The organism is Methylobacterium sp. 001424705 (assembly GCF_059816145.1).
This window is the reverse complement of record NZ_JCBANU010000008.1, coordinates 1-54,734: the sequence shown is the minus strand read 5'-3', so window position 1 is coordinate 54,734 and position 54,734 is coordinate 1. Positions and strand designations below refer to the sequence as shown.

Sequence of the window (54,734 nt, the reverse complement as noted above, 5' to 3'; positions counted from 1 at the left end):
TATTCCATGTTGAGGAAGCCGACGTCGAAGGGCGCGTTGTGGATCACCAGGGGCGAGTCGCCGCAGAAGTCGCGGAATTCGTCGACGATGTCGGCGAAGAGCGGCTTGTCGGCGAGCATGGCGTCCGAGATGCCGTGCACCGCGAAGGCGCCCTGGGAAACCGGCCGGGTCGGATTCACCAGTTTGTGGAAGACCTTGCCCGTCTGCACGTGGTTGATCAATTCGACGCAGCCGATCTCGATCAGGCGGTCGCCGTTCTTGGCATCCGTGCCGGTGGTCTCGGTGTCGAGGACGATCTCACGCAGCATCGAAGGGTCCTGATCGAAGGGTCCCGGAGGCAGGGGCCGCAAGCTCCGACCTTGCGCCCTCCAGGGCCGGCGTCAAGGCGCCGCCGGCACCGATCCCGCGGTCAGTTGCCGGATGATCGACGCCACCTCGGCCTCGGCGTGGTCGAAACCCAGGCTGGTATCGAGGACGAAATCGGCGCGGGCCTGCTTCTCGGCGTCGGGCCACTGCTTGGCGCGGATCGCCTCGAAGGTCGCCGCATCCATCCCGGGCCGGGCGAGCACCCGGGCGCGCTGCACGTCGGGCGGGGCGGTGACCACCAGGACCCGGTCGCAGCGGGCCTCGCCGCCGGTCTCGAACAGGAGCGGGATGTCGAGGAGCACCAGGGGCGCTTCGGCGTGGCGGGCGAGGAAGTCCCGGGCCGCGGCCTGGGCCAGGGGATGGACCAGAGCCTCGAGGGCGGCGAGGCGCTCGGGCGCGCCGATCACCGCCTCCCGCAGGCGCGCCCGGTCGACGGCGCCGTCCGCGTCCAGGGTTCCGGGGAAGGCCGCGCCGATGGCGGCCGCCGCTGCACCGCCGGCGCCGTAGAGGGCATGCACCGCCGCATCCGCGTCGTGGACCGGCACGCCGTGGCGCGCGAACATCGCCGCGGTGGCCGACTTGCCCATGCCGATCGAGCCGGTGAGTCCGAGGATGACCGGCCGGCTCATGCGGGCGCCAGGTCCGCGACGATCCGGGCGCGCAGGGCCGGCGTCACGCCCGGGGTCGTGCGGAACCAACGGGCGAAGCCCGGCACCGCCTGGTGCAGCAGCATGCCGAGGCCATCGACGGCGGGTAGCCCCCGTGCCCGGGCCGCCGCGAGGAGGGGCGTCTCCAGGGGCGCGTAGACGATGTCGGCCACCGCCGCGTCCTCAGGCAGGGGCAGGAGGTCGAGGGCGAGGGGGGGATGGCCGACCATGCCGAGCGACGTGGTGTTCACGAGGAGCCCGGTGCGGGCCATGGCGTCCGGCAGGTCGTGCCAGGCGACGCCCTCGACCCGGGTGGGGTCGAAGGCCACCAGGGCCTCGGCCCGGGCCGGCGTCCGGTTGGCGACCCAGACCCGCGACAGGCCGCGCTCCAGGAGGCCGACCACGATGGCGCGGGCGGCGCCGCCGGCCCCGAGCACCAGGGCGGTGCCGCCGCCGCGCTCGGTCCAGCCGAGGCCCAGGCTCTGGTCGAGATGGGCGACGAAGCCGGGGGCGTCGGTGTTGTCGCCGCAGAGGCGCTCGGACCCGTCGAAGAACAGGGTGTTCACCGCCCCGATCCTCTCCGCCCGCGGCGTCAGGGATTCGACCAGCCCGAAGGCCGCCTCCTTGTGCGGGATGGTGACGTTGCCGCCGGCGAAGCCGTTCGCGCGCAGTCCGGCCAGGAAGGCCGGAAAGGCCTCCGGCGCCACGTCGATGCGCTCGTAGCGGCCGTCGATGCCGTGCTCGGCGAGCCAGTGTCCGTGGATCAGCGGCGAGCGCGAATGCGCGATGGGATGTCCGACGACGAAGGCACGGATCATACGGTGCAATCTCCGGCGAGCGCGCAGGCGGGGCCGCCCGCCTCCTCGATCTGCAGGGTGGCGTGGCCGATGCCGAAGCGGCTCCGCAGCTCTTCGGCCGTGGCGATGAGGAAGCCGTTGCCCGGATGCCCCTCCGCCATGACGAGGTGCGCCGTCAGGGCGATGTCGGTGGTGCTCATCGGCCAGATGTGGAGGTCGTGCAGGTCCGCCACGCCGGCGCGCGCCCGCAGGTAGGTACCCACCGCCGCCGGGTCGATGCCGGGGGGCACCGCCGAGAGCGACATCACCACGCTGTCCCGCAGGAGGCCCCAGGTCGCCCAGACGATGAGGCCGGCGATGACGAGGCTGACCAGCGGGTCGATCCAGGCCGCTCCCGTCAGCACGATGATGAGGCCGGTCACCACCACGCCGGCCGAGACGGCGGCGTCGGCCAGCATGTGCAGGTAGGCGCCGCGGATGTTGATGTCGCTGCCCTTGCCCGAAGCGAAGAGCCAGGCGGTGGCGCCGTTGACGAGGATGCCGAGGCCGGCGACCACCATCACGGTCAGCCCCGCCACCGGCTGCGGCTCGGGGGCGACCAGACGCACGATCGCCTCCCAGGCGATGGCGCCGGTGGCGACGAGTAGGAACACCGCATTGAACAGCGCGGCGAGGATCGAGGAGCCGCGCAGACCGTAGGTGAAGCGCGGCGTCGGGGTGCGCTTCACCAGTACAGAGGCGATCCACGCCACCAGCAGCCCGAGCACATCCGACAGGTTGTGGCCGGCATCGGCCACCAGGGCCATGGACTCGCTGGCGAAACCGTAGATCGCCTCGATGACCACGAAGGCGATGTTCAGGCTGATGCCGATGGCGAAGGCACGCCCGAAGGTGGCCGGCGCGTGGGAATGCCCGCCATGGGAATGCCCGCCGCCCCCGTGGGAATGACCAGCGCCATGCGCATGACCGCCTCCGTGGGAATGGCCGTGCCCGGCAGGGGCAGTGCTGGGGATAGGCGCGCGGGCATGCCCGTGATCGGCGTGGTCGTGAGGATCGTGCGCGTGCTCAGCCATCGGTCCCGCTTTCAGTCCCGCCTTGGGCCGTACCGGAGCGCCGGGCCGCCCGTGCGCGGCCGGCGCCGGCTCCCGGGTTCACCGCATCCCGGCATCCTGTGATCCCGGGATACAGGGCAAAGGCCCTCACCAGATAGCCGGTTTCACCGCCGCCAGGATCACGATCAGGATCATGAGGAGCGTCGGCACCTCGTTGAGGATGCGGTAGAACTTGTGTCCTCGCGTGTTCCGGTCGGCGGCGAAGTCCTTCACCATCCGGGTCAGCCAGCCGTGGATACCGCTCATGGCGAGCACCAGGACGAACTTCGCCTGGAGCCAGCCGGCGGCGTAGTAGCCGCTCATCCAGGCCAGGATCAGCCCGAAGATCCAGGTGGCGATCATGGCCGGGGTCATGATCGCCTTCAGGAGGCGCCGCTCCATGACCTTGAAGGTCTCGGACTGGGCCGCCGCGTGCGGCCCAGGCACCAGGGCGGCGTGGTAGACGAACAGGCGCGGCAGATAGAGCATCGCCGCCATCCAGGAGATGAGCGCGACGAGGTGCCCGGCCTTGAGCCAGGGGTAGAGGCCGTCCATCGCCGCCTCAGCCGCGCAATCGGGCGAGCATGCGCTCGACATGGGCGATCGGCGTCTGCGGCGTGATGCCGTGGCCGAGGTTGAAGATGTGCGGCAGGCCCTCGGTGGCCGCCAGCACGCCGTCTACCGCCGCGTCGAGGGCCGCGCCCCCCTCGATCAGGGTTTCCGGATGGACGTTGCCCTGCGTCACCGTGGAGGCGGGCACCCGGGCGCGCAGGGCCTTGAGGTCCACCGACCAGTCGACGCCGACCGCGTCGGCGGCGGTCTCGGGCACCACGCGGGCATGACCCTCGAGGCCGGAGCCGCGGGCGAACACGATGATCTTCGCGCCCGGCACCCGGGCGCGGACCCCGGCGATCATCCGGGCGATGGGCTGGAGCGACCAGCGGGTCAGGGCGTCGCGGTCGTTGGATCCGGCCGAGGCGCTCTCCGGCAGCGCGCTCTCGGCGACCTCGTTGACGGACTCCTCGCTGCCGGCCGCGTCGGCACCCCGCGCGTCGGGCAGCGCGCCCGCATGCGACTCGAAGATCTGCACCGCATCCGCGCCGGCCTCGAGCTGGCGCACCAGGTATTCGGTCTGCACCGTGACGAGGCGGTCGATCAGGGCCTCCACCAGGGCGGTGTCCTGCTGGGCCAGCGCCCGGGAGGGGGCGAGGTCGGGGGTGCCACGCCCACCGATCATGTAGCTCGCCACCGTCCAGGGCGCGCCGCAGAAGCCGAGCAGCGTGGTCTCGTGGGGCAGTTGCGCGCGCAGGCGCCGCACCGTCTCGAAGACCGGCTCCAGGTGGGCGAAGATCGCCGGATCGCCGGCCTCGCGCAGGCGCTCGAATTCCGGCCGGCCCGCCATCGGGTCGAGGCGCGGCCCCTCGCCCTCCACGAAGCGCACGTTCTGGCCGAGCGCGTCCGGGATCACCAGGATGTCGGAGAACAGGATCGAGGCCTCGAAGCCGAAGCGCCGGATCGGCTGCAGCGTCACCTCGGTGGCGAAGTCGGGATTGTAGCAGAGGTCGAGGAAGGACCCGGCCTTTGCCCGGACCTCCCGGTACTCGGGCAGGTAGCGCCCGGCCTGGCGCATCATCCAGGCGGGGGGACGCGGCAAGGCCTCGCCCGCGAGAACCCGCAGGACCGCCCGGTCCCCACCCGTGCGGTCCCCTGCAACTGCCTGGCTCATCCGATCTCCCGACGTCCCATTCCCCTGTGGCCGGTATGTAGCACCGAAGCGTCGGATGTCTTCCTCCCGAAACCGCCGCGTCTCGAAAACCTCTCGCTCCCGGAAACCTCGTGCTCGTCCGGGTGTCGGAGGGGCGTCCCGGCCGTCATCCCCACACCGGCTCTCTAAAAGGAAAGAGAGATTCTAGGACTCTGTTTTTTCTTTTAGAGGGCTGGATGGCGGGAGCGGAAATTCGTCCACAGGGCGTCCCCGCGACCGCGGCGTTAATCAGCCTTTAACGGATTGGGTTCAATGTCCCGGATAGGTGATGGCCCACAGTGCCTTGCCCCTGCCCGGCGGTCGCCGACCGGGCCTCGGTCCCGGATTCTCCCAAAACCGCTTGGGAATCGCGCCGGTGTGACGGTGTGTTGACGCCGGAGTCGACAAGACGGCCCGGGCGCCCGCTGGACCCTTCGGGCAAGCCGGCTTATCCACCCTTATCGACTCCCCTGACCGAGCCCGGTGGACAAGACCATGACGGGTGATCGTCATGCATCCTGGACCTCAGGCCGGAGGAGACAGCCCTTCGATGAGCCGTAGCTATTTCCACCTGCACCTCGTCTCGGATTCCACCGGCGAGACGCTCATCAACGTGGGCCGCGCGGCCGCCGCCCAGTACGAGGGCGTCTCGGCCATCGAGCACGTCTATCCCCTGGTGCGCTCCGCCGCGCAGCTCGAACGGGTGATCTCCGAGATCGAGGCCGCGCCGGGGCTCGTGCTCTACACCCTGGTGGGCCACGACCTCACCGAGCGGCTGGAGGCGGCCTGCCGCGAGACCGGATCGCCCTGCCTCTCGGTGCTCCAGCCGGTGCACGCCCTGCTGCAATCCTATCTGGGGGCGGATTCGACGGCCCGGCCCGGCGCGCAGCACATGCTCAACGCCGAGTACTTCAAGCGCATCGACGCGATGAACTTCACCCTGGCCCACGACGACGGCGTCCTGCCCCTCGACGTGAACGAGGCCGACGTGATCCTCGTGGGCGTCAGCCGCACCTCGAAGACCCCGACGGCGATCTACCTCGCCAACCGCGGCCTGAAGACCGCGAACTTCCCCCTGGTGCCGGGCATGCCCCTGCCCGAGAGCCTCGAGACGGCGCGAAAGCCGCTCCTCGTCGGGCTGCTGGCCAGCCCGGAGCGCATCGTCCAGATCCGCCAGAACCGGCTCCTCAGCCTGAAGGCCGACGATTCCTCCCTCTACGTCGATCGCGGGGCCGTGGCGGACGAGATCGCCGCCTGCCGCCGCCTCTGCGCCAAGCACCGCTGGCCGACCATCGACGTGACCCGGCGCTCGATCGAGGAGACGGCGGCCGCCATCCTCGACCTGCACCGCGAGCACCGCCTGAAGTTCATCGCCTCGTGAGCGTCCCAAGCCGCCCGCGGCCCGCCTCGCCCTGGCGCGGGGATCGGCCCCTCCTCCTCGCCTCCACCAGCGCGACGCGGCGCGCGCTCCTCGAGAGCGCCGGCCTTGCCGTCGACTCCGAGAGCCCCGGGGTCGACGAGCGCGCGGTGGAGGCGGCGTGCGCCGGTCTGCCGCCCGAAGCCCTGGCCCGTCGGCTCGCCGAGGCAAAGGCGGGGGCCGTGGCGGCCCGCCGGCCCGGGCGCGTGGTCGTTGGCGCCGACCAGGTCCTGGCCTGCGACGGCACCCTGTTCCACAAGCCGGCGGACCTCTCCGCCGCCGCCGCGCAGATCGGCGCCCTCGCGGGCCGGACCCACGCGCTGCACGCGGCGGTGGCCCTGGCCGTCGACGGGGCCGTGGTCGAGAGCTTCGTCGAGACCGCGCACCTGACCATGCGGCCCCTCGATGCCGCGGCGATCGCGGCCTATGTCGATCTCGCCGGGCCCGAGCGGGTGTGCTCCAGCGTTGGCGGCTACCAGCTGGAAGGCCTCGGCATCCACCTGTTCGCGGCGGTCGCGGGCGACCAGTCCACCATCCTCGGCCTGCCGCTGCTGCCGCTCCTGGCGCGGCTGCGGGCGCGGGGCTGGCTCAGCATCTGACGTTCTGATCCCGATCGCACGAGGCCTGCTCCATGCTGACGATTCTCCGCCCGCTCTTCGGCGGCCTGCTCCTCGTCCTCGCGGCCGGCTCGGCCGAGGCCGCGAGCTTCCCCTGCGAGAAGGCGGAGGCCGCCGACGAGAAGGCGATCTGCGCCCACCTGCCCCTCAACGACCGCGACGTGGAGATGGCGACCCGCTTCGAGATCCTGCGGGCGATGCTGCCCATGGGCGGCAACGCCAAGCTGCGCGAGGACCAGGAGGCCTGGCTCACCGAGCGCCGCGCCTGCGGCGCCGACGTCGCCTGCCTGACGCAAGCCTACGAGGGCCGGCTGAAGGTCCTGCGGGCCGTGTTCTCGGAATTCGCCAAGCAGGGGCCGCTCTGAGGCCGGCCCCCCCCGGCCCTCAGCCGAGCTGCCAGTCGATCGGGGCGACGCCGTGGCCCGACAGCCAGGCATTGGCGGCGTCGAAGGGGCGCGAGCCGGGAAAATCCCGCGCGCGGTTGAGCGGCGAGGGATGGCCGCATGAGACGATGCCGTGGCGGTCGGCCTCCACCAGGGCGGCGCGGGCGCGGGCCTGGGCGCCCCAGAGCAGGAACACCGCCGGCTCCGGGCGGGCAGAGACCGCCGAGACCGCCTGGTCGGTCAGGGCCGACCAGCCGTAGCGCAGGTGAGCCCCGGCCTTGCCCGCCTCCACCGTGAGGGCGGCGTTGAGGAGGAGCACGCCCTGCCGGGCCCAGGGGGTGAGGTCGCCCGTCCGGGGCTTGGCCGGCGGGACGCCCGGTTCGGCGAGCTCGGCCAGGATCACCTTGAGCGAGGCCGGGAGCCGCCGCGGGCCGACATACGAGAAGGCGAGGCCGTTGGCGTCGCCCGGCGTGGGATAGGGGTCCTGCCCCAGGATGACGACCTTCACGCGGTCGAGGGGCGTGAGCGCGAGGGCGTTGAAGACGGCCTCGGGCGCCGGCAGTACGGTGGCGCCGGCGGCGATGCGGGCGTCGATCCGGGCGGCCACCGCGTCGGCGGCGCCATCCTGGAAGAACGGCAGCGCGAGCCAGGACGAGCCCGACTTTCGGAAGCGGGCGAGGGCGTCGGCGACGGGCGTCTCGGACATCAGCGAACCAGGATGCGGCCCTCCGCGGGGGCGGGGAGCGGGGTGTTGGCGCGGATATAGGCCATCACGGCATTGGCCACGAGCTGTCCGTCGGTCCGGCCGATCAGGGTCCGGCCCCGGGCGAGGTCACCGTAGCCGTTGCCGCCGTCGTACAGGAAGTTGTTCGACGCGACCGTGTAGGTCGCGTCCGGGTCGACGATGCTGCCCGCCGCGCTCAGCGACACGATCCGCCTGCCCACCGGCGCGGTGGGATCCAGGGTGACGACGAGGCCGGAGACCTGCGGGAAGCGGCCCGCCGGGTGACCCCAATCGGCCAGCGCCCCTTCGAGGAGGGCGCGCAGGTGCGCGCCCGTCAGCGACACTAGCACGATGGTGTTGCCGAAGGGCAGCTCGGTGAGGATGTCCCGGCGGGTCAGGGTCGCGCCGGCGGGATAGAGCCGGTTGCCCCGGATGCCGCCGCCGTTCGTGATCGCGACCTGCGCTCCGGTGGAGGCCCGCAGGGCATCGGCCACGAGGCTGCCGAAGCTCGCTTCGCGGACGCGCACCGCGGCGATGCGGCTGTCGAGGGGGGCGCGGGTTACGCCCACCGGCACGTCGAGTTCCCGTGACAGCGCGCCCTGGAGGCGCTGCACCTCCGCCAGGGTCTCGGGATCGGGGGTGACCTGGGCCGAGTCGTGGATGCGGAAGCTCGGGTGCCAGTCCACGCGCCGGTCCCGCCCGGTGCCGGTCACCGTCGCGGTCACGTCGATGGCGGTGACGTAATGGGCGTCGAAGCTCGATTCCGCCATCACGGTCTGGCCGTCGTAGCGAACCACGAGGTCGTGGTCGTGGCCCGAGAGCAGGATGTCGACGAGGCGGGCGGCCACGATGGCGTCGTCGGTGGCCCGGGCCGTGTGGCAGACGCCCACCACGAGGTCGACGCCCGCCTCCCGCAGGGCCTGGACCTCGCGGGCCAGGGTCTCGATCTCGGGGGCGAAGCGCAGGTCGCCCGCCTGCGATTTCTCCGGCGTGCTCGCCAGCGCGATCCCCACCACGCCGACCCGGATGCCCCCGAGGGTGACCACCATTCGGTCGCGCACGCCCGCCAGCGGCCGGCCCGCCCCGTCGCGCAGGTTGGCCGCCAGGACGGGGAAGCTCGCCTCGCCCATCCGCTCGGCGAAGGTCGCCGGGCCGAAATCGAACTCGTGGTTGCCGGGCACGAACACGTCGGGCGGCGCGCGGTTGAGGAGCTCGACGATGTGGGCGCCGCGGTCGAAGCCCGACAGCAGCGACGGCGAGAGGGTGTCGCCCGCATGGGCGTAGAGCATCGGCACGCCCCGGGCCCGCTCGGCCTTCACGATGGCGGCGAGGCGCGCGAACCCGCCTCGGCCGTCGACCTCGGCCATCTGATAGAGGTCGTTGACGAGGAGCAGGCTGAAGGTCGGTTCGGGTGTCGCCGCGAGCGCGGCCTCGGCCGGGCTCCCCAGAGCGATGGCGAGACCGGCCCCGAGGCCGAGGGTCTGGCGGCGGTTCGGCGGCGTCCTGGGGGGGTTCGTCACGGCGGCGTCTCGGGTGTCGGGCGGGCGGCCGGATGCCGCCGCCTGACTCCGCGTTCTAGGACGCCGTTCACGAAGGGGCTACGACGGCCGCGACCCGCGCGCGGCCGCCTCAGCGGGAGACGAAGGTGTCGCGCACCGCCTTGGCGTTGCGGCGGACCATCGGCCAGAGCCAGGCGCCGGAGGCCAGGAAGACGGCGGGCGGCATCGGCTTCAGCGCCACGGCCAGGCGTTCGGCGAGGCCGGGATTGGCCAGGGCCGCGGGCGGGGCGTCGGTCTTGGCATAGACCACCGCGGTGTTCTCGCGCGGGTAGTCCGGATGCGGCACGAGACCGGCCCGGCGGGCGGTGAGGTCGAAGGTCTCGCGGACGAAGCCGTGGACATGGGCGAAGTGGAAGCGCTCGTGCGCCGGCTTGCCCGTGGTGGCCATGTCGGGCACGGCGGCGAAGAGCACGCCGTCCGGCTTCAGCCAGCGGGACAGGCGCTCCATCACGTCGGCAGGGTCGCGCAGGTGTTCCAGCACGTGCCGGGTGGTGACGACGTCGAAATACCCCTCGGGGAAGCGCGCATCCTCGTCGGCGTCGTCCAGCACCTCGACGCCGTGATGGGCGCGGGCGTAGTTGGCATAGTCCCGCCCCGGCTCGACGCCGATCGCCTCGCAGCCCTTCGCGCGGGCCTCGGCCAGGAACTCGCCCGACCCGGAACCGAAATCGAGCACGCGGGCGCCCGGCTTCAGCTTGGGCGCCAGGAGGCCGGCGCGGAAGGCGGCCTCGCGAGCGGAGCGCTTGAGGTGGACCCGCGGCGGGCCGCCCGCGAAGGCGAGCTGATAATCGGCCCGGTAGGCGCTGGCGTAGTAGTCCGCGAGCTCGGCCGGCGTCGGCATCGGGTCGGTGCGGATCAGGCCGCACTGGCGGCAGGCGATGGATTTCAGCGTCTTCAGCCGGCGGTCGCTCTCAGCCACCACCACGGACTCCGCGGAGCCGCAGAGATTGCAGGCGGTCGGCCCCCCCGTATAGGGATAACCCGTGAAGGGCATGAAGTGGTTGAGGAAGTACCGGGGAGACGGCATGTCGCGCCTTCATCCATCGTGTGGTCGCTGGAAGGCTCCGTGCTCTAGATAGATATCCCCAACGACACAACCTTTCTGAACCCGCCGCTCTCAAGCGCTCACCTCCAGGGCGATACGGAAACCCGATGAACGAACGCGTCGCACCGCCGCTCCCGCAGGACGGACTGTCGCTCCCGACCCAGACGGGCGGACCCGGAAGCGCTCCCGGACCGGTTCCGGGATCCGCCCCCGGACCCGCACCGGGACAAGCCTCCCTGCCGGCCGAGCATCCGCCGGTGCGCTGGGGCCGGGTCGGCGTCCTCCTGATGAATCTCGGGACGCCGGAGGGCACGAGCTACTGGCCGATGCGCCGCTACCTCAAGGAATTCCTCTCCGACCGCCGGGTGATCGAGGTGCCGCGCCTGATCTGGTGGCCGCTCCTCAACCTCGTCATCCTGACGAAGCGCCCGGGGCCGAAGGGCCGCGACTACGCCAGCGTGTGGAACAACGAGCGCGACGAGGGCCCCCTGAAGACGATCACCCGCGGCCAGGCCGAGCGCCTGCAGGTGGCCATGGGGGATTCGGTCGTGGTCGACTGGGCGATGCGCTACGGCAAGCCGGAGGTCTCCGTGCGGATCCAGGCCCTGCTCGACCAGGGCTGCGACCGCATCCTCCTGGTGCCGCTCTATCCGCAATACGCCGCCGCGACCTCGGCCACGGCCTGCGACCAGGCCTTCAAGGCCCTGATGCAGATGCGCTGGCAGCCGACGGTGCGCGTCTCGCCGCCCTATCACGACGACCCCGTCTACATCGACGCGATGGCGACCTCGATCCGCGAGGGCCTGGCCAAGCTCGACTTCGAGCCCGAGGTGATCCTGACCTCGTTCCACGGGGTGCCGAAGAGCTACCTCCTCAAGGGCGACCCCTATCATTGCCAGTGCGTGAAGACCGGGCGCCTGATCCGCGAGGCGCTGGGATTCTCGACGGAGAAGATGCGCACCACCTTCCAGTCGCGCTTCGGCAACGAGGAATGGCTGCGGCCCTACACCGACGAGACGGTGCAGACCCTCGCCAAGAGCGGCGTCAAGCGCATGGCGATCGTGGCGCCCGGCTTCACCGCCGACTGCCTCGAGACCCTGGAGGAGCTCGACGGCGAGAACCGGCACTACTTCGAGGACAATGGCGGCGAGCAGTTCGCCTACATCCCCTGCCTGAACGACAGCGACCTCGGCATGACGGTGATCGAGACCGTGGTCCGGCGCGAATTGCAGGGCTGGGTCTAGCGTTCCGGGCCGGACGGCAGCGCCGAAAGCCATCGCCAAGTGCAGGCCCGGTTGCTACTAGAGCCCGCGACGAGGCGGCAGGCGAGACGATGACGAGACCGGAGGCAGGCGGGGGCACCGCGGGCGAACGATCGCAGGAGCACCTGCGCCTGCTCGCCCATTTCCAGGAGGCTGGCTACGGCGCCGTGACGCCGCCTGTGCTGCAGCCGGTGGAGCCGTTCCTCGAACTGTCCGGCGAGGACATCCGCCGGCGCATCTTCGTGACCCAGGACGCCGCGGGCAGCGAGCTCTGCCTGCGCCCGGAATTCACGATTCCGGTCTGCCGCCACCACCTCGCGCATGCCCCGAAGTTTTCCGCGCCCAGGGACCCGCAGGGGGCCGACTACAGCTACCTCGGACCCGTCTTCCGGCTCGCCGGCGACGAGCCGGACGAGTTCCTCCAGGCCGGCATCGAGTCGGTCGGGCGCACCGACACGCCGGCCGCCGACGCGGAGGTGATCGGCCTCGCCCTCGAGGGCCTTGCCCTGCTCGGGCGCAGCGACGTCGCCGTCCGCCTCGGCGACATGGGTCTCGTCGACGCCCTGCTGGACGCCCTCAGCGTGCCGCCCACCGCCAAGCGCCGCACCCTGCGGGCGCTGGCCGCCGGCCGTTCCCTCGACGCGGTCACCAACGGCCTGCGCACGGAAGACCCCCATGCGGGTCTCCTCGCCGCGATCCAGGGCCAGGATCCGAAGGGGGTTCGCGCCTTCGTGGAGGACGTGCTGTCGATCGCGGGCATCTCGCGGGTCGGCGGCCGCAGCGCCGGCGAGATCGCCGAGCGCTTCCTCGCCAAGGCCTCCGCGCAGGCGAGTGGGGGTTCCGGACTCAACCCCGAGAACCGCGCGCTCATCGATCGCTATCGCGCCATCGAGGGCGATCCCGACAGCGCCGCCGCCGCGGTGCGGGCCCTGGTGCAGGAGGCCGGCCTCGACCATCCACCCCTCGACGCGGCCCTCGACCTGTTCGAGGAGCGCACCGGCTTCATGGCCGCCCGCGGCCTGGCCGTGGAGAACTTCCGCTTCTCCGGCGGCTTCGCCCGCAACCTCGACTACTATACCGGCTTCATCTTCGAAGGCACGGCGCCCGATGCGCCGAAGCTGCCCCTGGTGGGCGGCGGCCGCTACGACGGCCTGCTCCAGCACCTCGGGAGCCCCGTGCCCGTGCCTGCCGTCGGTTGCGCCGTCTGGCTCTCGCGGGTCGTCGCGGACGCCCCCACCGCGAAGGACGCGACCGTTGGCTGAACCGGATTCCCTCGTCCTCGCGGTTCCCTCCAAGGGCCGGCTGCAGGAGAACGCCGCCGCCTTCTTCGCCCGGGCCGGCCTCAAGCTCGCCCAGAACACCGGCGCGCGCGACTACCGCGGAAAGCTCGTGGGCGTGCCCGGCGTCGAGGTGCGCTACCTCTCGGCTTCCGAGATCGCGGCCCAGCTCGCCAGCGGGGCGGCCCATCTCGGCATCACCGGCGAGGACCTGATCCGCGAGTCGCTGCCCGACGCCCGCGGCCAGGTCGAGCTGCTGACGCCCCTCGGCTTCGGCCAGGCCACCGTGGTGGTCGCCGTGCCCCAGGCCTGGATCGACGTCCGCGCCATGAGCGACCTCGACGAGGTCGCCGCCGAGATGCGGGTCCGCCACGGCAAGCGCCTGCGCATCGCCACGAAGTATATCAACCTCACCCGCCGCTTCTTCGCCGAGCACGGCGTGGCGGATTACCGCATCGTCGAGAGCCTGGGCGCCACCGAGGGGGCGCCGGCGGCGGGTTCGGCCGAGATCATCGTCGACATCACCACCACGGGGGCGACGCTGGCCGCCAACGCCCTGAAGATCCTGGAGGACGGGATCATCCTGCGCTCGGAGGCGAACCTCGTCGCCTCCCTGAACGCTCCCTGGGGCGAGCCCCAGCGCCGGGCCCTGCGCGCCGTCCTCGGCCGCATCCAGGCGGAGGAGCGCGCCCGCACCACCCGCGAGGTCCGCGCCGCCATGCCCGACGACGGCGACATCGATCTCGCCGGCATCGCCGCCCTGCACGACGCGGCCCTGCCCTACGGCGCGCCCGAGGGCCGCGGCGAGATGGTGCTGCACTGCCCCGTCGATGCCGTGTTTGACCTCGCCGACGCCCTGGTGAAGGCCGGGGCGGGCGCCGTGAACGTGCGCAAGATCGACTATGCCTTCACGCCGGACAATCCGCTGATGGACCGGCTGCTGAGCCGGCTCGGCTGAGACTCGCGGTGGGGCCGGCGTTTGACGCGTCGCGCCCGGGGCCTATCTCAGCGCGCAAGCGGAGCGCGAAGCCTCCGCGCCTGAGGAAACCCCACGCATGTTCGCTCGTCTCCCGCAGGCCGCAGGCCGCGTCGCTTGCCTCGCCACCAGTCTCGCCCTGCCGCTCGCCGCGCAGGCCCAGATCCGCAACGCGCCCGCGCCGCGGGCCCTGGAATTCGCCGCCTACATCTTCGCCGCCGCCAATGTCTGCGGCTACCGCATCGGCACGGAGGAGTTCGACGCCCTCCTCGAGAAGCAGAACGTGCGCGCCGCCGACGTCAGCCCCCGCGGACCGTTCGGCGGGCGGGTGCAGACCATGTTCGCCCTGATGTCGAACCAGATGCAGCTCAACCGCGAGACGGCCTGCATCGCGGTCGCGGGGGAGTACGGTCCCGAGGGCAGCATCAGCAAGAACGTTCTCCTGCCCGCCCCGCCCGCCGCCGGCGCCTCCCCGGGCCAGGCCAAGCCCGGCGAGGTCAAGCCGGCACAGTAAGGGCCCGCCGGCCGGGCGGCGCGCGCCGGCCGGCCCTGGGGACCGGTCCGGGACGAGGCCCGAGGCCGGGACACCCGCCCGCATTCGCGTTTTCGAGCCGAATCCCCTATATCGGACCCATCCCAAGTCTGAAGGTTCATCCAGATCATGGCGACGGCGTCGTTCGACACCGCCCGGCGCGACGCGAGCGCCGTCCCCGCAATCGAGAAGCTGCCCGAGTTCGAGCCGCAGGCGGCCCCTCTCGGGCGCGCCTCCCTCGTGGGGCTCACCCGCGAGCAGCTGAAGGCCCGGCTCGGCGCCATCGGCGTCTCCGAGCGCGAGCAGCGCATGCGCTCGGGCCAGATCTGGCACTGGCTCAACGTGCGCGGCGCCAAGGCCTTCGACGAGATGACCAATGTGGGCAAGGGCCTGAAGGGCCAGCTCGCCGAGGCCTACACCCTCGACCGGCCCGAGGTGGTCACCGAGCAGGTGTCCCGCGACGGCACGCGCAAGTGGCTCATGCGCATGGCCCCCACGGGCAAGCACGACCACAACCGCGGCGCCGAGATCGAGTGCGTCTACATCCCGGGGCGCGGGCGCGGCACCCTCTGCGTCTCGAGCCAGGTCGGCTGCACCCTCACATGCTCGTTCTGCCACACCGGCACGCAGCGCCTCGTGCGCAACCTGACGGCGGCCGAGATCACCGCGCAGCTCGTCGTCGCCCGCGACCACCTCAACGACTGGGCCGGCCAGAATCCGACCGCCCCCGGCGCCGACGAGACCCGGCGCAAGGTCACCAACATCGTCTTCATGGGCATGGGCGAGCCCCTCTACAATCTCGACAACGTCGTCGACGCCGTCGGCGTGATGGCCGACCAGGAGGGCCTTGGCCTCTCCCGCCGGCGCATCACCGTCTCGACCTCCGGCGTGGTGCCGCAGATGCAGCGCCTCGGCGACGAGGCCCACGCCATGCTGGCGATCTCCCTGCACGCGGTGCGCGACGACCTCCGCGACACCCTCGTGCCCCTGAACCGCAAGTACCCCCTGGCCGAGCTGCTGGCCGCCTGCCGGTCCTATCCCGGCCTGAACAACGCCCGCCGCATCACCTTCGAGTACGTGATGCTGAAGGGCGTGAACGACAGCGACGCCGACGCGCGCGAGCTGGTGCGCCTGCTCAAGGGCATCCCGGCCAAGATCAACCTGATCCCGTTCAATCCCTGGCCGGGCAGCGCCTACGAATGCTCGGACTGGGACCGCATCGAACAGTTCTCGGACATCATCTACGAAGCCGGCTACGCCTCACCCGTGCGCACCCCGCGCGGTCGCGACATCCTGGCCGCCTGTGGCCAGCTGAAGAGCGAGACCGAGAAGCTGCGGGCCCGGGCCCGGATGATGCTGGAGGACGGCATCGGCGCCGAGGGCGTCTATGCGGGCGCCGACGACGGCGACGAAGACTGAGGGGTGCGTCTCCTCGGCGACCTGTTCATCGCGAGCCTCGCCCTGGTCCTGGCGATCCCCTGCGGGGCGGCCGTGCTGGGCCTCGGCGCGATGCTCGACCCGGCCACCAGCGAGACCCTGTCCCGCCTCGGCCTCGTCGGGCTGTTCTCCGGATTGACCGACCTCGCCTCCGGGATCGGTCCCGAGACCCTGCTGTTCGCGCTCGCCGCCATCGCCCGCGCGCTGTTCGTGCTCCTGGTGGTGCCGCCGGTCCTGGTGGCCGTCCTCGGGGCGGTCCTGGGCTGGCGCGCCGCCAGCTGGTACGGCGCCGGGACCGGTCTCCTCACCGCCGCCGTGCCCTGGCTCGCCCGCGGCCTGTCGCGCACCGGGGCGAGCGCCGAGACCCTGGCGCTGGAGGGGCGCATCACCGCGGTGCTGTTCCTCACCGGCGCGGCGTCGGGCCTCGTCTACTGGTTGATCGCGGGGCGCCATCGCGGCGCGCCCATCCTCCCGCCCCGCGACAACGGACGCGCCTGACATGCGGCTGACCTCCTCGCGCATCGCCCACGCCCTGGTTCTGGCCGGCACGGTCCTGTCCGCCACGGGGCCGGGTCTCGCGCAAGGGGGGCCCGGCCCCGCCTCGGCCCTGCCGGAGCCGCCGCCGATCCAGTCCGACGACGCTCGCCTGCTGCCGGTGCTCGGCGCCCACGGCATGGTCGCCTCGCAGGAGGCGCGGGCCACCCGCGTCGGCGTCGCGATCCTGCGCGCCGGCGGCAACGCCATCGACGCCGCCGTGGCGGTCGGCTTCGCCCTGGCCGTGACCCTGCCGCGGGCCGGCAACCTCGGCGGCGGCGGCTTCATGATGATCCACCGGGCGGAGGGCGACGAGACGATCGCCCTCGATTACCGCGAGACCGCCCCGGCCGCTGCCCGCTCCGACATGTTCCTCGACCCCCGGGGCGAGCCCGACCGCGCCGCTTCCACCCGCACCGGCAAGGCGGTGGGCGTGCCCGGCACCGTGCGGGGTCTGGCCGAGGCGCACCGCCTCTACGGCTCGGGCCGCTTCACCCTGGCCGACCTGATCGCCCCGGCCGAGAAACTCGCCCGCGAGGGCATCCCGGTGGAGTCGGGCCTCGCGGACTCGCTGCCCCGCGCCGCCGGCCTGCTCGGCCGCTGGCCGTCTTCGCGAAAAATCTTCTTTGCCGGCGATAGACCCCTGGAGCGCGGTGAACGGCTGGTCCAGACCGATCTCGCCGACACCCTCGCGGCCATCGCGACATCCGGCCCCGACGCCTTCCACTCGGGCCCCATCGCGGAGCGCATCGCCGCCGCCGTGCGGGCCGCGGGCGGGGTGATGACGGCCGAGGACCTTGCCGCCTATCGCCCGGTGCTCCGCGAGCCCGTGCGCGGCACCTATCGGGGCTACGCCATCGCGTCGATGCCGCCGCCGAGCTCCGGCGGCATCCACCTCGTCGAGATCCTGAACGTGCTGGAGGGCTTCGACCTCGCCCGCATGGGGGCGGGCAGCGCCGATGCCCTCCACACCCTGGCCGAGGCGATGAAGCCGGCCTATGCCGACCGGGCGACCTGGCTCGGCGACCCCGCCCGCACCCAGGTGCCGATGGAGGGCCTGATCGCCAAGCCCTACGCGGCGCGCCTGCGGGCCGGGATCGATCCCGCCCGCGCCCGGCCCGCCGCCGAGGTGAAGGCGGGCGATCCCCTTCCCTTCGAATCCGACCAGACCACCCATTTCTCCGTGGTGGACAGGGCCGGCAACGCGGTCTCGAACACCACCACCCTGAACTTCTCCTACGGGCTCGGCCTCGTGGCGGAGGGCACCGGCGTGCTCCTGAACAACGAGATGGACGATTTCTCCGCCAAGCCCGGCGCCCGCAACGCCTACGGCCTCGTCGGCAGCGTCGCCAACGCGGTCTCGCCCGGGGCCCGGCCCCTCTCCTCGATGACCCCCGCCTTCGTCTTCCGCGACGGCCGGCTCGTCCTGGTGACGGGCAGCCCCGGCGGCAGCCGCATCATCTCGACGGTGCTGCAGGTCATCGTCAACGTGCTCGACTTCCGCATGAACCTGGCCGAGGCCGTGGCCGCGCCGCGCATCCACCACCAGTGGCAGCCGGACGTGCTGATGGCCGAGGAAGGCCTCTCCCCCGACACCCTGGCCCTGCTCAGGGCCCGCGGTCACACGGTCCGGGTCGGGGCGACCTCCGGCTCGGCCAATTCGGTGCAGGCCGCCGACGGGCTGCTGGCGGGCGCCGCCGATCCGCGCCAGCGCGGCACCCTGGCGGAGGGGGACTGAGGGGGCGGATAATCCCGCGCTCGGATGGTCTGGGACGAGATCGCACGCTACACGGGAGTCGGGCCGCGCCCTGTTCCGGGCTGTCTCCTCCAGGTTCCCGATGCTCCTCGTCCGCTCCCTCGCGTTCAACCTCGCCTTCTACGTCGCTACGACCCTCATCGCGATCGGTGGGCTGCCGACCCTCGTCTCCCGGCGCGGGGTCATCCGGCTGGCCCAGCTGTGGGGCCGCGTCACCCTGTGGCTCCTGCGGGTGGTGGGCGGCATCACGGTGGAGTTCCGGGGCGTCGAGAACATCCCGTCCGGCCCCCTCCTGGTGGCGGCCAAGCACCAGTCGGCCCTGGAGACCCTGGCCCTCGTCACCGCCTTCCCGGACTTCACCTACATCCTCAAGCGCGAGCTGCTCTGGATCCCGCTGATCGGGTGGTTCCTCTCGCGCTCCGGCATGGTCGCCATCGACCGCAGCAAGGGGGCCCGGGCGATGACCGCCATGAACGAGGCCGCCGCCCGGGCCATCCGGGACGGGCGTCAGCTCATCATCTTCCCCGAAGGCACCCGCCGCCCGCCCGGCGCGCCCCCCGCCTACAAGCTCGGCATCACCCACCTGTACGCCGCCCTCGGCGTGCCCTGCCTGCCCGTCGCCCTGAACACGGGCCTGCACTGGCCTCGCCGCCGCCTGGTCCGCCGGCCCGGCACTGCGGTGATCGAGTTCCTCGCTCCGATCGCGCCGGGCCTGGACCGGGCCCGCTTCCTCGAGGTGGTCCAGGGCCGGATCGAGTCCGCTTCGGACGCGCTGCTGGCCGCCGGCCGGAACGAGCTCGCGGCCGCCGGGCACGCGATTCCGAATGCCGTCCCGGCCTCTCCGGCCAAGGCCCGGCGGAACGGATCGCCCGTCGCCTGAGGGGGTCGCCGGGGCCGGGTTGCCCCTGTGTACGACTTGTGGATAACTTCCGTCATCCCCATCTCATTGGAGGCCGGGGCGTCGTCCTTGACGCCAACGAACCGTTAAGATTAATGTGGAACAAATGGCGAACAAGAGAGCCCTGTCCTGGTCGGCCGCCCTGCGCGACCTGAAGGACGATCGAGCACGGAGACAGGAAGTGCGCGAGGAACGCCTGAGGACGACGGCCGGCCTGCGCGGGACCCCCGCCCTGGTGCTCAGCGCCTGGCGCGGCCGGTCCGGCCGCCGCTACGTGGTCGGAATCCATGAGCTGGCCGAGCCCGAGCTCGACGACATGGGCGAGGCCGTGGTGATGGCGGTGCGCCGCGACGCCTCGGGCGTCGGCGAACTCGTCTCGGTGGCCTCCGCCGGGCAGAGCCCGCGGGAACGCCTGCACCGGAACTGGATCGCCCGGGCCCGGCACAAGGGCGCGACCGAGATGCATGTCCACCGGCTGGCCGAGGACGAGGCCGAGCGCGAGGCCATCGTGGCCGATCTCGGGAGCGAGCAGAAGGCCGACGCCGCGAACTGATCGCGGCGGAGCGGTCGCTCCGCTGACGTCACGGCTTCGCGTTTTGCAGCGCCCGTGGGGCCCTGCCATGCTTTCGCCGCCGAGACCCTGCCAAGCCTTGCATCCGGGCTGCCCCGACGATGGCCGCAGGCCCGTGACGCGAGCGCAGGATACCGACACGCGATGGCGCAGAGCCCGACCCCGACCCGTCCCCTCTCGCGCAAGGGGCTGTTCCTCCCCTACATTCTCCTCGCCACCCTCGTGATCGCCTGGTCGCTCGGGTGGTTCTACATCCGCCACCGGGCCGCCTCCGAGATGGATGGCTGGATCGCGCAGGAAGCGGCCGCGGGCCGGACCTGGACCTGCGCCGACCGCAGCATCACCGGCTATCCCTTCCGCATCGAGCTGCGCTGCGCCTCCCTGGCCTTCAGCCGCTCCGACAGCCGCTTCACCCTCGGGCCGGTCACGGCGGTGACCCAGGTCTACCAGCCGCGCCAGGGCATCCTCGAGGTCGGCGGGCCGTTCCACGTCGAGCAGGGCGACCTCACGGCGGATGCGACCTGGACCTCCCTGGAGGGCAGCTTCCATGGCGCCTCCGACGGCTTCGTGCGTGCCTCCGTGGTGGCCAACGGCGCCAAGGGCGTGGTGCGCGGCGCCGGTCCCGAGCCGATCGCGTTCGACACCCAGCACCTCGAGCTCCACGCCCGTCCGACCCCGGGCCGCTTCGAATCGGAGGGGTCCATCGACACCAGCCTGCGGGCGAACCGGATTCGCCTGCCGCTGGTCGACGCGGCGCTGGGCAATGCCGACCCGGCCGACCTCGCCCTCGACGCCACCGTGAGCCGCGCCACGGCCCTCGGCACCGGCACCGTGGCCAAGGAGCTGGAGGACTGGCGCCAGGCCGGCGGCGGCCTCGACATCGCGCTGCTGTCCCTGGCCAAGGGCGAGCGCCGGCTCCAGGCCAAGGGCCGCCTCGACCTCGACGCCGCGCACCGGCTCCAGGGCCAGCTCGACCTGCGCGCGGCCGGCGTCGAGGCCCTGGTCGGCCAGGTCATGGGCCAGCGCTTCGGCGCCGAGAAGGGCGCGCTGATCGGCAGCCTCGTCGGCCAGCTCCTCGGGCGTCGCAGCCAGGCCAGTCCCGAGGCCGGCGTCGCGGCCCCGGCCGACGATGCCCTCAAGCCCCTGCCGCCCCTGCGCCTCGCCGAGGGCCGCCTGATGCTCGGCCCGTTCCCGATCCCCAACGTGCAGCTGCCGCCGCTCTACTGAGCGACCGCCCGCGCGGGGGACGCGCCTCAGGCCGCGGGGTCGCTCGGGCGCCCGCGGCCGAAATCGGCCTCGGCCGTCTCCTGGCCCATGGCGACGATGCCCCGGCGGATGGCGCGGGTGCGGGTGAAGAGGTCGTGCAGGGCCTCGCCGTCGCCCCAGCGGATCGCCCGGGCCAGGGCCGCGAGGTCCTCGTTGAAGCGCCCCAGCATCTCCAGCACCGCGTCCTTGTTGGTCAGGAACACGTCCCGCCACATGGTCGGGTCGGAGGCGGCGATGCGGGTGAAGTCGCGAAAGCCGCCGGCCGAGAACTTGATCACCTCGGACTGGGTCACGGCCTCGAGGTCGGCGGCGGTGCCGACGATGTTGTAGGCGATGAGGTGCGGTACGTGGCTGGTGATGGCCAGGACGAGGTCGTGATGCTCCGGCGTCATCGTCTCGACGATGGCGCGCAGGCCTTCCCAGAAGGCCTGGACCCGCGCTGTCGCGGCTGGGTCGGTGTCCTCGGCCGGAGTGAGGATGCACCAGCGTCCGGAGAACAGGGTCGAGAATCCGGCATCCGGCCCCGAATACTCGGTGCCGGCCACGGGGTGCGCCGGCACGAAATGCACGCCGGCGGGCAGGTGCGGCGTGACGGCCGCCACCACCGAGGCCTTGACCGAGCCGACATCCGACACGATGGCTCCCGGCTTCAGGGCCGGACCCAGGATCTCGGCCACCGCGCCGACGGCGCCCACCGGTACGCACAGGATGACGAGATCGGCCCCCGCCACGCCCGCGGCGAGGTCGTCCGTGGCCGTGTCCGCGAGGCCGAGCGCCCGCACCCGCTCCAGCACCGCGGCGTCGCGGTCGAGGGCGACGATGCGCCGGGCGAGGCCGAACTGCCGGGCGCCCCGGGCGATCGAGGAGCCGATCAGCCCGAGGCCGACGATGGCCAGGGTCTCCAGGGGGGGCGCGTCGATCTCAGCCACGGGTCTCGCCCCGCACGAAGGCGGTCAGGGCGTCGAGGAAGGCGGTGTTCGCCTCCTCGCCGCCGACGGTGACGCGCAGGGCGTGGGGCAACCCATAGGACGAGACCCGCCGGGTGATGACGCCCCGGGCGGAGAGGAACGCGTCGGCCTCGGCGGCCGTCCGGCCCGGCGCGTCGGGGAAGTGGACGAGGATGAAGTTCGCGACGCTCGGCGTCACGGTCAGCCCGAGCCCCTGCACCGCCCCCGTCATCGTGGCGAGCCAGGTGTCGTTGTGGGCGACGGCGGCGGCCACGTGGACGTCGTCCGCGATGGCGGCCGCCCCGGCGGCGATGCCCGCCCCCGACAGGTTGAAGGGTCCCCGGATGCGGTTGACGGCGTCGACCACTTCCGACGGGCCGACCATCCAGCCGATGCGGAGCGCCGCCAGCCCGTGGATCTTCGAGAAGGTCCGGGTCATCACGACGTTGTTGGCCTCGAGCGCGAGGTCGAGGCCGGCGCTGTAGTCGTTCGCCCGCACGTATTCCGCGTAGGCGCCGTCGAGGACGAGGAGGACGTGGGGCGGCAGGCCCGCATGCAGGCGCCGGATCTCGTCGAAGGGCAGGTAGGTGCCCGTCGGGTTGTTGGGGTTGGCGAGGTAGACGATCCGGGTGTGCGGCGTGACGGCGGCCAGCAGCGCGTCGACGTCGGCGCGCAGGTCGCGCTCGGGCACCACCACGGGGGTGCCGCCGGCGGCCAGGATGGCGATCCGGTAGACCAGGAAGCCGTGCTCGGTGAAGATCCCCTCGTCGCCGGCCCCGAGATACGCGTAGGCCAGGAAGGACAGGAGCTCGTCCGAGCCCGCGCCGCAGACGATCCGCGCCGGGTCGAGGCCGTAACGGGCGGCGATCGCCTCGCGCAGCGCCCGGGACGTGCCCTCCGGGTAGAGTTCGAGCTTGGCGGCTTCCGCCCGCATCGCCGCCACCGCCTTCGGGCTCGGGCCCAGCGGGGTCTCGTTCGAGGAGAGCTTGTGCACCTTGGCATGGCCGGGCGCCCCGCTCTTGCCGGGCACGTAGGCCTCGATGGCGAGGACGCCGGGGCGGGGCACCGGGCGCGAGGGAGCGACGGGGGCGGAGGCGGAGGACGGGGACATGGACGAGGACATGGACGAGGACCTGGCGGCCGCCGGTGGATCGGCGAAGCGCCCGTCTAACAAAGCTGGCCCGGCTTTGCGAGCGGGCCCCGTGCCTCCGGCCCGCGTCCCTCGGACCCGCATGCCTCAGATCCGCGTCCCTCAGACGCGCATGCCTCAGACCCGGAAGCGGGCGGCGTGGCTGCCGATCTCGTCGAGGGTCTCGGGGGCGGCGCCGGCCCGGGTCAGGGCCTCGTGCAGCTGCCGGGCGCTGACCCCGCCGGGGACGGCGAGGAGCAGGCCGTGCCCGTCCGGCCCGGCTGCGCGGGCGACGACCTCGCCGTAGAGGTCCTGCAGGGCGCGCGCGGCCTCCGGCTCCCAGGCGGCGACGCGGGTGGCATGGAGGACCCAGTCGCGCTGGGCCGCCGCCGGATCGTCCAGCGGGTTCGAGACCACGAAGACCGGGGTGCCGGCCGGGTGGGTGGGCCGCTCGATGAAGGGCAGGCGCGCGATGACCTTGGGCCGGCCGGCGCCCACGAGCCCTTCCCACCAAGGCGCGGCGTCGGTGGTGGCGCCCGAGCCGTCGGGGTCGAGGCGGAAGATGCCGAGGTCGCCGCGGGAGGCGGCCACCGCCTCGATCACCGCGAGGCAGGTGGGGTGGGGCCGGTAGGGCACCGTGAAGCCGAAATGGAAGCGGGCGGAATCGCGCATCGGCGCATCCCCGCCCGAGATGTCCGCATGGACCGAGAACGGCGCCTGCACGTAGGTGAAGGTGGCGATGATGACCCGCCAGATCCCCTCCACGGTGTCGAGGGGCAGGAGCCCGCGATGGCGCTCGGCGACGCGCCGCATCATCGAGGCCTCGCGTCCGGGCCGGAAGGCCGAGCCGCTGGCCGAGGTGCGCTTGACCGCGATCAGCCGGTCGATGATCGACCCGCGCTGGATCAGCAGGGCGTGCATCTCGGCGTCGATCCGATCGATCTCGGCGCGCAGGTCGCCGAGGTTGTCGAGGGGCGGCGCGGGTCTCGTCGTGAAGCGCATCGGGGGCTCGCGAGGGTGCGGTGGGGACGATCGGGGGAGCCGGCGCCGGGGTCTCGCCTCCCGGGCGCCACCGCCCCGGTCTACGATCGCGCGCGCCGAAGGGCCAGAGCCGTTTGCCCGGAACCGGCGCGACCGGGCGGTTGTGAAACCGTGGGCGGGCCCCAAGCGCGGTGCGTGGCCCTTTCGTTGACGCGTGAGGGAGCGCACACTACCTCAACGCCTCACGACGCATGGTCTTCTCTCCGGATGGCACGCCGAGCCGTCCCTTCCGTCCCGCCCGGACCGACGCGCCGTCTCCTCCAACCCGTTTCATGACCATGTCGCTGGATACCGCCCTCAAGCCAGGCACGCCCGAAGACGAATCGGTGCGCGCCGACGCGCCGGGCGCCGAGCTGTCCCAGGCCCGCGAGCCCAAGGGCCTCGTGGCGCAGTTCGGCCTGGACGAGCCCCTGGCGATGGATGCCGGCGTGCAGCTCGCACCGTTCCAGATCGCCTACCAGACGGCGGGCACCCTCAACGCGGACCGCTCCAACGCCGTCCTGATCTGCCACGCGCTCACGGGCGACCAGCACTTCGCCCACACCCATCCGGTGACGGGCAAGCGCGGCTGGTGGGAGACCCTGGTGGGGCCGGGCAAGCCCGTGGACACCGACCGCTACTTCGTCGTCTGCTCGAACGTCATCGGCTCGTGCATGGGCTCCACCGGCCCGGCCTCGACCGACCCGGCCACGGGCCGGGCCTACGGCCTCGACTTCCCCCTCGTGACCATCCGCGACATGGTCCGGGCCCAGGCCATGCTGCTCGACCGGCTCGGCATCCGCGACCTGTTCCTCTGCATCGGCGGCTCCATGGGCGGCATGCAGGTGCTGCAATGGGCCGCGAGCTACCCCGAGCGGGTCTTCGCCGCGATGCCGATCGCCACCGGGCCCCGCCACTCCGCGCAGAACATCGCCTTCCACGAGGTCGGCCGGCAGGCGATCATGGCCGATCCCGCCTGGGCTGAGGGGCGCTACCTCGAGGCCGGCACCCGGCCGGCCAAGGGCCTCGGCGTCGCCCGCATGGGCGCGCACATTACCTACCTGTCGGAGCCGGCCCTGCACCGCAAGTTCGGCCGCCGCTTCCAGGGCGGTTCGGCACCGACCTTCTCGTTCAACGCCGACTTCCAGATCGAGAGCTACCTGCGCCACCAGGGCCTCAGCTTCGTCGAGCGCTTCGACGCCAACGCCTATCTCTACCTCACCCGGGCGATGGACTATTTCGACCTCGCCGCCGACCAGGGTGGAGTGCTGGCCAAGGCCTTCCGGGGCACGAAGACCCGGTTCTGTGTGATCTCCTTCACCTCCGACTGGCTGTTCCCAACCTCCGAATCCCGCGCCATCGTCCACGCCCTGAACGCGGCCTCGGCCCCGGTCGCCTTCGTGGAGGTCGAGAGCGACAAGGGCCACGACGCCTTCCTCCTCGACGAGCCGGCGATGTTCGCCGCCGCACGCGGCTACATCGACGCCGCTGCCCGGGCCCGCGGCCTGTGACGGGATCGGAGAGGTTCGCGCACCGGCCCTGGGAGGCGGCGGAGACGCTGCCGCGCGAGGAGGCCGGCAGCACCCGCGTCGACCACCTCGTGGTGCTCGACCTCGTGCCGGCGAACGCCCGGGTCCTCGACATCGGCTGCGGCGACGGCGCCTTGCTCGCCCTGCTGCGAGACCGGCGCGGCGTGGACGGACGCGGCATCGAGCTGTCGCGGGAGGGCGTGAACGCCTGCCTCGCCCGGGGCCTGCCGGTGATCCAGGGGGACGCCGACACCGATCTGGCGAACTATCCCGACGACGCCTTCGACGTGGTCGTCCTGTCTCAGACCATCCAGGCGACGCGCAACCCGCGCATCGTGCTGGAGCACCTCCTGCGCATCGGCCGGCAGGTGATCATCTCCTTCCCGAATTTCGGCCATTGGCGGGTGCGCTCGGAACTCGCCCTGCGGGGTCGCATGCCGGTCACGGCCCTGATGCCCGAGGAATGGTACGAGACCCAGAACATCCATCACTGCACGATCCGCGACTTCGTCGGCCTGTGCCGGACCGTGAACGCCGAGATCGAGAAGGCCACCGCCCTCGATGCCAGGGGCCGGCCGATGCGCTTCGCGATGCCCTGGTGGGTCTGGAACCTGATGGGCGCGCAGGGCGTGTTCCTGCTGCGGCGGGGCGGCGGCCCGGGCGGCGACACCCAACCCGCGGCCTAAGCCGCTGTTGCACGTGAAAACCCTTAACCCTGTCGCGCGCGCCGGATGAGCAGCGTCGCGACCTCGTAGGTGACCTGCGCGCCCCCCGCCTCGAAGCCCCGCAGCACCCGCCGCATCGTGCCCGGCGCGAGGGTCCGCGCGGCGCCGGGCGTCCCGGCGCCGATGGCGCGCAGGGAACCCAGGAAGGCCCGGCCGTCGGCATGGGCCTCGACCACGGGCTCGGCGGAGACCGCGAGGGTGCAGCCCGGACAGGCCAGCGCGGCGAGGTCCGACAAGGCCGGATAGACGGGCGTCGCCGCCTCCAGGCCCAGAGCCGCATGCGCCGCCCGCCACTCGGCGAAGGTGCCCGCGCCCAGCGTCGCCACTGCCAGCAGGCCGCCGGGGGCCAGCAGCGCGGCGAGGCGCGCCAGGGTTCCGGGAAGGTCCTCGAACCATTGCGCCGCGAGGCTCGAGGCGATGAGGTCGAAGCCGGGCGCGCAGGCCGGCCGCTCGGCATCCATGACGACGAAGCGCAGGTCCGCGGTTCCGGCGAGGCGGGCGCGGCAGCGCTGCACCATGGCGGGGGCGAGGTCCGAGGCCACGAGAACGCCCCCCGGCAGGCGCCGGCGCAGATGCGCGGTCAGCAGGCCGGTGCCGCAGCCGACCTCGAGGGTGCGCGGCGCCTGTGCCAGGGGCTCGGCCCCGATGCGCCGGGCCAGGCGCTCCGCCACCACGGCCTGGATCGCCGCCGCGCCGTCATAGCCCTCGGCCCCGTCGAAGGCCCGGGCCACGGCCTGTTTCCAGGAATGCATCGGGGCGATCGTCTGTAATACGGACAGGGGCGAGGGGCAGTCGTCGTTCTATCTCGTCGGCTTGCGGCGTCGGGGCGCTACACCGACAGGGCTTGCTCGATCATCCGTGCCACGGCGAGCGCCCGGCCATCGTCGCCGAAGCGGGCGACGACCTGAACGCCCAGGGGCAGGCCGTCCCCGGGGACCGGGACGGTGACGCAGGGCACGCCCATCAGGGTCCAGAGGCGGTTGAAGCGCGCGTCGCCCGTGGTGCCGAGGCCGGCCGGCGCCCGGCCCGGGGCCGACAGGGTCAGGATCGCGTCGAAATCTCCGAAGAGGTCCTTCAACGCGCGCCGGGCCCGGTGCGCGGCGCGGCGCGCCGCGTCGTACTGAGCGGCGACGAGATCCTGGGCCGCATCGAGCTGCGCGCCGAGTTCCGGGCTGAGCTGCGCCCGGTGGTGGGCGTATTCCCAGGCCAGCGCCTGGCGTGCCTCGTAGTCCTGGATGACGGGGTGCTGCACCCAGGCCTCCGGCAGCGGGGCCGGCAGGACGAGGTCGACGACCCGGGCGCCGGCGGCCTCGGCCGCGCGGGCGGCCCGGTGCAGGGCGGCGAGGGCGTCCGGGTCGGGCGCGTCGGCGAAGCCCTGGAGGCAGAGGCCGAGGCGCGGAGCCTGGGGGGCCGCGTCCAGGTCGAGGTCGAGGGCGGGCCGGTCGGCGATCAGGCTCAGGCACTGGGCGACGTCGCGGATGCCGGCGCCGAACAGGCCGACGGTGTCCAGCGCCCAGGAGAAGGTCTTCACGCCCACCGTCGGCAGGAGCCGGAAGGACGGCTTGATCGCCGCCACCCCGCAGAAGGCCGCCGGCCGGATCACGGAGCCGCCGGTCTGGGTACCGAGCGCGAGGGGCACCATCCCGGCGGCGACGGCCGCGGCCGACCCCGCCGAGGAGCCGCCGGGCGTGTGGCCGGGGTCGCGCGGGTTCACCGTGGCGGTGGGATCGTGGCTGGCGAAGGGGGAGGTGCTGGTCTTGACCAGGGGCACGGCGCCGAGCGCCCGCAGACGCGCCACGATGGCGGCATCCGCCCTGGGCTGCCAGCCGGCATAGATCGGAGACCCCATCTGCGTCGGCAGGTCGGCGGTGTCGATGATGTCCTTGACCCCGACCGCGATGCCCGCCAGCGGCCCGGAGCCGGCGATCGCCGGGGCGGGATTTCGGCTGACGATCGCCCCGATGCCGGGGTCGCGGGCCGCGATGGCGGCCTCGGCGAGACGGATGGCGCCGGCGGGGTCGAGGGTGCCGGCGGCGATACGGGTGCGGAGATCGACGAGGGACAGCATGGGGGCTTGGTCCGGCCTCGGCCGCCTCCTGTCAACACCCGTCCACAGGGACGCCGCCCGCACCGCATCGTTGACGCAACGTTTACGGAACCCGGCGCATCGTCCGCGTCATGTGGCGTAGCGTATTCGCGTTCTCGGCCCTGACGCTGTTCGGCGCGGGCCTCACCGGCTGTGCACTCAACAAGTTTGAGCAGCGCGAGCCGTGGCGTGACCAGACCGAGCAGGCCTGCAACGCCAAGCGCCTGGTGGAGACGACGGAGTTCGTCACCCCCGTCAAGGAGATCAGCGGGCCGGGCGTCTGCGGCATGCTGCAGCCCTATCGCGTCACCCGCCTGGGCAAGGGGACCGTCGCCCTGAAGCAGCGGGTGACCCTGGCCTGCCCGGCGCTGACCGAGGCCGAGGCCTGGCTCGCCGACACGATCCAGCCGGCCGCGAACCTGTATTTCGGCCAGCCCGTGGCCGAGATCAACGCCGGCACCTATGCCTGCCGCGGCCGCAACAACCAGGCCGGCGCCAAGCTCTCCGAGCATTCCTTCGGCAATGCCGTCGACATCATGTCGTTCAAGCTCGCCGACGGCTACGTCATCACCGTGAAGGGCGGCTGGCGCGGCACCGAGGCCGAGCAGGGCTTCCTGCGCGAGGTCTTCCTCGGGGCCTGCGCCCGGTTCTCCACCGTGCTGGCGCCGGGCTCGAACGTCTTCCACTACGACCACATCCACGTCGACCTCGCCCGGCACGACCCGCGCGGCCTGCGCCGCATCTGCCAGCCGCTGATCAAGTTCACGCCGCAGCTCGGCGCCGACGGCGTGCCGCGCGCCACGGCCCGGCCCCGTCCGCCCGAGCGCCTGCCCGCCCCGCCCCAGGCCCCGATCGACGTGGAGGAGGACGATCCCTACGGCGTCGCCCCGATGTCGGCGCGCCAACCCGCGAAGGTTCCGGCCGCGCAGCTCGCCCACGGCCCGGCCCCCGTTCGTCCGACCACTCCGCCGGTGGCCTACGCCGCCGCGCCGCGGGGTCCGGTGCCGCGCGCCCCGGCGCCCCGGGTCGCGGCCGCCCTCCCCCCGGAGGATTTCGCCGCCGAGCCGCTCTCGCTCGCGGCCCCCGGCCTCGCCGAACCGATCTACTGACGGGCGCGCTGGTCCCGCATCCGGGGTGTGCCCGGCGCACCCCAGGGTCCGCGGAAAGCGACGGCGCGGCCGGCTGCCTGCTTGACAGGGCGGGCCGAGCCGCCATCGTTCGGGTCAGCTTCACGGACTCCAGCGGAACAAAGACGCCGGCATGCGCCCGAATCCCCTCTGCACCGCCCTCGCCCTCGGCCTCGTCCTGGCGGGCGCCCTCCAGCCGGCGCTCGCCCGCTCCGGCCGCGAGGAGATCACCCCCGCCGAGGAGCGCGAATTCAACTACGACGCCGACATCCCCGGCTGCCAGGCCCCCGAGGTGCTGGAGCGGCTCTCGACGCACTTCGCCGAGAAGGAGGCGAAGTTCTGGAACTCGTCCCTGACCATCCTGCGCTACGAGCACATCGAGCGCACGGCCTGGCGCCCCTGGGGCCTCGACTACGTCCCGCGCCGCTTCTGCAGCGCCGTGGCCACCACCTCGGACGGCGTCCGCCGCAAGGTCGACTACTCGGTGCGCGACGGGCTCGGGATCATCGGCGCCGACTGGGGCATCGAGTTCTGCGTCCACGGCCTGGATCGCAACCTCGCCTACGCCTATTCCTCGGCCTGCCGCGAAGCCCGTCCGTGAGCCCTGCCGCCGGGCACCGGTCGCGCGCACGCGGCACCCTGGCGGGCCTGACCCTGGCGCTGATGGCGTCGGGCGGACCGGCGTCGCCGGCGATGGCGCAGGGTTTCGAGCGCGGCGGCACGCCGGGCACGTTCGACTTCTACGTCCTGGCCTTGTCCTGGTCGCCGACCTACTGCGAGGGGCCCGGCGCCCGGCGCGAGGCGCAGGGCCAGTGCCGGCCGGGACGCGGCCTCGGCTTCGTCGTCCACGGGCTCTGGCCGCAATACACCCGCGGCTACCCGTCCAACTGTTCCTCCGTCGAGCGGTCGCCCACCCGCCAGGCGATCGCGGTGGCGGGCGAGGTCTACCCGAGCGAGGGCCTCGCCCGGCACGAGTGGCGCACCCACGGCACCTGCTCGGGTCTCGACGCGGTCTCCTACTTCCAGGCGGCCCGCGACGCCCGGGCGGCGGTGACCCTTCCGGACGCCTTCAAGGCCCCCGAGCGCGACACCCGGATGGCGCCGATCGACATCGCCCGGCAGTTCGTGGCGGCCAACCGGGGCCTGCGTCCCGACATGATGTCGGTCACCTGCCGGGGCGGCCAGCTCCAGGAGGTGCGGATCTGCTTTGCCAAGGACCTGCGCGGCTTCACCCCCTGCCCCGAGGTGGCGCGCCAGAATTGCCGTGCCGACGCGGTCGCCATCGACGCCGCGCGGTAGATGATGCCGCGATCCCACCCCGGCCCGGAGCGCCGGGGGGCGGTGTGAGACAGGCCCGGACGCCATGAATTACCGCCACGCCTTCCACGCCGGCAATTTCGCCGATGTCCTGAAGCACCTCGTGCTGAGCCGGGTGCTGGCGCATCTCTGCCTGAAGCCCACGGGCTTCCGGGCGATCGACACCCATGCGGGCCTCGGCTTCTACGACCTCACCGCCGACGAGGCCGGTCGCACCGGCGAGTGGCGGGACGGCTGGGGCCGCCTCGACACCCCCTTTCCCGAGGCCGTGGAAGCCCTGCTCGGGCCCTACCGCGCGGCGGTGGCGGCGGTGCAGGAGCGGCACGGGGCCGACACCTATCCGGGCTCGCCCGCCCTGATCCGCGAATTCCTGCGGCCCACCGACCAGGGCGTGTTCGTGGAGCTGCACCCGGCGGATGCCGAGATCCTGCGGGCGCGCTTCAACCAGGATTCCCTGTCGAAGGTGATGCATCGCGACGGCTGGACCGCGCTCAACGCTCTGATCCCACCGCCGGAGCGCCGCGGCGTGGTCCTGATCGACCCGCCCTACGAGGAGCTCGGCGAGATCGACCGCCTCGGAACGGCCTTGGCCAGGGCGGTGGCCAAGTGGCCCACCGGGATCTATCTCGGCTGGTACCCGATCAAGGACGTGGCCAAGGTCGACCACATGGTGGCGCAGCTCGACCGGGTTCTCGCCCGCCCGGCCCTGCGCCTCGACCTCATGGTGTCCGAACCCGATCCGACCCGGCTCAACGGCAACGGCCTCATCGTGGTCAACCCGCCGTGGCGGCTCGCCGAGGAAGCGACGCTGTTCCTGCCGGCGCTCGCCGAACGCCTGGCCCGCACCGATTACGGCGCCTTCCGCTGCGAGGCCTTCGGCGCCGAGCCCTAGAGGTCGTCGGGGATCGGCGGAAACCGGCTATCCCGAACACGACGAACGACGAGACCGGAATCGAGGATCTGTCTGGTTCAGGAGGAACCTGACAGACCCTGGGCGCTCAGGCTTTCGGCATTCAGGCGACCAGGCGCCCTTCCAGGGGGAACACCTTGGCGGGGTTCATCAGCCAGTGCGGATCGAAGACGTTCCGCACCCGCATCTGCTGCTCCAGGTCTTCCTGGGCGTACTGGAAGCGCATGAGCTCGCGCTTCTCGATGCCGACGCCGTGCTCGCCCGTGAGGCAGCCGCCGACCTCGACGCAGAGCTTGAGGATCTCGTCGCCGGCCGCCTCCGCCTTCTCCATCTCGCCCGGCTTGTTGATGTCGAACAGGATCAGCGGGTGCAGGTTGCCGTCGCCGGCATGGAACACGTTGGCGACGCGCAGGCCCTTCTCGGCGCAGATCGCCCCGATGCGCTCCAGCACCCCGGGGAGCTGCCCGGTGGGGATGGTGCCGTCCATGCAGATGTAGTCCGAGATCCGGCCGGTGGCGCCGAAGGCGGACTTGCGGCCCTTCCAGATGGCGGCGCTCTCGGCCTCGGATTTCGAGACCCGGATGCTCGTCGGGTTGAAGTCGCTGGCGATGGCCTCGATGCGGGCGAGCATCGCCGTGCACTCGGCGTCGGACCCCTCGACCTCGATGATCAGCATGGCCTCGGCGTCGCGCGGATAGCCCGCCTGGGCGAAGTCCTCGGTGATCAGGATCGCCTCGCGGTCCATGTACTCGATCGCCACCGGGATGATGCCCGCGCCGATGATCGCGGCCGTGCAGGCGCCCGCATCCTCCACCGAGCCGAAGCCGACCAGGGCCGGGCGCGCGCCCTCCGCCGCCCGCAGGATGCGCACGGTCGCCTCGGTGACGATGCCGAGCTGCCCCTCCGAGCCGCAGACGAGACCGAGGAGGTCGTAGCCGGGCGCATCGAGATGCGTGCCGCCGATCGTCACCACGGTGCCGTCGTTCATCACGAGGGTCACGCCGAGCAGGTTGTTGGTGGTCACCCCGTACTTGAGGCAGTGCGCCCCGCCCGAATTCATCGCGATGTTGCCCGCGATGGTGCAGGCGAGCTGGCTCGAGGGGTCGGGGGCGTAGAAGAATCCCTCGTGGCTGACCGCGCCCGAGATGGCCAGGTTGGTGATGCCGGCCTCGACCCGCGCGGTGCGGTTCTCGAAATCGATGTCGAGGATGCGGTTCATCTTCGAGATGCCGAGGATCACCGCATCCTCCTGGGCGATGGCGCCGCCGGCCAGGGAGGTGCCGGCGCCCCGCGGCACCACCCGGACGCCGTTGGCGTGGCAGAACGCCATCACGGCCGAGACCTCGGCGGTGGTGGAGGGCAGCACCACGGCCAGGGGCATCTTGCGGTAGGCGGTGAGCCCGTCGGTCTCGAAGGCGCGGCGCTCGTCCTCCGTCGTGACCAGGGCCTCCGGAGCGACCAGGGGGGCGAGGCCCGCGATGATCGCCTCGCGGCGGGCGACGATGGCGGCATCGGGCACGGGAAAGGCGATCGACATGGGCATGTCCTCCGGGGGCGGGCCATCTTCATCATCCGCTCAGCCACGATCGCCTATGAGCAAGCGGCGGTGAGAGACGGAGGGACGGACGGCGCTTTGCGGTGGACCTTAGGACAAACGCCGGCGCGGCGCATCCGGTTCGTGGCCTCGACCGCGGCGGCGGAACCGAACGCCGCCGGGGAAGCTTCCTTTGGCCGCAGCTCATCGCGGCGGACCTTGCGCGTTCCTGTCTCGATCTGTTCTAAACGGGTAAGCTCTGCCATAAGCCCAAGCGGCTGAAGCCGCTTCTAGGAGGAAAAACACGATGCGTCATGTCATGTTCGGCGCCGCCCTGGCCCTGCTGCTGCCTCTGTCGGCGCATGCCGAGGGTGACGCCGCCGCCGGCGAGAAGGCCTTCGCCCCCTGCAAGGCCTGCCACAACTTCGAGAAGAACGGCGTCGGCCCGACCCTGAAGGGCGTCGTGGGCTCGAAGGCCGGCGAAGGCGCGGACGGCTATGCCTTCTCGGCGGCCCTGAAGGCCTCCGGCATCACCTGGGACGAGGCCAACCTCCACGAGTGGCTGGTCGACCCGAAGAAGAAGGTTCCGGGCACCAAGATGGTCTTCCCCGGCATCAAGGACCCCAAGAAGGTCGACGACATCATCGCCTACCTCAAGACCAAGTCCTGATCCTGACGACCTGATTCCGAGGCCCGGGGTTCGCGATCGGTCCGGCCTGTCCTTCGGGGCCGGCCGGGATCATCCGCCCGGGCTCGATCAGGAAGCCGTTCCCGCCACGGCGGGAGCGGCTTTTTTCATGCCTCGCGTCCCTCAGGATCCGCGTCGCGCGGCGTCGCGGCCGGAGGGAACGGAGCGGTCCCTCCCCTCGCCGGGGCTGATTTGGTCTTCGCCGGCGCCGGCGCCGGCCTGGCCCTCGCCGAGGCCCGCATGCAGCGCGCCGCGCAGGTTCATCAGGATGTCGAGGAGGGCCCGCCGCCCCTCGAGATCGAGGCCGGTCAGGCCGCCCACCTCGTCCGGCACGCATTCCATCCGGCCGCGCAGGGCCCGGCTCTGCTCGGTCAGGAAGATGCTCACCTGCCGCTCGTCGGCCCGGTCCCGCGCCCGCTTCACGTGGCCGGCCGCCTCCAGCCGCTTGAGCAGGGGCGTCAGGGTTCCGGAATCCAGGAACAGGCGCTGGCCGATCTCCTTGACCGTCAGCCCCTCCTCCTCCCACAGGACCAGCAGGACCAGATATTGCGGGTAGGTCAGGTCATGCGCGGCCAGCAGGGCCCGATAGGCCCGTCCGAAGGCATGGGCCGTGGCATAGACGGCAAAGCAGAGCTGGCTGTCCAGGCTCAGGGCGTCCGGGGATGCCGGCTCCGCCACCGGCTCCCGGCGCGTGCGGGTCTGCCGTCCCGACATATTCAACGATCCTTCACGATGGGCCGCGCGCCGAACTCGGGCCGCGGGACCGATCTTATTCAAATTTCATATTGCGCACAATCAAGTTCTATGCGAGGAAATAACTAGGTTGCGCGCAATCGATATGGACCGGCTTGGGCCGGACCGACGCGTGCGATCCCCGCGTTCGTTCAGCAGGAGAGACCGACATGAAGGCACTCTACACCGCCCACGCCCATGCCACCGGCGGCCGTGAAGGCTCCGCCGCGACCGACGATGCCAAGGTGGACGTCAAGCTCTCCACCCCCAAGGAGCTGGGCGGCGGCGGTGGCGCCGGCACCAACCCAGAGCAGCTCTTCGCGGCCGGCTACGCCGCCTGCTTCCTCGGCGCGATCAAGTTCGTGGCCGGCAAGGACAAGATCACGGTGTCGGAGGAGTCCAAGATCGAGTCGAGCGTCGGCATCGGCCCGCGCGATGACGGTACCGGCTTCGGCCTCGTCGTCGCCCTCAAGGCGACCCTGCCGGGCCTCGACCGGGCGGTGGCCGAGGATCTGGTGAAGCGCGCCGACGTGGTGTGCCCCTACTCCCACGCCACCCGCGGCAACATCCAGGTCGACATCTCGGTCGCCTGACGGCTCCCGGCCGTGGAGCAGGACTCCCCGGCCCCGTCGTGCGCCTGGGACGTCAGAAGTGGCGTCCCAGGACCTCGCGCACCCGCTCGACCATCTCGGCCACCGGCACCGAGAACTGGGCCGGGCGCGCGGCTTTCCAGGCGGCGTTGCTGGTGATGGCGGCCGCCGCCTTGGCGCCCTCAATCAGGTCCTTGATCTGGACCTCGCCGGCCTCGCGCTCGTTCGAGCCCTGGATGATGGCGCAGGGGGATCCGCGCCGGTCGGCATACTTCATCTGCGCCTTCATGCCCGAGCCGCCGAGATAGAGCTCGGCCCGGATGCCGGCCTCGCGCAGGGCCGCGACGAGGCGCTGGTAATCGGCGACGTTGTCCCGATCGAGTATCAGCACCACCACGGGGCCGGGCTTGGCGAGGCCGTCCAGCAGCGGGCTCTTCACCAGCTGCAGCGCCGAGAACAGGCGCGAGACGCCGATGGAGAAGCCGGTGGCCGGCACCGGCTCGGCGCGAAAACGCCCGACGAGGCCGTCGTAGCGGCCGCCGCCCGAGACCGAGCCGAAGCGCACCACCTGTCCGTCCTCGTTGGTCACCGGGAAGGTCAGCTCCGCCTCGTAGACCGGGCCGGTGTAGTACTCGAGCCCGCGCACCACCGAGGGGTCGATGCGGATGCGGGCGTCGTAGCCGGCCGCCGCGAACAGGGCGGCCATCTCGGCGAGCTCGCGCACGCCCTCCAGGCCGATGGCGCTGCCCGCCAGGGAGGTTTCGAAGTTCGCCAGGGTGGTAGCGTTGTCGGCCGGCGCCGATCCCGCTCCGGTCCAGCCGGTGAAGGCCAGCACCCGGCCGATCGCCTCATCGGGCAATCCGGCGCCCTTGGTGAAGTCGCCGCTCTCGTCCTTGCGCCCCGCGCCTAGCAACTCGCGCACGCCCGCGTCGCCGAGGCGGTCGAGCTTGTCGATGGCGCGCAGCACGGTCAGGCGCTGACCGGCCTTGTCGGGACCGCTGAGCCCGATCGACTCCATCAGCCCGTCGAGCACCTTCCGGTTGTTGACCTTGACCACGTACTGTCCGGTGAGCCCGAGCTTCTCCAGGGTGTCGGCCATCAGCATGCAGATCTCGGCATCCGCCGCCACCGAGGCGGCGCCCACGATGTCGGCGTCGAACTGCATGAACTGGCGGAAGCGCCCCGGACCCGGCTTCTCGTTGCGGAAGACGTAGCCGGCGCGGAAGCTCCGGTAGGGCTTGGGGATCGCGTCGAAGTGCTCGGCCACGTGCCGGGCCAGGGGGGCGGTGAGGTCGTAGCGCAGCGAGAGCCAGGATTCGTCGTCGTCCTGGAAAGAGAAAACGCCCGCGTTCGGCCGGTCGAGGTCGGGCAGGAACTTGCCCAGCGCCTCGGTGTACTCGACGAAGGGCGTCTCCAGCGCCTCGAAGCCGAAGAGTTCGAAGCTCTGCCGGATCGTCTCCAGCATGCGGTGCTGGGCGGCGATCTCGTCCGCGCGCCGGTCGACGAAACCGCGCGGCAGGCGCGGCTTCAGGGTGTCGGCCTTCGTTGAATCGGCCTTGGCCATGGTGATCTTCGCGTCCATCGGGGCTGTTCGGGGTTCCGGGGGCTCTATCGCGGGTGGCGGGGGGCGGCAAGCAGGGGGGCGTTCAGAGCCTCAGGGCCAGGAGGGCCGCGAGGCTGAGGAGGGCGATGGGGATCTGCACCGGGCGCAGGCGTGCGAAGAACAGGGGCGCCTCGCCCCGCCGTGCCGCGATCGGGTCGAGCACCGCGATCGCCCCGAATCCGACGAGGAGCAGGACCAGCGCGGCCACTGCCGCGTCCAGGGTCGCCAGCGCCAGGGCGACGAAGCCGAGGCTGAACAGCCCGATCATGGTGGCCATCTGGGTGAGGGTCGGCCCGCCCTCGGTGCGGAAGCTGAGGCCCCGGCGCACGCCCGACAGGAACAGCAGGATGGCGCAGCCCCAGAGGATCGTCAGGAGCAGGGCGGCCTCGCCCAAGGGATCGCCGGGCCGGACCCAGGCGGTGACGGCGCCGACCACGAAGGGCAGCATCGGGCCGTAGCCGAACACGATGCTGAGCCAGGGGACGGCGCGCGGTTCGGTGACCCGCAGGGTCCGTCCGTCGGGTCGATCGTGCATGGTCGGGGGCTCCGGTGGCTGAGGCTCCCTCGCCAAACCGGGGCGGGGGCGGCCTGTTCCGCCGGGCGGCAATCCGCCCTCAGGCGGTCTCCGGCTCGCGCGCGCCCCGAGCCTTCTCGGTGCCGCGGCCGGGTTCGCTCCCGCTCTCGGCGGCGGCGCCGTTCGCGGACGACCCGTCGCCCGGATGTCCGTCACCTTCGCCTCGGCCGCGACTCTCGCTGGTGGTGTCGAGCCACAGGACGAGGCCGAGGGCGACGAGGGCGGGCGCCCCCAGCGCCAGGAAGGCGCCGGTCCAGCCGAGCATCGCCTGGGCGAGGCCGCCGTACCAGGCCGAGAGGGCACCGCCGATGCCCTGGAGGGCGTTAAGGGCGCCGAGCGCCGTCTGGGTGCGGCCAGAGCCCCAAGTCAGGTCGGCCACCACCACCGGCACGGCCACGCCGATGATGCCGGAGGCGACGCCGTCGAGGATTTCGGCCGAGATCAGCCAGAGGGGATCGTCGATGAAGGCCGAGAGCGCGGCGCGGACCGGCAGCACCGCGCAGGCGGCGATGAGGAGCTGGCGCCGCCCGCGCCGGTCGGCGAGCGATCCGGCGAAGAGCGCCACGGGGATCATCACCAGCTGCGCCACCATGACGTAGCGGGCGGTCCAGCTCGTGGCGTCGACGGCGGTGGCCACCAGCTTCTGGCCGAGCAGCGAGAGCATGCCGCCGTTGCCGAGGTTGAACAGGGCCAGCGCCACGGCGAGGACGAGGAGCTTGCGGTTGGCCACGATGCTGCGCAGGCCGGCGCGCTCGGGCGTGTCGTCGCCCTCCTCCTGCCAGCCCACGGCCCGGCGCTCGCTGTAGCAATGCCCCGGCGTCGTCAGCGCCGCCACGATGGCCAGCACCGCCATGGCGCCCAGCACCCAGAAGGCGATGGCGGGGCCGAACCAGCCGGTGCCGAGGCTGATGCCGCCGGCCGCGAGCAGGATGCCGAGATGGTTGAAGGCCTGGTTGCGGCCCTGTTGCTTCGGAAAGCGGTCCTTGCCGACGATGCCGAGGGTCAGGGCGGTGACGGCCGGCAGCAGCAGCGTGCCGCCCGCCGCCGCCATCATCTGCGCGGCGAAGACCGGGATGACGCCGCGTGCGGGGAGCAGCAGCAGGGTGCCGCACAGGATGGCGCCGCAGGCCACGGCGATCAGCATCCGGGGCCGGCCGAGGCGGTCGACCAGGGCGCCGAAGGGGCCGCTGAGGAGGAGGGAGCCGATCCCCACCAGGGTGGTGACGAAGCCGATCCGCGAGGGGCTCCACGACGCGGCTTCCGCGAGCCAGGTGCCGAGGAACGGTCCGAGCCCGCCCTGGATGTCGCCCGTGAAGACGTTGATCAGGGCGAGGTGGTGTGTGGCGAGCATGCGATCCCGGGGCTGAGGCGATCCGGCGACCGGCGGCACGCGGGGCCGCGGCCGGACTGGCTGCGAGTAACGGCCAAGTCCGGCCTTCGATCCTCAGGACCCCGGATCCCGCCCCGGGCGGACGGGGCGCGACGCGCGCTCTCAGGAGGCGAGCGGGCCGGTCTCGCCCTGGGCCTGGGCCTCCATGGCCTTCTGGCGGTAGAGGCCGACGAAGTCGATCGGGTCGATGTAGAGGGGCGGGAAGCCGCCGTTGCGCACGGCCTCGGCGACGATCTGGCGCGCGAAGGGGAAGAGCAGGCGCGGGCACTCGATCATCACGGCCGGGTGGAGCTGGTCCTGCGGGATGTTGCGCATGCGGAAGATGCCCGCATAGGTCAGCTCGAAGGCGAACAGCACCTCGTTGGCGATCTTGGCATCGCCTTCCAGGGTCAGGTCGACCTCGAAATCGAACTCGGCCACCTGCTTGGCGTTGACGTTCACCTGGATGTTGATCTGCGGCCCGCTTTCCTGCGGCTGCAGGGAGCGCGGCGCGTTCGGATTCTCGAAGGAGAGATCCTTGGTGTACTGCGCGAGCGCGTTGATCGTCGGCGTCGCGTCGTCGGTCTGCGCCGTGGCGCCACCGTTGCCGTTCGGTGCCGGAGTGTCGGCCATGGCGTTCTGTCCTCTTCCTGGATCGTCGGGGCGCGGTGGGGCCCGGGTCTGATGCGCTCTCCCGGGGGCGAACCCCGTGGGCGCCGATCCCGGTCGCCCGGAACCGGGCGCACCGGCCTGCACACTGGCCTGCCACCACCGCCCGGCCCGCGCGATAGCGCGCTATCACGCTCGCCCGCACGGGACAAGGCGAGCCCAGGAGCCCGGGACTCGGGACCCGTCGGGGCCGCCGCCGGGTCAAGGCGGCGCAGGCGCGCGCCCTCGCCTGGAATCGCCGCCCGCGATATCCATATCTCCGCACGAGCCCGGAGGTTCGACCCCGATCGAGACTTCCGCGCGCAGGAACCCGGCCTGCGCCTTGCGCGGGGCCGGGGGAATGCGCGACATGGCCAGATCTTTCTGGCCAGATCTCTCCCGGCCAGATCCTTCCTGGCCGGACCTATTCGGCCGGGCGTGTCTCGGCCACGCATGTCAGCCGAGGACCCGGGCCGGGTTTCCAGAGCCCCGTGAAGTAACGTATTCGTGCCACGGCCACGATCGGATCAGTGATGCAGGACTCCTTCGACTTGACGACCCTGATCTTTCTCGCGCTGGCGGTCTTCGTCATCTGGCGCCTGCGCTCGGTGCTGGGTCAGAAGACCGGCACGGAGCGCTCGCCCTTCAAGCCGGTGGACCGCAGCCGCACCGAGCCGCCGGCCCGCGGGGAAGGCGACAACGTCGTGCGCCTGCCCGGCGCCGACCGGGTCCAGCCCCCGGCCGATCGCGGCCAGACCGCGGTGAAGACCGACGTGCGCGACTGGCGCGGCATCGCCGAGCCCGGCTCGGCCATCGCCCAGGGCCTCGAATCCATCGTCCAGGTCGAGCCCGCCTTCGATCCGCGCGCCTTCGTGGAGGGGGCCCGCAGCGCCTACGAGGCCATCGTGATCGCCTTCGCCAAGGGCGACCGCAAGACCCTGCGCAGCCTGCTCTCCCGCGAGGTCTGCGAGGGCTTCGAGCGTGAGATCGACGCCCGCGAGGCCCGCCGCGAGACCGTGGAGACCACCTTCGTCTCCCTCGACAAGGCCGAGATCGTGGCCGTCGACGTGAAGAACCGCGTCGCGCAGGTCACCGTGCACTTCCTCTCCCACCTCATCACCGCCACCCGCAACGCGCAGGGGCAGGTGACCGACGGCAGCGCCGAGGCGGTGGTCGAGGTGCCGGACGTCTGGACCTTCGCCCGGACGCTGGGCACCCGCGACCCGAACTGGCAGCTCGTCGCCACGGAAGCCGGCGCCTGAGCCTTAAGAGGCCCAAGGTCGCGTGATCCGGTTCTTCCGTCCCGCGGCGAGTCTCCTCGCCGCCCTCAGCCTCCCCTCCCCCGGCTCGGCCGCCCCCGCGGCCGAGCCGTTTCGCGTGGGCGGGGCCGTGCTGGAGCCGGTCGATCCCGCCTCGCTGCCGGGGTTCCCTGGCCCCGACGCCGACGCGGCGCTCGCGGCCTTCCGCCGGACCTGCCGGACCCCGCCGGGGACGCCCCAGCCCGCCACCGTCGCGGGCGCGCCCGAGGCGCTCCGGACCGCCTGCGCCCGTGCCGAGTTCGTGCCCGAGCCCGTGGGTGACGCCGCGGCGGCCCGCTTCTTCGCCGAAGCCTTCACGCCCTACCGGATCGTCAGGCCTCCGGCCGGGGGCAAGCCCGAGCAGCGCACGGGCTTCCTCACCGGCTACTTCGAGCCGGAACTCGTCGGCGCCGCCACCCCGAGCCCGGATTTCACCGCCGCGGTGCTGGCCCGGCCCGACGACCTCGTCAGCCTGGAGCCCGGCGAGACGCGGCCCGGCCTCGACCCGTCCTTGCGCGCCGCGCGCCGGACCGGCGACGGCTTCGAGGCCTATCCCGACCGGGCCGCGATCGAGGACGGCGCCCTGGGCGCCCGCGCCCGCCCCCTCCTCTACCTGCGCGACGCCGTCGACCTGTTCGTGCTCCAGGTCCAGGGCTCCGGCCGGGTCCGCCTGACCGACGGGCGCTCCGTCCGGGTCCTCTACGACGGCCGCAACGGCCGGCCCTACACCTCCATCGGCAAGCTCATCGTGACGGAGGGGCACCTGCCCCTCGACGGCCTCACCCTGGCCCGCTGGACCGGCTGGCTGCGGGCCAACCCCCGGCACGCCGCCCGGCTGATGCGGGCCAACGCCTCCTACATCTTCTTCCGCCTGGCCGAGATCGACGACCCGACGCTCGGGCCGCCCGGCGGGGCCGGCGTGCCCCTGAGCCCCGGCCGCAACCTCGCGGTGGACGCCACCCTCTGGCGCTACGGCCTGCCGTTCTGGCTCGAGGGCCGGATCGCCGGATCCGCCGAGCCGGGGCGCCTCGTCGTCGCCGCCGACACGGGGTCGGCCATCGTCGGCCCGGCGCGCGGCGACCTCTATCTCGGCACCGGCGCGGAGGCGGGGATCGCCGCCGGCAACCTGCGCGACGCCGTCGGCTTCGTCGTCCTGCTCCCGAAATCCGGGACGTCCGCCCCATGAAGACGCCCCGGCGCCCGCGCGGCCTCTCCGGGGAGGACGCCTATCTGTGGGGCGAGATCGCCCGGCTGATCACGCCCCTGCGCGGCCGCCTCGCGGGGCGGGGCGCGGCGGGCAAGCCGGCCGCCGCCACGCCGGCCCCGGCGACGCCCGCGGGGGCGTCGTCCAAGGTCGTCCCCGCCAAGTCCGCCATCACCAAGTCCGCCATCACCAACTCGGGTCCCGCCAAGCCCGCGCCCCCGAAACCGATGCCCCGGACGCTGGCCAAGCGCGCGGCTCTGAAGCCGAACCCGCCGCCGGCGCCGCCGGCCCCCGTCCTGGCACCGGCACCGCCGACCGCGCCCGGTCTCGAGCGCCGCGTCCGCCTTGCCCTGCGCCGGGGCGCCCTCCAGGTCGATGCCCGGATCGATCTCCACGGGATGTACCAGGCGGAGGCGCACGGGGCGCTGATCGGCTTCCTGATGCGGGCCCGGGCGTCGGGCCACACCCACGTCCTCGTGGTCACCGGCAAGGGCGGCCCGACCTACGACGACGCCTTCTCCGAGCGCGGCGTGCTCCGCCGCAGCGTGCCCCACTGGCTGCGCGCGCCGGAGCTGCGCACCGTGGTCCTCGGCTTCGAGGAGGCGGCCCGCCACCACGGCGGCGCCGGGGCCCTCTACGTCCGCCTGCGCCGCCGCTGAGGGCCCCTGGCGGAGCCCCGACGGACGGACCTTGCGAAAAGCCGGGAAACGCGCTACCGCTGAGGCCTCTCCTCGTTACGCCGTGTTGCATCCGTGAGCCCCTGGCTCCGCCAAGACGATGCGCGGAGCCGTCTTTCCCCAGGACGGACCGACTGATCGGCGCCGAAACGGCGCCCGGCGACCAAACTCCCCGACTGCCCCGTCCGACCCTCTGCCCCGCCTCGCCCTTCCCGCCGGTTCTGAATCCCCCATGACGTCACCGTACGAGACCCTCCCCGTGGAAAGCCCGGCCGAGGGCGGAATCGTCGCCGCCGATCTCGACGGCATGCGCGAGGTCAAGCTCCAGGACCTCAAGTCCAGGACGCCGACCGACCTGATCGCCTTCGCCGAAGAGGTCGAGGTCGAGAACGCCTCGACCATGCGCAAGCAGGAACTGATGTTCGCGATCCTGAAGCAGCTCGCTGCCAAGGAAGTCGAGATCATCGGGGCCGGGACCGTCGAGGTGCTGCAGGACGGCTTCGGCTTCCTGCGCTCGTCCGACTCGAACTACCTGCCGGGTCCCGACGACATCTACATCTCGCCGACGCAGATCCGCCGCTTCGGCCTGCGCACCGGCGACACCGTCGAGGGGCCGATCCGCGGACCCAAGGACGGCGAGCGCTACTTCGCGCTGCTCAAGGTCAACACGATCAACTTCGAGAACCCGGAGAAGATCAAGCACAAGGTCCATTTCGACAACCTGACGCCGCTCTTCCCGACGCAGCGCTTCAAGCTCGAACTGGACAATCCGCCCAAGAAGGATTTCTCGCCGCGGATCATCGACATCGTCGCCCCCATCGGCAAGGGCCAGCGCGCCCTGATCGTGGCGCCGCCGCGCACCGGCAAGACCGTGCTGATGCAGAACATCGCGCAGTCGATCACCATCAACCACCCGGAATGCTACCTCATCGTGCTGCTCATCGACGAGCGCCCCGAGGAAGTCACCGACATGATCCGCTCGGTGAAGGGCGAGGTCATCGCCTCGACCTTCGACGAGCCGGCCACCCGCCACGTGCAGGTCGCCGAGATGGTGATCGAGAAGGCCAAGCGCCTCGTGGAGCATGGCCGTGACGTGGTCATCCTGCTCGATTCGATCACCCGCCTGGGCCGGGCCTACAACACCGTGGTGCCGTCCTCCGGCAAGGTGCTCACGGGCGGCGTCGACGCCAACGCCCTGCAGCGCCCGAAGCGCTTCTTCGGTGCCGCCCGCAACATCGAGGAGGGCGGCTCGCTCTCGATCATCGCCACCGCGCTCATCGACACCGGCTCGCGCATGGACGAGGTGATCTTCGAGGAGTTCAAGGGCACCGGCAACTCCGAGATCATTCTCGACCGCAAGGTCTCCGACAAGCGCATCTTCCCGGCCATCGACATCACCCGCTCGGGCACCCGCAAGGAAGAGCTCCTGGTGCCGCCGGATGCGCTCAAGAAGACCTACGTCCTGCGCCGCATCCTCAACCCGATGGGCGTCACCGACGCGATCGAGTTCCTCATGGACAAGCTGCGCCAGACCAAGAGCAACAACGACTTCTTCGACTCGATGAACACCTGAGACCGACCCGGCCGGACCCGCGCGGCATCAGCCTACGGGTCCGGTCGGTGCCCTCGACCGCTCGAAGATTTCCGGCTGAAACAAGTTTATTAGCTGGTTAACGATTGCCTGACGCGTCAGGGATTGGCGTCTGGGGCGCCGCGCCGATGACCGAAACCCCCACCCTCTACGCGCCTGCCACCGGCCCGGGTCGATCGGCGGTCAGTGTCATCCGGATCTCCGGACCGGCCTCGGCCGCGGTGGTTCACACCCTCGCCGGCCCCGTCCCCCCGCCCCGCCGCCTGTCCCTGCGCACGCTGCGCAGCCCCGACGGCACGCCGCTCGACCAGGCCCTCGTCGCCTGGATGCCGGGCCCTGCCAGCTTCACCGGCGAGGACATGGTGGAGCTGCACTTGCATGGCGGCCTGGCCGTTCGCAGCGCGGTCCTGCAAGCCCTGGCCGAGATCCCGCACTGTCGACCGGCCGAGCCCGGGGCCTTCACCCGCCGGGCCTTCCTCAACGGCCGTCTGGACCTCACCGAAGCCGAGGGGATCGCCGACCTCATCGATGCCGAGACCGAGGCGCAGCGACGCCAGGCCCTGCGCCAGCTCGATGGGGCCCTGGGCGGGCGGGTGGCCGATTGGCGCGCACGCCTCATCGATCTCCTCGCGGGCGTCGAGGCGGCCCTCGATTTCTCCGACGAAGGGGACGTCGACGACGGGGCCCTGGACGCCGCCCTGGCGCAGAAGGCCCGCGCGATCCGCGACGAGATCGCAACGGTCCTGGCCGATGCCCGGCGCGGCGAGCGCCTGCGGGATGGTTTCACCGTGGTCCTGGCCGGGCCACCCAATGCCGGCAAGTCGACGCTGCTGAACGCCCTGAGCCGGCGCGAGGCGGCCATCGTCTCGGCCATCCCCGGCACCACCCGCGACGTCATCGAGGTCCGCTGCGACCTCGGCGGCTTGCCGGTGATCCTGGTCGACACCGCCGGCCTGCGCGAGGCGGGCGATGCCATCGAGGCGGAGGGCATCCGCCGCACACGGGCCCGGATGCGGCAGGCCGACCTCGTCGTGATGCTCGACGGCCCGGACGCGCCGGCGACCACGCGCGAGCCGATGCCGGAGGGACCGGTGCTCCGCGTGCGGACCAAGCGCGACCTCGAGCCCGCCGTCGGCGTGCCGGAGAGCGCGATCGGCATCTCGGCGATCACCGGCGCGGGCCTGGACGGATTGCTGGCGGCCATCGAGGCCGAGGCTTCCCGAGCAGTGGGGAGCGGCGATGCTCTGATCACCCGCGAACGCCACCGGCTGGGGCTGACCCGCTGCCGTGAGGATCTCGACCGCCTGCTGGCGGGGGCCGCCCTGCCCGAGCTCGCCGCCGAGGATCTCCGGCTCGCCGTGCGCGCGCTGGGCGAAGTGGCAGGGCATGTGAGCGTCGAGGAGATGCTGGATCGGCTGTTCTCCGGCTTCTGCATCGGCAAGTGAGCCCGGTCGACCCCGGCCTGTGACCCTAGGACCACGGGGCGGCGGTTTCACGTGAAAACCACGCCGTGGTCGAACCATCGATTGACCATCGGCGCGCCAGCCGCTTAATCGATCCCATGCACCACACCCCTGATTCCTACGACGTGATCGTCGTCGGTGGAGGCCATGCCGGCGTCGAGGCGGCGGCCGCCGCGGCCCGGATCGGCGCGCGGACGGCCCTCGTGACCCATCAGGCCGCCACCATCGGTGCCATGTCCTGCAATCCCGCCATCGGCGGTCTGGGCAAGGGTCATCTGGTCTGCGAGGTCGATGCCCTCGACGGCCTGATGGGGCGGGTCGCCGACGCGGCCGGCATCCAGTTCCGGCTCCTTAACCGACGCAAGGGTCCCGCGGTCCGCGGTCCCCGCACCCAGGCTGATCGCAAGCTCTACGCCCGCGCCATGCAGGCGGCCATCGCCGGGACCGCGAACCTGGCGGTGATCGAAGGGGAGGTGGCCGACCTCGCCCTCGCCGGGGGACGCGTCTCGGGGGTGATCCTGGCCGATGGGCGCACCCTCCCCTGCGCCGCCGTCGTGCTGACCACCGGCACCTTCCTGCGCGGCCTCATCCATATCGGCGAGACCCAGATCCCCGCCGGTCGGATTGGCGAGGCGCCGTCCGTGGGCTTGGCCCGGACACTGGACCGCGCCGGTTTCGCCCTCGGCCGCCTGAAGACCGGCACGCCGGCCCGCCTCGACGGGCGCACCATCGACTGGTCCGGCCTGGAGATGCAGTCGGCCGACGCGGACCCCGTCCCGTTCTCGACCCTTACCGAGCGGATCACCACGCCGCAGATCCAGTGCGGCATCACCCGCACGACCCAGGCGGTCCACGACCTCATCCGCGCCAACCTGCACCGCTCGCCGATGTATTCCGGCGGAATCGCCAGTCGGGGGCCGCGCTACTGCCCGTCCATCGAGGACAAGGTGGTGCGCTTCGGCGATCGCGAGGGCCACCAGATCTTCCTCGAACCGGAAGGCCTGGACGACCCGACCGTCTACCCCAATGGCATCTCCACCGCGCTGCCCGAGAGCGTCCAGCGCGAGGTCATCGCGCTGATCCCCGGGCTGGAGCGCGCCGCGATCCTGCGGCCGGGTTACGCCATCGAGTACGACTACGTGGACCCCCGCGAACTCGACTCGACCCTCCAGGCCAAGCGCCTGCCGGGCCTGTTCCTGGCCGGGCAGATCAACGGCACCACCGGCTACGAGGAAGCGGCGGGGCAGGGGCTCGTGGCTGGCATCAACGCGGCCCGCCACGCCGGCGGCTCGGCCCTCGCCACCTTCGACCGGGCCGAATCCTACCTCGGCGTGATGATCGACGATCTCGTTACCCATGGGGTGAGCGAGCCCTACCGCATGTTCACCTCGCGCTCGGAATACCGGCTCTCCCTGCGCATCGACAATGCCGACGAGCGCCTGACGCCGAAGGGCGCCGCCCTCGGCTGCGTCGGGCGGCACCGCGCCGCGCATTTCGCCGCCGGGCAGACGGCCCTCGAGGCCGCGCGCGCGCAGCTCGACCGCCTGAGTCTCAGCCCGAACCAGGCCGGGGCCGCCGGCATCGCGCTCAACCAGGACGGAATCCGCCGCAGCGCCTTCCAGCTCCTGTCCTACCCGGACATCGACTGGGCGCGCCTCTGCGCGGTCTGGCCGGAACTCGCGGCGGTCCCGCCCCGCGTGGCCGAGCGGCTCTGCACGGATGCCACCTACGCCGTCTATCTAGACCGGCAGCGGGCCGACATCGCCGCCTTCCGCCGGGACGAGGCCGTGGCCCTGCCGATCCGCCTGGATTATGCGGGCATTCCCGGGTTGTCGAACGAGATGCGGCTGAAGCTCGAGGCCGTGCGTCCGGGAACCCTGGGGCAGGCGGCCCGCATCGAAGGCGTGACCCCCGCCGCCCTTACGCTCCTCGCCGCCCATGCCCGCCGGGCCGAGCGTGGGGCCTCCTATGGCCTCTGATCGCGACCGCGATCGGGTCCTGGCCGCTGCGGGTGTTTCACGTGAAACAGCGCAGCGCCTCGATCTCTATGTCGACCAGCTCCGGCGCTGGCAGACGGTCAAGAATCTGGTCGGACCGGCCACCCTGTCCGAGGTCTGGACCCGCCACATTGCCGACGCGCTCCAGCTTCGGGAGCTCGCGCCGGAGGCCGACACCTGGCTGGACCTCGGTGCGGGGGCGGGACTTCCCGGCCTCGTCCTTGCCATCGCAGGCCGGGAGCGTCCCGGGTTTCGGGTCGATCTCGTCGAGAGCAATGCGCGCAAATGCGCCTTCCTCACCGAGACCGCGCGCCTCACCGGCGCGCCTGCGACGGTGCACAACGCCCGGATCGAGCAGGTCATCGGCGCACATCGGGGCGTCGCGGTGGTCTGCGCCCGGGCGCTCGCCCCCCTCGCCCAGCTGCTCGCCTGGGCGGAGCCGCTGTTGACAACTGGCACGGTCGGCCTGTTTCCGAAAGGACGGGATGTCCAATCGGAATTGACCGAGGCCGCGCAACGGTGGAGATTCGTTTACGATCTCGAGCCGAGCCGAACCGAGTCGGAAGCGCGGATCGTCCGCGTCACGACCCTATCTCGCGTGGATTCATGACAAGCGATCCGACTGCCGTACCGACGACCGGAGCGCATCCGGATCGGCCGCTGCGCATCCTGGCCCTGGCCAACCAGAAGGGGGGCGTCGGCAAGACGACGACGGCGATCAACCTCGGCACCGCTCTGGCGGCCATCGGCGAGAGCGTTCTGGTGATCGACCTCGATCCGCAGGGCAACGCCTCCACGGGTCTCGGCATCGATCGCCGCCAGCGCAAGGTCTCGACCTACCACGTGCTCGCCGGCGAGGCGTCCCTGGGGCAGGCCTGCATCCCCACCGCGGTGCCGCGCCTGATGGTGGCCCCCTCCACCATGGACCTCCTCGGCCTGGAGCTGGAGATGGCAAGCGCGCCGGACCGCGCCCATCGCCTGCGCAACGTGCTGAAGGGCGTCGGCGAGGTTGGCGCCACGGCGGGTGTCACCTACGTGCTGATCGACTGCCCGCCCTCCCTGAACCTGCTGACGATCAACGCCCTGGCGGCCTCCGACGCGGTGCTGGTCCCCCTGCAATGCGAGTTCTTCGCCCTCGAAGGCTTGAGCCAGCTGCTGCGCACGGTGGAGCAGGTGCGGGGCGCCCTCAATCCGCGCCTCACCATCCAGGGCATCGTCCTGACCATGTTCGATCCCCGCAACAACCTGTCGGCGCAGGTGGTGGCGGATGTACGCAGCTTCATGGGGGAGAAGGTCTACGAGACCATGATTCCCCGCAACGTCCGCGTGTCCGAGGCGCCGTCGCACGGCAAGCCCGTGCTGCTCTACGATCTCAAATGTGCGGGCTCGCAGGCCTACCTGCGCCTCGCCTCCGAGATCATCCAGCGCGAGGGGCGTCTGCCCGTCGCCGCGTGACCGATGCGGGGGCCCCCTGCCCCCGGTGTGTGACAAGCGTTTCCCGAAGGTTCGGAGTTGAAGCAGGTGGCGATGGCGGATGATGTGGTGCGGCCCCGGCTCGGGCGCGGCCTCGCGGCCCTGATCGGCGATTTCGGCGACGACAGTGCCGCGGCGAGCAAGTCGCAGGAGCAGCGCAAGGTCGCGGTGGAATTCCTGCGTCCAAACCCGCGCAACCCGCGCCGCCGCTTCCACGAATCCGACCTCGAGGAGCTGTCGGCTTCGATCAAGCTGCGCGGCATCATCCAGCCCATCGTGGTCCGGGCCCTGGCCGGCGTGCCGGACACCTACGAGATCGTCGCCGGCGAGCGCCGCTGGCGCGCGGCCCAGCGGGCCGGGCTCCACGAAGTGCCGGTGGTCACGGTGGAGATCGACGATCGGACCTCCCTCGAATTTGCCATCCTGGAGAACGTCCAGCGCACGGACCTCAACGCCATCGAGGAGGCTGCGGGCTACGAGCGGTTGATGAGCGAGTTCCAGTACAGCCAGAGCGAGCTCGCAGAGATCCTCGGCAAGAGCCGCAGCCACCTCGCCAACACCCTTCGGCTGCTCCAGCTCGCCCCGACGATTCAGGACCGAGTCGTGGCCGGTGAGATCACGGCCGGCCATGCCCGCGCGCTCCTGGCCGTGCGGGATGCCGAGGGCGTCGCCCGCCGGATCGTGGAGGAGGGCCTGTCGGTCCGCGAGGTCGAGGCCTTGGCCTCCGCCGAGGTGCCGGAGGGCGACGGCCCCCGCCCCGGCCGGCCCCGGCGCGCGGCCGAGAAGGATGCGGAGATCCGCACCTTGGAGCAGGCCATGGCCCGCGCCCTCGGCATGACGGTGGCCGTCAAGTCGAAGGTGGCCGGGGCGGGGGAGATCCGCATCCGCTACGAGAACGCGGCCGAGCTCGAAGCCCTGTGCCAGCGCTTCAACCTGGGGCAGGCGGAGGCCTGAGCCAGACCGATCGCTAACGCCGCCGGGCCGCCTCGCCGGCGATGCGCAGGAGGGTGCTCGAGGCATGCGCGTGGGCCAGGTCCGGGTCCGCGCGGCGGCAGGCCAGGACGGAGTCCTGCAACAGCTGGATCGCGTGGCGCAGGGCCGGGGGCGACCAGCGGGCGAGCTGGGTCTCCACCAGGGCTTTCCGCCGGAAATGCAGGCCACGCCAGTTCGCCACCATCAGGCTGGCACTCTGCCCCTCCCCGGCGAGCCGCGTGGCCAGGAGCGTCAGGGCGTGCCGCAGGGCCGAGCCGAGCATCACCGAGGGATCCATGCCCTCGTGGCGGAAGCGGCGATAATCGCGCTCGACCTCGCCGCTGCGCCCGGCGAAGGCCGCATCGATCAGGGTGTTGAGCACGCTGCCGGCGACGTCGCTGACCACCGCCTCGACATCGTCGAGGCTCACCTGGCTCTGGCCACGGGCGTAGAGGGCGAGCTTCTCGATCTCCGACAGGCTGGCGCCGCGGTCGCCGCCGAGGCTGGTGGCGAGCACGTCCCGCGCCTCGCGGGCGATGCGCAGGCCCTGGTCCTGCAGGGTGCGGTCGATGAGGTCGCCCAAGGCCCGCTCGTCGTCGGGATAGCAGGGCAGGGCGAGGGCCTTCGGCGACTTCTCGCAGAGCGTCCGCAAGGGCGCGCTCTTGGCGAGGTCGCCGCCCTCCACCACGATGCGGGCGTTCTGGATCTCGGCCTTCAGGGCGGCCTCGACGGCGGGGGCGTAGTTGCGGCTGCCGGACCGGACCCAGATGGTGCGGGTGCCGCCGAAGAGTCCGACCGTGCCGGCCTCGTCCACGAGGCGGCCGGGGTCCTGGGCCAGCACGTCCCCGTCGATCTTCACCATGGCGAAGGGGTCGCCCGGATCGCTGACGAAGGCTTCCGCCAGGGCCTTGGCGCGGGTGAAGACGAGGCCCGTATCCGGGCCGTAGACGAGGAGGATCGCGATGCGCGGATCGGGCCCACGCCGGATCAGCCCGTCGACGTCGCCGGCCTTGACGGCGGTCACGCGCCCGTCCCGCTCAGGGCTTCGTCACCAGCACGGAGGCGATGCGGGTCTTGATCTGCTCGGCCAGGACCTTGGCGAGGCGGATCTCGGCGTCACGGGCGGCCCGCAGGCTGGCGAAGCGCTGGATCGAGCGGTCGTAGGTGGCGGTGGAGGTCGCCACGCCCTCGCTGATGATCTTCGTGCCGCTCAGGTCTTCCAGGGCGTACTCCACGGTTCCGACGATGGTGCCGGCCTCGGCGCGACCGGTCTGCGAGGAGACGATCGGGGTCTGCACCGACTCGCTGCCCTGCATCTTCAGGCGATAGCGCTTGGCGGAGGGCTGGCCCGAGCCGTCGAGATCGAAGATGAGTTCGCTGCGCAGGTAATGCCCCAGGCGCTCCTGGCCCTGCGCCATCGCCACGTCGTCCACCTGGACGGAGGCGAGGAGGGCGGCCATGGGCTCGCCGGAGGCGGTGGGGCCGTAGAGAGGGCGGAAGCAGGCCGACAGGTTGAGCGCCAGGGCGGCGACGGCCGCGACCCGCACGGCCCGGCCGACCGAACCGGTTGCCGCGACCCGAACCGCCATCGCCCCGTTTGCCAAGCGCATCATGCCCGCTGCCGTCCCGCTGTCTCGTCCTGCCCGTCTGTACGGCGAACCGAAGTTCGACGACAGCCTATTCGCGCCAAGCTTTACGTTTCCTATCCGGCAGGATCATGGTCGCCGGATCGGGGGTGTGGACAATGTGGGCGTCCCCCTTCCTCTTAAAGGGGCGGGGTCGGGGGTGTGGGCGGTTCCACTTGCCTTGGCAACGCGAGGGTCGCCCAACCACCCCCGCCTCCAACGCCTTCCCGCAAGCGCCATGGATCTCGGGCAGGCCCGAGATCCGCTGGGGAGGAGGGCTGCGTCGCGCGCGCCGAACCGAATTTCAGCGTTGGGAAGGCCGGGCGCTGTGCCAGGCCCCGTTCCGCCCGCCGGAAGCCGGAGCGCGGTCTCCTCGATCAGACGACGAGGTTCACGATCCGGCCCGGCACCACGATCACCTTCTTCGGGGCGCGGCCCTCCAGGGCCCGCTGCACCGCCTCGTCGGCGAGCACCAGGGCCTGGACCGCGGCGACGTCGGCGCTGCGCGGCACCGTGACGTCCGCCCGCTTCTTGCCGTTGAGCTGGACGGGGAGGGTGACGCTGTCCTCCACGAGAAGCGCGCGCTCGACCTTCGGCCAGGCCGCCTGCGCGGCCAGGCCGTCGCGGCCCAGCGCCTGCCAGCATTCCTCGGCGAGATGCGGCATCATCGGGGCGATCAGCTGGGTCAGGATCCCGGCCGCCTCCCCGGCGACGGCCCGCGAGACGCCGCCCCGCAGGGCCTCGTCGAGGGCGTTGGCAAGGGTGTAGATGTGCGCCACGCAGCGGTTGAAGCGCAGGCGCTCCACATCCTCCTCCACGGCGGCCAGGGCCTTGTGGGCGGCCTTGCGCAGGGCGGCGTCGCCGGCGGCCTCCGGTGCCGCCACGGTGCTCGCCAGGGAGACGAGACGCCAGACGCGCTGGACGAAGCGGGCCGCTCCCTGGACGCCGTCCTCGGTCCAGATCACGTCGCGCTCGGGCGGCGAGTCGGAGAGCATGAACCAGCGCGCGGTGTCGGCGCCGTAGCTGGCGATGATGTCGTCCGGGTCGACGACGTTCTTCTTCGACTTCGACATCTTCTCGATGGCGCCGATCGTGATCGGCGCCGCCGTTTTCACGTGAAACGCCTCCCGCATGCCGGACTCGGCCGAGATCCGGATGTCGGCCGGCGGCACCCAGGCCCCGGCCGCATCCTTGTAGGTCTCGTGGACCACCATGCCCTGCGTGAACAGGCCGTCGAAGGGCTCCGAGACGCCGGACCAGTCGGTGGCCTTCATCGCCCGCATGAAGAAGCGGGCGTAGAGCAGGTGCAGGATCGCGTGCTCGATGCCACCGATATATTGGTCGACGGCGAGCCACTGGTCGACCGCGGCGCGGTCGGTGGGCGCGTCCTGCAGCCAGGGGGCGGTGAAGCGGGCATAGTACCAGGACGAATCCACGAAGGTGTCCATGGTGTCGGTCTCGCGCCGCGCCGGCTGCCCGCAGGTGGGGCAGGGGACGTTGCGCCAGGCGTGGTCGCGCTCCAGGGGGTTGCCGGGCACGTCGAAGGAAACCGTGTCGGGGAGCTTCACCGGCAGGTCGGCCACCGGCACCGGCACGGGCCCGCAGGCCTCGCAGTGGATGATCGGGATGGGGCAGCCCCAGTAGCGCTGACGCGAGACGCCCCAGTCGCGCAGGCGGAACTGCACCTTGCGCTGCGCCACCGGCTCTCCGCCGAGGATCTCCGCCTCCAGGCGGTTGGCCACGGCATGGAAGGCCTCGTCCGTGGTCATGTCGTCGAGGAAGCGCGAGTGGATCATCCGCCCGTCGCCGTCATAGGCGGTGTCGGTGATGACGAAGCTGGCCGCGTCCTGGTCCTCCGGGCAGACCACGGGCGTGTTGCCGAGCCCGTACTTGTTGGCGAAGTCGAGGTCGCGCTGGTCGTGGGCCGGGCAGCCGAACACCGCGCCGGTGCCGTAGTCCATGAGCACGAAGTTCGCGACGTAGACCGGCAGCAGCCAGGACGGGTCGAGGGGGTGGCGGACCTTGAGGCCGGTGTCGAAGCCGAGCTTCTCCGCCGTGTCGATGGCGGCCTGGGCCGTGCCCGTGCGCCGGCATTCCTCGATGAAGCCCTGCAGGGCCGGGTGGGCCGGGGCCAGGGCGGCGGCGATGGGGTGGTCGGCGGCGATGGCCAGAAACTTCGCCCCGAACAGGGTGTCGGGCCGCGTCGTGTAGACCTTCACCTCGGGGTCGACATGGGCCGGCGGCGCCTCCAGGGCGAAGCGGACCTCCAGCCCTTCCGAGCGGCCGATCCAGTTCTTCTGCATCACCCGGACCTTCTCGGGCCAGCGCTCCAGGCCGTCGAGGGCGTCGTAGAGATCCTGGGCGAAATCGGTGATCTTGAAGAACCACTGGGTCAGCTCGCGCTGCTCCACCAGGGCGCCCGAGCGCCAGCCGCGCCCGTCAATGACCTGCTCGTTGGCCAGCACGGTGTGGTCCACCGGGTCCCAGTTCACCTTCGCGGTGCGGCGCGTCACCAGACCCTTGGCCAGGAAGTCGAGGAACATGCGCTGCTGGTGCTTGTAGTAGTCGGGGTCGCAGGTCGCGATCTCCCGGCTCCAGTCCAGCGACAGGCCCATGCTCTGGAGCTGGCCGCGCATCGTCGCGATGTTGGCGTAGGTCCAGTCGCGCGGGTTGACCCTGCGCTCCATGGCGGCGTTCTCGGCCGGCAGGCCGAAGGCGTCCCAGCCCATCGGGTGCAGCACGTTGAAGCCCCGCGCCCGCTTGTAGCGCGCCACCACGTCGCCCATGGCGTAGTTGCGCACGTGGCCCATGTGGATGCGCCCCGACGGGTAGGGGAACATCTCCAACACGTAGTATTTCGGCTTCGGATCGTCGTTCTTCGTGGCGTAGATGGCCGCCGCATCCCACGCCTGCTGCCAGCGCGGCTCTGTCTCCTTGGCGTTGTAGCGCTCGGGAGCGGGTTTGGGGGCGGGGGTGGTCGTCATGGGCCGGCGCCGGGGTTCGGGGG

General features: G+C 72.0%; 53 protein-coding genes (1 of these 53 running past the window's edge). 30 read left to right on the top strand and 23 right to left on the bottom strand.

The features are described from left to right. The 6 genes from dnaQ to AC6EUL_RS08420 form a co-directional block, all read right to left on the bottom strand. Window positions 1-308 carry the 5' portion of a DNA polymerase III subunit epsilon gene (gene dnaQ / locus AC6EUL_RS08445; RefSeq protein WP_056218542.1) on the bottom strand. Its footprint begins 418 nt before the window's first position, so 308 of the gene's 726 nt are visible here — the first part of the coding sequence; its start codon is at window positions 306-308; its stop codon lies beyond the left edge, outside the window. A gap of 72 nt (window positions 309-380) precedes the next feature. Then, the gene (gene coaE / locus AC6EUL_RS08440; RefSeq protein WP_056381835.1) at window positions 381-995 is read right to left on the bottom strand and encodes a dephospho-CoA kinase; all 615 of its coding nucleotides are present in this window, start codon (window positions 993-995) and stop codon (window positions 381-383) included. Then, window positions 992-1,831, bottom strand: a complete 840-nt coding sequence (locus tag AC6EUL_RS08435; protein ID WP_499869835.1) for a shikimate dehydrogenase — start codon at window positions 1,829-1,831, stop codon at window positions 992-994. The genes coaE and AC6EUL_RS08435 overlap by 4 nt, the downstream gene beginning before the upstream one ends. Further along, entirely contained in the window at window positions 1,828-2,883 is a 1,056-nt protein-coding gene (locus AC6EUL_RS08430; RefSeq protein ID WP_082501422.1) for a cation diffusion facilitator family transporter, read from the bottom strand. Before AC6EUL_RS08430 ends, AC6EUL_RS08435 begins: the two co-directional genes overlap by 4 nt. Window positions 2,884-3,009: 126 nt before the next feature. After that, window positions 3,010-3,456 (bottom strand): protoporphyrinogen oxidase HemJ, encoded by a 447-nt coding sequence (gene hemJ / locus AC6EUL_RS08425; RefSeq protein ID WP_499869834.1) that lies wholly within the window; start codon window positions 3,454-3,456, stop codon window positions 3,010-3,012. 7 nt (window positions 3,457-3,463) lie between these two features. Next, window positions 3,464-4,627 (bottom strand): uroporphyrinogen decarboxylase, encoded by a 1,164-nt coding sequence (locus tag AC6EUL_RS08420; protein ID WP_499869833.1) that lies wholly within the window; start codon window positions 4,625-4,627, stop codon window positions 3,464-3,466. Window positions 4,628-5,195: 568 nt separating this feature from the next. On the opposite strand from AC6EUL_RS08420, the gene AC6EUL_RS08415 reads away from it, so the two are divergent. The 3 genes from AC6EUL_RS08415 to AC6EUL_RS08405 are packed head-to-tail and all read left to right on the top strand — an operon-like array spanning window position 5,196 to window position 7,044. Then, window positions 5,196-6,026 (top strand): pyruvate, water dikinase regulatory protein, encoded by an 831-nt coding sequence (locus AC6EUL_RS08415; protein WP_056218528.1) that lies wholly within the window; start codon window positions 5,196-5,198, stop codon window positions 6,024-6,026. Further along, window positions 6,023-6,661, top strand: a complete 639-nt coding sequence (locus AC6EUL_RS08410; RefSeq protein ID WP_499869832.1) for a Maf family protein — start codon at window positions 6,023-6,025, stop codon at window positions 6,659-6,661. The genes AC6EUL_RS08415 and AC6EUL_RS08410 overlap by 4 nt, the downstream gene beginning before the upstream one ends. 32 nt (window positions 6,662-6,693) lie before the next feature. Beyond that, the gene (locus tag AC6EUL_RS08405) at window positions 6,694-7,044 is read left to right on the top strand and encodes a lysozyme inhibitor LprI family protein (protein ID WP_056218525.1); all 351 of its coding nucleotides are present in this window, start codon (window positions 6,694-6,696) and stop codon (window positions 7,042-7,044) included. A 19-nt stretch (window positions 7,045-7,063) separates the two neighbouring features. Here AC6EUL_RS08405 and AC6EUL_RS08400 read toward each other — a convergent pair whose 3' ends face one another. From AC6EUL_RS08400 to AC6EUL_RS08390, 3 genes are all read right to left on the bottom strand, one after another. Then, a complete protein-coding gene (locus AC6EUL_RS08400; protein WP_499869831.1) occupies window positions 7,064-7,768 on the bottom strand; it encodes a uracil-DNA glycosylase in 705 nt (234 codons plus the stop codon). After that, on the bottom strand, window positions 7,768-9,306 hold the full coding sequence (locus tag AC6EUL_RS08395; protein WP_499869830.1) for a bifunctional metallophosphatase/5'-nucleotidase: 1,539 nt from the start codon (window positions 9,304-9,306) through the stop codon (window positions 7,768-7,770). The genes AC6EUL_RS08400 and AC6EUL_RS08395 overlap by 1 nt, the downstream gene beginning before the upstream one ends. A gap of 109 nt (window positions 9,307-9,415) precedes the next feature. After that, a complete protein-coding gene (locus AC6EUL_RS08390; protein ID WP_056276354.1) occupies window positions 9,416-10,372 on the bottom strand; it encodes a class I SAM-dependent methyltransferase in 957 nt (318 codons plus the stop codon). 125 nt (window positions 10,373-10,497) lie between these two features. On the opposite strand from AC6EUL_RS08390, the gene hemH reads away from it, so the two are divergent. The 10 genes from hemH (at window position 10,498) to AC6EUL_RS08340 (ending at window position 20,860) form a co-directional block, all read left to right on the top strand. Further along, window positions 10,498-11,634, top strand: a complete 1,137-nt coding sequence (gene hemH, locus AC6EUL_RS08385) for a ferrochelatase (RefSeq protein WP_499869829.1) — start codon at window positions 10,498-10,500, stop codon at window positions 11,632-11,634. A gap of 89 nt (window positions 11,635-11,723) precedes the next feature. After that, a complete protein-coding gene (locus tag AC6EUL_RS08380; RefSeq protein WP_499869828.1) occupies window positions 11,724-12,914 on the top strand; it encodes an ATP phosphoribosyltransferase regulatory subunit in 1,191 nt (396 codons plus the stop codon). Next, window positions 12,907-13,887, top strand: coding sequence for an ATP phosphoribosyltransferase (gene hisG / locus AC6EUL_RS08375; RefSeq protein ID WP_056218509.1), 981 nt, complete (start codon window positions 12,907-12,909; stop codon window positions 13,885-13,887). The genes AC6EUL_RS08380 and hisG overlap by 8 nt, the downstream gene beginning before the upstream one ends. A 97-nt stretch (window positions 13,888-13,984) precedes the next feature. Continuing rightward, on the top strand, window positions 13,985-14,419 hold the full coding sequence (locus tag AC6EUL_RS08370; RefSeq protein ID WP_499869827.1) for a hypothetical protein: 435 nt from the start codon (window positions 13,985-13,987) through the stop codon (window positions 14,417-14,419). 147 nt (window positions 14,420-14,566) lie between these two features. Beyond that, the gene (rlmN, locus tag AC6EUL_RS08365) at window positions 14,567-15,856 is read left to right on the top strand and encodes a dual-specificity RNA methyltransferase RlmN (RefSeq protein WP_056276363.1); all 1,290 of its coding nucleotides are present in this window, start codon (window positions 14,567-14,569) and stop codon (window positions 15,854-15,856) included. Window positions 15,857-15,859: 3 nt separating this feature from the next. Beyond that, window positions 15,860-16,372 (top strand): hypothetical protein, encoded by a 513-nt coding sequence (locus AC6EUL_RS08360; protein WP_499869826.1) that lies wholly within the window; start codon window positions 15,860-15,862, stop codon window positions 16,370-16,372. Window position 16,373: 1 nt separating this feature from the next. Further along, a complete protein-coding gene (ggt, locus tag AC6EUL_RS08355) occupies window positions 16,374-18,146 on the top strand; it encodes a gamma-glutamyltransferase (protein ID WP_499869825.1) in 1,773 nt (590 codons plus the stop codon). 100 nt (window positions 18,147-18,246) lie between these two features. Then, window positions 18,247-19,044: a lysophospholipid acyltransferase family protein gene (locus tag AC6EUL_RS08350; protein WP_499869824.1), complete on the top strand. Its 798-nt coding sequence runs from the start codon at window positions 18,247-18,249 to the stop codon at window positions 19,042-19,044. A gap of 124 nt (window positions 19,045-19,168) precedes the next feature. After that, complete coding sequence (locus AC6EUL_RS08345) at window positions 19,169-19,615, top strand: hypothetical protein (RefSeq protein ID WP_055946546.1); 447 nt, start codon at window positions 19,169-19,171, stop codon at window positions 19,613-19,615. Between the two features lie 162 nt (window positions 19,616-19,777). Then, the gene (locus tag AC6EUL_RS08340) at window positions 19,778-20,860 is read left to right on the top strand and encodes a DUF2125 domain-containing protein (protein ID WP_499869823.1); all 1,083 of its coding nucleotides are present in this window, start codon (window positions 19,778-19,780) and stop codon (window positions 20,858-20,860) included. Between the two features lie 26 nt (window positions 20,861-20,886). On the opposite strand, the gene AC6EUL_RS08335 is transcribed toward AC6EUL_RS08340, so the two are convergent. The 3 genes from AC6EUL_RS08335 to AC6EUL_RS08325 all read right to left on the bottom strand — a co-directional run bounded on the left by AC6EUL_RS08335 (window position 20,887) and on the right by AC6EUL_RS08325 (window position 23,977). Next, window positions 20,887-21,819, bottom strand: a complete 933-nt coding sequence (locus AC6EUL_RS08335) for a prephenate/arogenate dehydrogenase family protein (protein WP_056219443.1) — start codon at window positions 21,817-21,819, stop codon at window positions 20,887-20,889. A 1-nt stretch (window position 21,820) separates the two neighbouring features. Next, window positions 21,821-22,969, bottom strand: coding sequence for a pyridoxal phosphate-dependent aminotransferase (locus AC6EUL_RS08330; protein ID WP_499869822.1), 1,149 nt, complete (start codon window positions 22,967-22,969; stop codon window positions 21,821-21,823). Between the two features lie 144 nt (window positions 22,970-23,113). Next, on the bottom strand, window positions 23,114-23,977 hold the full coding sequence (locus tag AC6EUL_RS08325; RefSeq protein ID WP_056218486.1) for a chorismate mutase: 864 nt from the start codon (window positions 23,975-23,977) through the stop codon (window positions 23,114-23,116). A 323-nt stretch (window positions 23,978-24,300) separates the two neighbouring features. Here AC6EUL_RS08325 and metX point away from each other — a divergent pair, with 323 nt between their 5' ends. Further along, entirely contained in the window at window positions 24,301-25,506 is a 1,206-nt protein-coding gene (gene metX / locus AC6EUL_RS08320; protein ID WP_443189804.1) for a homoserine O-acetyltransferase MetX, read from the top strand. After that, window positions 25,503-26,210, top strand: a complete 708-nt coding sequence (gene metW, locus AC6EUL_RS08315) for a methionine biosynthesis protein MetW (protein ID WP_082487441.1) — start codon at window positions 25,503-25,505, stop codon at window positions 26,208-26,210. Before metX ends, metW begins: the two co-directional genes overlap by 4 nt. Window positions 26,211-26,233: 23 nt before the next feature. Here the strand turns inward: metW and AC6EUL_RS08310 are convergent, their stop codons facing one another. Together AC6EUL_RS08310 and AC6EUL_RS08305 are read right to left on the bottom strand one after the other, a co-directional pair. Next, window positions 26,234-27,001, bottom strand: a complete 768-nt coding sequence (locus tag AC6EUL_RS08310) for a methyltransferase domain-containing protein (protein ID WP_499869821.1) — start codon at window positions 26,999-27,001, stop codon at window positions 26,234-26,236. Window positions 27,002-27,078: 77 nt separating this feature from the next. After that, window positions 27,079-28,317: an amidase gene (locus tag AC6EUL_RS08305; protein ID WP_499869820.1), complete on the bottom strand. Its 1,239-nt coding sequence runs from the start codon at window positions 28,315-28,317 to the stop codon at window positions 27,079-27,081. Between the two features lie 110 nt (window positions 28,318-28,427). Between AC6EUL_RS08305 and AC6EUL_RS08300 the strand changes: the two genes are divergently transcribed. From AC6EUL_RS08300 to AC6EUL_RS08285, 4 genes are all read left to right on the top strand, one after another. Continuing rightward, window positions 28,428-29,444, top strand: coding sequence for an extensin-like domain-containing protein (locus tag AC6EUL_RS08300; RefSeq protein WP_056381806.1), 1,017 nt, complete (start codon window positions 28,428-28,430; stop codon window positions 29,442-29,444). A gap of 151 nt (window positions 29,445-29,595) precedes the next feature. Continuing rightward, window positions 29,596-30,063 (top strand): hypothetical protein, encoded by a 468-nt coding sequence (locus AC6EUL_RS08295; protein ID WP_499869819.1) that lies wholly within the window; start codon window positions 29,596-29,598, stop codon window positions 30,061-30,063. Window positions 30,064-30,125: 62 nt separating this feature from the next. Next, window positions 30,126-30,761 (top strand): ribonuclease T2 family protein, encoded by a 636-nt coding sequence (locus AC6EUL_RS08290; protein WP_499869870.1) that lies wholly within the window; start codon window positions 30,126-30,128, stop codon window positions 30,759-30,761. Between the two features lie 64 nt (window positions 30,762-30,825). Continuing rightward, window positions 30,826-31,671 (top strand): 23S rRNA (adenine(2030)-N(6))-methyltransferase RlmJ, encoded by an 846-nt coding sequence (locus AC6EUL_RS08285; RefSeq protein ID WP_056218469.1) that lies wholly within the window; start codon window positions 30,826-30,828, stop codon window positions 31,669-31,671. Window positions 31,672-31,792: 121 nt separating this feature from the next. Here the strand turns inward: AC6EUL_RS08285 and AC6EUL_RS08280 are convergent, their stop codons facing one another. Continuing rightward, on the bottom strand, window positions 31,793-33,226 hold the full coding sequence (locus AC6EUL_RS08280) for an FAD-linked oxidase C-terminal domain-containing protein (RefSeq protein ID WP_056218466.1): 1,434 nt from the start codon (window positions 33,224-33,226) through the stop codon (window positions 31,793-31,795). 304 nt (window positions 33,227-33,530) lie between these two features. Between AC6EUL_RS08280 and AC6EUL_RS08275 the strand changes: the two genes are divergently transcribed. Continuing rightward, window positions 33,531-33,893 carry a c-type cytochrome gene (locus AC6EUL_RS08275; RefSeq protein ID WP_056218463.1) on the top strand — a complete coding sequence of 121 codons (363 nt, stop codon included), beginning with the start codon at window positions 33,531-33,533 and terminating at the stop codon, window positions 33,891-33,893. Window positions 33,894-34,034: 141 nt separating this feature from the next. On the opposite strand, the gene AC6EUL_RS08270 is transcribed toward AC6EUL_RS08275, so the two are convergent. Then, the gene (locus AC6EUL_RS08270) at window positions 34,035-34,625 is read right to left on the bottom strand and encodes a MarR family winged helix-turn-helix transcriptional regulator (RefSeq protein WP_499869818.1); all 591 of its coding nucleotides are present in this window, start codon (window positions 34,623-34,625) and stop codon (window positions 34,035-34,037) included. A 188-nt stretch (window positions 34,626-34,813) separates the two neighbouring features. Here AC6EUL_RS08270 and AC6EUL_RS08265 point away from each other — a divergent pair, with 188 nt between their 5' ends. Beyond that, window positions 34,814-35,236: an organic hydroperoxide resistance protein gene (locus AC6EUL_RS08265; protein ID WP_055946503.1), complete on the top strand. Its 423-nt coding sequence runs from the start codon at window positions 34,814-34,816 to the stop codon at window positions 35,234-35,236. A 52-nt stretch (window positions 35,237-35,288) separates the two neighbouring features. On the opposite strand, the gene hisS is transcribed toward AC6EUL_RS08265, so the two are convergent. From hisS to secB, 4 genes are all read right to left on the bottom strand, one after another. Continuing rightward, complete coding sequence (hisS, locus tag AC6EUL_RS08260) at window positions 35,289-36,815, bottom strand: histidine--tRNA ligase (RefSeq protein ID WP_499869817.1); 1,527 nt, start codon at window positions 36,813-36,815, stop codon at window positions 35,289-35,291. 64 nt (window positions 36,816-36,879) lie between these two features. Next, entirely contained in the window at window positions 36,880-37,371 is a 492-nt protein-coding gene (locus AC6EUL_RS08255) for a DUF3429 domain-containing protein (protein ID WP_056218460.1), read from the bottom strand. A 79-nt stretch (window positions 37,372-37,450) separates the two neighbouring features. Beyond that, the gene (locus tag AC6EUL_RS08250; protein WP_082487439.1) at window positions 37,451-38,761 is read right to left on the bottom strand and encodes an MFS transporter; all 1,311 of its coding nucleotides are present in this window, start codon (window positions 38,759-38,761) and stop codon (window positions 37,451-37,453) included. Window positions 38,762-38,902: 141 nt separating this feature from the next. Next, window positions 38,903-39,412, bottom strand: coding sequence for a protein-export chaperone SecB (secB, locus tag AC6EUL_RS08245; protein ID WP_056218455.1), 510 nt, complete (start codon window positions 39,410-39,412; stop codon window positions 38,903-38,905). 548 nt (window positions 39,413-39,960) lie between these two features. On the opposite strand from secB, the gene AC6EUL_RS08240 reads away from it, so the two are divergent. From AC6EUL_RS08240 to AC6EUL_RS08200, 9 genes are all read left to right on the top strand, one after another. After that, a complete protein-coding gene (locus AC6EUL_RS08240; protein WP_056218452.1) occupies window positions 39,961-40,689 on the top strand; it encodes a Tim44/TimA family putative adaptor protein in 729 nt (242 codons plus the stop codon). A 22-nt stretch (window positions 40,690-40,711) separates the two neighbouring features. Beyond that, window positions 40,712-41,911 (top strand): murein transglycosylase A, encoded by a 1,200-nt coding sequence (mltA, locus tag AC6EUL_RS08235; RefSeq protein ID WP_499869816.1) that lies wholly within the window; start codon window positions 40,712-40,714, stop codon window positions 41,909-41,911. Beyond that, the gene (locus AC6EUL_RS08230; protein ID WP_499869815.1) at window positions 41,908-42,588 is read left to right on the top strand and encodes a Smr/MutS family protein; all 681 of its coding nucleotides are present in this window, start codon (window positions 41,908-41,910) and stop codon (window positions 42,586-42,588) included. Before mltA ends, AC6EUL_RS08230 begins: the two co-directional genes overlap by 4 nt. A 325-nt stretch (window positions 42,589-42,913) precedes the next feature. Further along, entirely contained in the window at window positions 42,914-44,179 is a 1,266-nt protein-coding gene (gene rho / locus AC6EUL_RS08225) for a transcription termination factor Rho (protein ID WP_407067315.1), read from the top strand. A gap of 146 nt (window positions 44,180-44,325) precedes the next feature. Then, a complete protein-coding gene (mnmE, locus tag AC6EUL_RS08220) occupies window positions 44,326-45,642 on the top strand; it encodes a tRNA uridine-5-carboxymethylaminomethyl(34) synthesis GTPase MnmE (protein ID WP_499869814.1) in 1,317 nt (438 codons plus the stop codon). Window positions 45,643-45,758: 116 nt separating this feature from the next. Beyond that, a complete protein-coding gene (gene mnmG / locus AC6EUL_RS08215; protein WP_499869813.1) occupies window positions 45,759-47,639 on the top strand; it encodes a tRNA uridine-5-carboxymethylaminomethyl(34) synthesis enzyme MnmG in 1,881 nt (626 codons plus the stop codon). Continuing rightward, entirely contained in the window at window positions 47,629-48,267 is a 639-nt protein-coding gene (rsmG, locus tag AC6EUL_RS08210; RefSeq protein WP_499869869.1) for a 16S rRNA (guanine(527)-N(7))-methyltransferase RsmG, read from the top strand. Before mnmG ends, rsmG begins: the two co-directional genes overlap by 11 nt. After that, on the top strand, window positions 48,264-49,112 hold the full coding sequence (locus AC6EUL_RS08205; RefSeq protein ID WP_056218438.1) for a ParA family protein: 849 nt from the start codon (window positions 48,264-48,266) through the stop codon (window positions 49,110-49,112). The genes rsmG and AC6EUL_RS08205 overlap by 4 nt, the downstream gene beginning before the upstream one ends. 72 nt (window positions 49,113-49,184) lie before the next feature. Beyond that, the gene (locus AC6EUL_RS08200) at window positions 49,185-50,084 is read left to right on the top strand and encodes a ParB/RepB/Spo0J family partition protein (RefSeq protein ID WP_056219423.1); all 900 of its coding nucleotides are present in this window, start codon (window positions 49,185-49,187) and stop codon (window positions 50,082-50,084) included. Between the two features lie 13 nt (window positions 50,085-50,097). Here the strand turns inward: AC6EUL_RS08200 and holA are convergent, their stop codons facing one another. From holA to leuS, 3 genes are all read right to left on the bottom strand, one after another. Next, a complete protein-coding gene (holA, locus tag AC6EUL_RS08195) occupies window positions 50,098-51,126 on the bottom strand; it encodes a DNA polymerase III subunit delta (RefSeq protein ID WP_056218436.1) in 1,029 nt (342 codons plus the stop codon). A gap of 13 nt (window positions 51,127-51,139) precedes the next feature. Next, a complete protein-coding gene (gene lptE / locus AC6EUL_RS08190) occupies window positions 51,140-51,691 on the bottom strand; it encodes an LPS assembly lipoprotein LptE (protein WP_499869868.1) in 552 nt (183 codons plus the stop codon). 413 nt (window positions 51,692-52,104) lie between these two features. Then, the gene (leuS, locus tag AC6EUL_RS08185; RefSeq protein WP_499869812.1) at window positions 52,105-54,711 is read right to left on the bottom strand and encodes a leucine--tRNA ligase; all 2,607 of its coding nucleotides are present in this window, start codon (window positions 54,709-54,711) and stop codon (window positions 52,105-52,107) included. Between the last annotated feature and the right edge of the window lie 23 nt (window positions 54,712-54,734).

What these genes read in the sequence shown, in the direction of transcription:
- hisS (WP_499869817.1), bottom strand. Translation starts at nt 36,815, where the DNA reads ATGGACGCGAAGATCACCATGGCCAAGGCCGATTCAACGAAGGCCGAC.
- ggt (WP_499869825.1), top strand. Translation starts at nt 16,374, where the DNA reads ATGCGGCTGACCTCCTCGCGCATCGCCCACGCCCTGGTTCTGGCCGGC.
- coaE (WP_056381835.1), bottom strand. Translation starts at nt 995, where the DNA reads ATGAGCCGGCCGGTCATCCTCGGACTCACCGGCTCGATCGGCATGGGC.
- AC6EUL_RS08295 (WP_499869819.1), top strand. Translation starts at nt 29,596, where the DNA reads ATGCGCCCGAATCCCCTCTGCACCGCCCTCGCCCTCGGCCTCGTCCTG.
- AC6EUL_RS08370 (WP_499869827.1), top strand. Translation starts at nt 13,985, where the DNA reads ATGTTCGCTCGTCTCCCGCAGGCCGCAGGCCGCGTCGCTTGCCTCGCC.
- AC6EUL_RS08340 (WP_499869823.1), top strand. Translation starts at nt 19,778, where the DNA reads ATGGCGCAGAGCCCGACCCCGACCCGTCCCCTCTCGCGCAAGGGGCTG.
- AC6EUL_RS08230 (WP_499869815.1), top strand. Translation starts at nt 41,908, where the DNA reads ATGAAGACGCCCCGGCGCCCGCGCGGCCTCTCCGGGGAGGACGCCTAT.
- AC6EUL_RS08400 (WP_499869831.1), bottom strand. Translation starts at nt 7,768, where the DNA reads ATGTCCGAGACGCCCGTCGCCGACGCCCTCGCCCGCTTCCGAAAGTCG.
- mnmE (WP_499869814.1), top strand. Translation starts at nt 44,326, where the DNA reads ATGACCGAAACCCCCACCCTCTACGCGCCTGCCACCGGCCCGGGTCGA.
- AC6EUL_RS08330 (WP_499869822.1), bottom strand. Translation starts at nt 22,969, where the DNA reads ATGTCCTCGTCCATGTCCCCGTCCTCCGCCTCCGCCCCCGTCGCTCCC.
- AC6EUL_RS08380 (WP_499869828.1), top strand. Translation starts at nt 11,724, where the DNA reads ATGACGAGACCGGAGGCAGGCGGGGGCACCGCGGGCGAACGATCGCAG.
- AC6EUL_RS08430 (WP_082501422.1), bottom strand. Translation starts at nt 2,883, where the DNA reads ATGGCTGAGCACGCGCACGATCCTCACGACCACGCCGATCACGGGCAT.
- secB (WP_056218455.1), bottom strand. Translation starts at nt 39,412, where the DNA reads ATGGCCGACACTCCGGCACCGAACGGCAACGGTGGCGCCACGGCGCAG.
- AC6EUL_RS08390 (WP_056276354.1), bottom strand. Translation starts at nt 10,372, where the DNA reads ATGCCGTCTCCCCGGTACTTCCTCAACCACTTCATGCCCTTCACGGGT.
- AC6EUL_RS08290 (WP_499869870.1), top strand. Translation starts at nt 30,126, where the DNA reads ATGGCGTCGGGCGGACCGGCGTCGCCGGCGATGGCGCAGGGTTTCGAG.
- AC6EUL_RS08265 (WP_055946503.1), top strand. Translation starts at nt 34,814, where the DNA reads ATGAAGGCACTCTACACCGCCCACGCCCATGCCACCGGCGGCCGTGAA.
- AC6EUL_RS08310 (WP_499869821.1), bottom strand. Translation starts at nt 27,001, where the DNA reads ATGCATTCCTGGAAACAGGCCGTGGCCCGGGCCTTCGACGGGGCCGAG.
- AC6EUL_RS08270 (WP_499869818.1), bottom strand. Translation starts at nt 34,625, where the DNA reads ATGTCGGGACGGCAGACCCGCACGCGCCGGGAGCCGGTGGCGGAGCCG.
- rho (WP_407067315.1), top strand. Translation starts at nt 42,914, where the DNA reads ATGCGCGAGGTCAAGCTCCAGGACCTCAAGTCCAGGACGCCGACCGAC.
- AC6EUL_RS08255 (WP_056218460.1), bottom strand. Translation starts at nt 37,371, where the DNA reads ATGCACGATCGACCCGACGGACGGACCCTGCGGGTCACCGAACCGCGC.
- rsmG (WP_499869869.1), top strand. Translation starts at nt 47,629, where the DNA reads ATGGCCTCTGATCGCGACCGCGATCGGGTCCTGGCCGCTGCGGGTGTT.
- AC6EUL_RS08250 (WP_082487439.1), bottom strand. Translation starts at nt 38,761, where the DNA reads ATGCTCGCCACACACCACCTCGCCCTGATCAACGTCTTCACGGGCGAC.
- AC6EUL_RS08405 (WP_056218525.1), top strand. Translation starts at nt 6,694, where the DNA reads ATGCTGACGATTCTCCGCCCGCTCTTCGGCGGCCTGCTCCTCGTCCTC.
- AC6EUL_RS08415 (WP_056218528.1), top strand. Translation starts at nt 5,196, where the DNA reads ATGAGCCGTAGCTATTTCCACCTGCACCTCGTCTCGGATTCCACCGGC.
- leuS (WP_499869812.1), bottom strand. Translation starts at nt 54,711, where the DNA reads ATGACGACCACCCCCGCCCCCAAACCCGCTCCCGAGCGCTACAACGCC.
- mnmG (WP_499869813.1), top strand. Translation starts at nt 45,759, where the DNA reads ATGCACCACACCCCTGATTCCTACGACGTGATCGTCGTCGGTGGAGGC.
- AC6EUL_RS08325 (WP_056218486.1), bottom strand. Translation starts at nt 23,977, where the DNA reads ATGCGCTTCACGACGAGACCCGCGCCGCCCCTCGACAACCTCGGCGAC.
- AC6EUL_RS08240 (WP_056218452.1), top strand. Translation starts at nt 39,961, where the DNA reads ATGCAGGACTCCTTCGACTTGACGACCCTGATCTTTCTCGCGCTGGCG.
- AC6EUL_RS08300 (WP_056381806.1), top strand. Translation starts at nt 28,428, where the DNA reads ATGTGGCGTAGCGTATTCGCGTTCTCGGCCCTGACGCTGTTCGGCGCG.
- AC6EUL_RS08200 (WP_056219423.1), top strand. Translation starts at nt 49,185, where the DNA reads ATGGCGGATGATGTGGTGCGGCCCCGGCTCGGGCGCGGCCTCGCGGCC.
- rlmN (WP_056276363.1), top strand. Translation starts at nt 14,567, where the DNA reads ATGGCGACGGCGTCGTTCGACACCGCCCGGCGCGACGCGAGCGCCGTC.
- AC6EUL_RS08435 (WP_499869835.1), bottom strand. Translation starts at nt 1,831, where the DNA reads ATGATCCGTGCCTTCGTCGTCGGACATCCCATCGCGCATTCGCGCTCG.
- hemH (WP_499869829.1), top strand. Translation starts at nt 10,498, where the DNA reads ATGAACGAACGCGTCGCACCGCCGCTCCCGCAGGACGGACTGTCGCTC.
- AC6EUL_RS08420 (WP_499869833.1), bottom strand. Translation starts at nt 4,627, where the DNA reads ATGAGCCAGGCAGTTGCAGGGGACCGCACGGGTGGGGACCGGGCGGTC.
- AC6EUL_RS08285 (WP_056218469.1), top strand. Translation starts at nt 30,826, where the DNA reads ATGAATTACCGCCACGCCTTCCACGCCGGCAATTTCGCCGATGTCCTG.
- AC6EUL_RS08205 (WP_056218438.1), top strand. Translation starts at nt 48,264, where the DNA reads ATGACAAGCGATCCGACTGCCGTACCGACGACCGGAGCGCATCCGGAT.
- AC6EUL_RS08305 (WP_499869820.1), bottom strand. Translation starts at nt 28,317, where the DNA reads ATGCTGTCCCTCGTCGATCTCCGCACCCGTATCGCCGCCGGCACCCTC.
- AC6EUL_RS08350 (WP_499869824.1), top strand. Translation starts at nt 18,247, where the DNA reads ATGCTCCTCGTCCGCTCCCTCGCGTTCAACCTCGCCTTCTACGTCGCT.
- lptE (WP_499869868.1), bottom strand. Translation starts at nt 51,691, where the DNA reads ATGGCGGTTCGGGTCGCGGCAACCGGTTCGGTCGGCCGGGCCGTGCGG.
- AC6EUL_RS08275 (WP_056218463.1), top strand. Translation starts at nt 33,531, where the DNA reads ATGCGTCATGTCATGTTCGGCGCCGCCCTGGCCCTGCTGCTGCCTCTG.
- hemJ (WP_499869834.1), bottom strand. Translation starts at nt 3,456, where the DNA reads ATGGACGGCCTCTACCCCTGGCTCAAGGCCGGGCACCTCGTCGCGCTC.
- AC6EUL_RS08280 (WP_056218466.1), bottom strand. Translation starts at nt 33,226, where the DNA reads ATGTCGATCGCCTTTCCCGTGCCCGATGCCGCCATCGTCGCCCGCCGC.
- AC6EUL_RS08345 (WP_055946546.1), top strand. Translation starts at nt 19,169, where the DNA reads ATGGCGAACAAGAGAGCCCTGTCCTGGTCGGCCGCCCTGCGCGACCTG.